Here is a 57,293-nt window from a genome sequence, read left to right as displayed (position 1 = left end):
GCAGGCGGCGGCGTTCATCGCCCCCGTATGCCCGTGCTCGGCTGCCCAGACGTACCAACCCAGTGCCTCCTCGTCCCGGTCCAGCGCCGACAGCCGGTCGGCGAGCACGGCACCGGCGACGACGATCCCCTCGCGTGCGGCGGCCTCGAACAGCTGCAGGGACTCGTCGGTGTCGTCGACCAGCAGGGCGAGGTTGAACCTGCCGTAGGCGTCCCCGCCCTCGGCGGCCGCCCGGAACAGCGCGGCGGCACGCTCCCGGTCCTCTTCGACGCCGAGGCCTTTCACCAGCATGTGCCCGTAGGTGCGCTGCCCGGCCGGGAGCCCGGCCTCGGCCGCTACGCGGGCGTACGCTGCGGCCGCAGGCAGGGCCGACTCGTCGAAATACTCCAGGTAGATCCCGGCGAGAAGCGCGGCGGCCTCCGCCGACCCGCCGTCCGCCAGCGGGACAAGTTCGGCGGTCACCCGGGCCGCGAGTTCGGCGCCCTCCGCACTGCCCTCCATCGCGGCCCGCACAAAGGCGTGCCCGGCGGCCACCCAGTCCCCGGCCTCGGCGGCCTTCCGCCCGTCGTCCAGATGCATGCAGGGACTCTAGGACATGGCCTGGTGGACTGTGGGTGGAGCCGTAACCGGCTCCCCGCCCCCGCATGTCCGCACACGACCTCGGTCGGACGTCCGCCACCACCGGTTTCACCGACGCCTTTTGGCAAGGCGGGGGAGTAGGCGCAGGGCGATGGCCGGGTGTGCGCGATGGTCGAGGTTCGGGTCGCGGTCGAGAGCCGCGGTGTTGAGGGTCACCTCGCGGGCGGAGTTGGCGGGCCAGTCGGTGCCGAACAGCACGCGGTCGGCGCCGGCCGCGCCGAGCAGCGTCGGGGTGGCGTACGGGGACATCGGCAGCGCCGTGTCGTAGTAGAAGCGCCGCAGCGCCCGCCGGATCTTCGCCGGGGCGGGCCCGTCGTCCTCCCTGCCCCAGCGTTCGGCGCGGCCGGCCATGTACGGCAGGAACCCGCCCCCGTGGGACAAGATGATCGACAGCCGGTGGTAGCGGTCCAGGGCCCCGGTGGCGATCAGGCTGAGCGCGGTGCGGGTGGTGTCGAGCAGGAAGTCGCCGAGCCAGCCTCCGACCTCGGGCACCTCGACGATCCCCTTGGGCGAGAACGGATGGGTGAACGCGACGGCGCCGCGGCGGTCGAGTTCGGCGAGCAGCGGAGCGAACACCGGGTCGCCGAGGTAGCGCCCGCCGGCCGAGGTGGTCAGCAGGACCCCGTCGGCGCCCACTGGGCGAGCACCTCTTCGGCGGGTTCACCGAGGCCGACCGCAGCCACCTCGTCGATCTGCTGCGCCGCCTGACCGAGAGCACCGCACTGCCCCGGCCCGACGCCCCTCAGCCGCGCTGATCCCCCGGCCGATCCGGAAGCCGCCCGGGGAGAGCTTGGGGGATCACACTTCGTCCGGCGGCGGGGGCACCTGCCGTCGCTGGTCAGGGGTCAGATGCTGGTAGACCGTCGTACCGCTCATGCCGAGGATGGCGGCGATGCCGGAGACGGTGTGCAGGCGTTCGCCGCCCCTCCCGCGCTCCTCGAACAGCCGGCGGACCTGCGCGGCGGCGATCTGTGACTCCTTGACGTCGAGGTATGAGCCGCTCTTCGGCCTGTACAGCAACACCACACCGAGAGCCGAGGCGGCCAACGCGACGAGGTACGAGACCAGACCCTCCGGGCCATGCGCCCAGGACCACTGCGAGGCGCCCGACACCACGGCCGCCCACAGCATCGCCGTCCTGGCCTCGCGTCCACCGGCGGCGACCCAGATGAGAATCGCCCCGTAAATGATCGCGGCGAAGGGAGTCCTGGTCTCTGCCAAAGGTCCTGATTGACCTTCGCCTGAGAACTCCACGAAACCGTAGGCAATGGTCGACAGAAAGAGAAAGGCGACGGCCGCCTTGAACACGCCCGGCCTTCGTACGCCGCGGCCGGGACTCGACATGTCGGGCTGACCCGCGTTGTGAGAGGAACCGGTCACGAAGCCCCCTGTCGTCGGCCCAGGCGCGGCACGCGCCGGAATCGTTCTGCAATGGGACGTCGCGGACGATCGCGCGGTTCGCGCCATCGTGCGATCGGCGTTCAAAGCTCGCCGGTTCGGCGGGTGAAGGCGTACGCCGGCCGTGCGTGCGCGGCTACGACCCTGCGGCCTCCGCGCCGATCGCGCGCATCATCAGGGGCCAGGCCGCGTTCATCTCCGGAATCCATTCGGGCCAGGCGTGCCAGCCGTTGCCGTAGATGTGGGACGTGACCGGGATGTTCAGCTCGTTCAGCCGGGCCACGAACGAGTGGTTCATCTGCCCGATGAGGATCTCGCTGAGCTGGGTGAGCCGCCACTGGGCGCCCTCTGGCGTGTACGGGCCGTTCATGCCGGTGGTCCCGCTGGAGACGTAGAGGCCGACGCCGCGCAGCTTCTCGGCCAGCACGTACGGGTCGTGGGCGCGCCAGTTCGCGTCGTCGAGGCCGGGCACGCCGAAGATGCGGAACGCGTCCATGCCCGAGCCGATCAGGTTCACCGCCATCAGGAACACCTGCATCCCGGCCATGGTCAGGTGGGTGGAGCCGCTGAAGGACGCCGCGTAGCGGAACATGCCGGGGTGCCTGGCGGCGTAGGCCAGCGCGCCCTGGCCGCCCGATGACGCGCCCATCACGGCCCTGCTGTTTCCCGCGCGGTAGCGGGCCATCAGCTCGATCACCTCGCTGGTGTGGAAGGTCTCCCAGCGCGGGACGCCGCCCTCGCCGTCGTTCCACCAGTCGGTGTAGCTGCCGTTGTCCCCGCCGGACGGCATGACGACCATGACGTCCCATCGCGCGGCGAGCTCTTCGATGCCGGTCTCGCGCGTCCAGGACGTGTAGTCGTCGCGTCCGCCCTGGAAGGCGTAGACGACCGGCCATGTCCGCTTCGCGGTCCGGCTCCAGCCCTTGGGCAGCAGCAGGCGGACGCTGACCTCTTCCGCGACGTTCGGCGACGTCCAGGTCAGGTCGAGGGTGCGTGCGTCGATCCACGTCTCGGTGATCTCCGACGCCGAGGCGGGCGCGGGTACGGAGATGAGCGAGAACAGCAGGGCGAGCGTCAGCAGCAGATGTCTCATCCGAGGTTCTTTCTGGCCAGGACCCGGTAGGCGTTGCTGGTCCTCCGGGCGATGGGGGTGGTGAGCAGGTCCAGCAGCACGGCCGCTCCCATGAGGGGACCGGCCAGGACGATCGCGGCGAGCGCGCCGGCGTACTCGCGGCGGCCCGGGGGGCGCGGCCACCACGGCCGGTCGACGTCGAGGCCGAGCCGGTTCACGACGGCGGCGGCGGACGCGACGAAGTCCGGTCCCTGGTCGGCCTCCCTGCGCTCTTCGGCGAGGATCTCCAGGCCGCGCTGCGCCAGCGCCGCGCGCAGGTTGCCGATGGGGATCATGTGGAGGTGCTGGGGCGCGAGCCAGGGCACCCAGTAGCCGCGCAGGACGCGGCCGAACCAGGATTCGGGGTCGGGCAGTTCGATCAGGAGGTACCCCCCGGAAGGCAGCACCTTGACGACGGTGTCGAGTTCGGTGAGCGGATCGGCGGTGTGCTCCAGGTAGTGGTGCATGCTGATCATGTCATACCGTCCGGCCAGATCATCGGACAGTGCCGTGAACTCGCCGCGGTAGGCGCGGTCGAGCCAGCCGCGCTGCGCGCCTTCCTCGACCGCGGCGCCGAAGTCGAGGCCGTCGAAGCGCGTGCCGGGCAGGACGGTCCGCGCGGCCCGGCAGAAATGCCCCTTGCCCGTGCCGATGTCGAGCCACGTGGCGGGGTCGGTCTCGCGGGCCGCCATGGCGGCGCGGGCGAGGTACCAGGAGGTGTTGGAGGACAGGATCCGCTCGGCCAGGACGTCGCCGAGGCCGTCGTAGACGTCCTTGTAGTAGAAGGCCAGGCCGTCGGGGGTGAGGCGCGGGTTCTGGAAGACGTGCCCGCAGCCGTCGCACCGGTCCATGGTGAAACGTCCCGGCTTGCCCTGGAGGATGTCGCGGGCCACGACCCGCCTGCTCAACGCGCGGCCGCCGCACCAGGGGCACTCCTCGGCGCGCGGCCCGGCGAACCGGTCGATCCCGCGGTCGATCTCGGCCCGGTACCAGACGCGGGCCTCCTCGCGGCGGGCGATCTGGTCCCGTTCCCAGCGCGTCCTCGGGGCGGTGAGGGTCCGGACGATCGAACGGGGCGTGTGGACGAGCCGCAGCGCGCAGACGCGGGTGAGGTCGCGGGGCCGTACGGCGGCACCGGCGAAGACCAGCGCCGGAAGAGCGCAGTACAGCAGCGCGAGCGCGAACCCGGCGACCGGTGCCAGCACGATGCCCCCGGCCACGAGAAGGTATCCGCCGGCGGCCGCGAACAGCGTCTGCGGTAGCGCGAGCGTTTGCGGGATCACCAGTGCGAGCGAACGCATCCGCGAACGCCGGAAAGCCGTCTGGTCGTGGCCGCCGAACGGGGCGGCGACGATGTCGGCCGAGCCCGTGTAAAGCCGGAGCCGGGCGGTGGCCGCGCCGAGTTCGTCGGGGTCGAGGCCGGTGAACGTCGTGATCCCGGCGTCGGCGGTGGCGGTGCGCAAGGCGAGAACCGCGTGGCAGGCCCCGCGGCCCATGCCGAAGACGTCGTCGCGGTAGGCGGCGAAGTCCAGATGGCGGGCCAGGTCGAGGGCCGCGTCGACGGGCAGGTCCCGGGGCATCAGGTCGACCAGGCCGATGCCGTTGTCGCGGGCGTGGCGCTCGGCGGCGCGCAGCACGCCGGGCGGGACCTCGACCCCGTCCGCGGTGAGCAGGACGAACTCGTTCCCGCCCGGCGGTTCGCCCTCGGGCGCGGGCGGCAGGGGGCGGAGGCCGCGCAGGCGGGCCCGCAGCCGCCACGCGTTGGCCGTCATGCAGAGCGCGATGACGACGATCAAGCCGGTGGCCATGTTCCCACCCCTTTCATTCAGTTGCGAAAAATGCCTTCGGCGTCTTTCGGGCATGCTAGAAAAGGCGCTTGAAAGGACGCAGATAACTCAGTGGTCAGTAAAGTCGAATCTTGAGTTCAGTCAGTGATGTGGCCATTCGTGAGCGTCATAACCTCGGTTCATGGCAATCAAGGTCATCGACGAGGAGATGCTGAGCGACCGGCTCAGGAAACTGACGGTGCAGGCCGATTCCCTCGGCCCGGAAGAATGGTCGATCCGGGTGCTCGTCCCGCACGGCTGGTCCGAGTACGGTGGCGATGGCCGGCCGCTGCTGACGCTGCACCACGGCGGTCTCGACGACTCGGCGTCGTGGACGCGCCACACCGACGTGGAGCATCTCAGCCGGGACGACGACGTCCTCATCGCCATGCCGGACGGCGGCCGGGCGGGCGGGTACGCCGACTGGCGCAGCGGCCCGCAGTGGCAGACCTTCCACGTCCACGAACTCCACGAGCTCATGCGGAGGCGGTACCGGGCCTCGGCCGTGCGCGCGGTCGCCGGGGTCTCCGGCGGCGGGTACGGGGCGCTGCTGAGCGCGGCGGCCCATCCCGGGATGTTCCGTTCCGCGGCTGCGCTGAGCGGTCCGTGCACGATCCGTTCGCCGCTCGCCGCGACCACCCTGCTCGCCGCCACCGGCATCGCCGGACGGGTGAACCCGTTCGCGATGTGGGGCGTGCCCGTGCTCGACGACCGGCGCTGGCGTGCCGCCGACCCGCTCCACCTGGCGGCCGGGCTGCGCGGTACGGACGTGTTCCTGTCCTGCGGGCTGACCGGGCGTCCCGGCCCGCTGGACCGGCCGGGGTCGTGGAGCGCGGCCAATCTCGCCGAGCCCGTCGTACGGTCGACCATCCGGCCGTTCCTCCGGCGGCTGCGCCTCCTGGGAATCCCCGTGGCGGCCCACCTGTACCGGAACGGCACGCACAGCTGGCCCTATTGGGAACGGGAACTTCATCGGATCTGGCCCCGGCTCATCGCGTCGGTCGGCGGCCGGTGACGGAAGTGCGGCGACGGCGGAGTCGGTGACGGCAGAAAGGGCTGCGGCAAGGGTTCCTCCCGCGAATGCGTGGTGTGCCAGAGTCTGTGTCGTACAGTGGCGCGCACATAGTGTCCGGATGACAGAAGTCAGGGACCGGTTTCCTCAGTCAGATGAGTGATCCGCTCTTCCGCCCGAGCGGCGCGGCAGCGGTCCGGGCCGTACGCTGTCCCGCATGCGGAGCTCACTGGCGGGCGCTGGACGGTCCGGGAACCGGGCGGGCACGCCGTGACCCGCGGGACGGTGGTCGAGGAGGTCGCCGAGCAGATCGCGTTCGCGATCGCGTCGGGGCGGCTGCGGGCCGGGGAGCGGCTGCCGTCGATCCGGCGGCTCGCCGGGGAGTACGAGATCAACCCGTCCACGGTCCAGCTCGTCCTCGGGCAGCTGCGTACGGCGGGGTTCGTGGAGACCCACCACGGGATCGGCGCCGTGGTCCGCGACGTCGAGGTGTACGGCGGGGTGGAGACGTGGCGCTACCTGTTCCGGTTCTCGCGAAGGCTTCCCGACCTGGCGGTCCGGATCCTCCGGGACATCCTGGAGACCTTGCGCATGTTCTACGGATCGGTCTTGGACAAGATCGAGGCGGACCCGGGCGCCCACGACCCCGCGCCGGTGCGGCGGGCGTGGCGGCGCCTCGACATGCTGGCGCGGGATGAGGAGGCGACCCCGGCGGACGTCCACCAGGGCGTGCTGGACGTCCTGCGGGCGGGGTCGATGGCGGTCGGCGGCGGCGTCTTCCTCGGGGTTCTGAACTCGCTGGGGCCGATGCTGGGCGAGGTGCCGGAAGTGCTCGACGTCGTGTTCGACGCCCCGGGCGTGCACGTGTGGTGGTGGGATCAGCTCATCAGCGCCTGGGAGGCGGGGGACATGGGGCCCGCCCGGCAGGCGATCGGTCTCCTGGACGACTGGCACGCGGAGGTGCTGGGGCGGCTCCGCGCCGCGCTCGACGCGCAGGTGGGCTGAGGTCCCGGAAACGTCGTTGTGAGTTCGAGCAGAGGTCGCCGGCGGAAACGCGCACCGCCCTTCCTACTAGGCCGCCAACTGTGTGACACACACTGTGGGACGCATCCCCCGATCCCGAAGGAATGAGGGACCACATGCGAACCCCCCCGACACCACGCTCCTCTCCCGGGCGTCCGGTGCGCCGCAGACCGATCCGCACCGCGATCCTCTCCGCGATGAGCGCGCTGGTCATGCTGGCGCCCACGCTGGTGGCGCCCCCGGCGGCCAACGCGATCCCCGCGCAGGACCTGCCGGCGATCGGCGTGGACACCGGCCGGTTCAAGCTCCCGATCGCCTGCACGATCAACTTCGCCGGAGTGCTCCCGGTGCTGTGGCTGCCCCTGGACGTCGACATCCAGGGCGTCGCGCCGGTCCAGCTCGGCCCCGGCCAGGAGTTCTGGCTGACGCAGGGAGCGGGCAGCATCACCTTCCCCGAATGGCTGACCACGCTGGCTCCGATCCTGGGCCTCGACAAGGCCGACGCGACGATCAGCGACATGTCCATCGGCGCGACCAACTCGACGCCCGACGCGGTCAACATCGCCAAGGACCCGATCACGCTCACCGACATCCCGATCGAGCCGGGCAAACCGCTGAAGGTCGGACTGCCCGCGCCCGGCCAGGGCCCGTTCGACGTGGGGCCGTACACCGCGCCGCAGAGCGGCAAGGTCACGCTGGGCTTCGACAGCGCGTTCGCGCAGGTCGACCTGAAGTCCTCGGCCGGCTTCTCGCTCCCGATCACCGCGGACTGCAAGCCGCGGGGCGGCAACGCCCTGCTGACGCTCGGCGTCGGCGGGGAGCCGGGGCAGCCGCCCGCGAAGTTCCACGGTGCGCCGCTGAACTTCCCCGAGCCCAAGTCGGGTGAGCTGGCGGGCGTCATCAACGCGCCGTACCAGTGCACCTGGGACGGCCGGCCCCACGACGTGGGGATCGCGGTCGGCGCCGACGGCATCCCGCTCACGGTCAGCAAGTCGGGTTCGTTCTCTTTCACGAACGCGTCCGGTGCCCTGACGGTGCCGAAGGAGACGGTGAACGGCCTCCTCGACGAGGGCGTGACCACGATCTCCGGCACGGTGTCCGAGCTGAACCTGGAGGTCGAGGGCGGCACGCCGCAGACCCTCAACGTCATCCCGGACGAGGGCGTCTCGATCCCCGCGACGACCCTGGTGCGCGACCAGCGGCTCGTCGTGCCGCTGCCCGCGGACGGCGCGCTGACGGCGGGGCCGTTCACGCCGTCGTCCGGGTCGCAGAACGTCCGGGTGATGCTGGGCTCCGCCGGCGCGCGGCTCACCTTGAACGGCGGCGCGTCCACCCAGGCGACCTGCGGCAAGCCGTCGCCGTCCGTCTACCTCGTCGACAACCCGGTGACCTGACGCTCTGAGCGTTCCGGCCACGTCCGCGCGGGCCGTCCCCGGTTCAGGGCCGGGGGCGGTCCGCCCCTTCCGTTCCGAGCACAGCGCCCAGCGCGATCCGTACCTTGACGGACTGCCTGCGCAAGCACGGCATCAAGGTTCCGGCGAACGGCGAGCAATGGACACCGCCGCCCGGCTATGACCCCGCGAAGGCACAAAAGGCACTCAAGGCATGCCTTCAAGAACAGAAGAAAGCCAACTAGAACGGGCCTCCGAACTTCCGCGAAGCTCGCCGGGGGTGAGGCGTCCGTCGGCGACCACGACGGTGATCGCCCGGGTCAGGTGGTGCGGGACGGTCAGCGGCTCGTCCCAGGCGAGCGCGGGTCCGACACCGGGGTAGTGGGCGGCCCGCACGAACCACGGGTCGAGCCCGGCGGTCTGGACGAACACCAGGCTCCATGCGTCCGAGGTCAGCGCCAGCCAGGGCGTGACGCTGCCGTGCACGGCCTCCTCTCCGGACGCCTCGCCGGTGAAGACGGCCAGGCCGGGGGAGTCCTTGGGCGCACGCCAGAAGAACCCGCCGTAGCCCGCGCCCGTGCGGCCCTTGCACGCCGAGCTTTGTATGACGAGCGGCCGCCCGGTCCGGCCGGTCAGCGTGAACGTGAAGTGCAGCACCCACGCTCCGGCGACGGGACGGGCGGTCAGGGTCCGCTCCTCGTCGGCCAGGACGGTGCCGTCCGGGCCGACCCAGTCGAGGGTGTCGGCGTAGCCGCCGTCGATGGGGCGGAGGGTGCGCCGGCGCTGCCGTCCGTGATTGGGGAGGATCTTCGGGCCCTCGCCGGGGACGTAGGTGGAGCCGCCCCAGAAGTTGACCCCGTCGACGTCGGAGATCGCGACGCCCGCCCCGAAATGGTGGACGTGGTCGTCCGGCTGGGTCTCGGTGACGACCGTCCCGCCGAGGGTCCGGACGGGATGCAGGTGGGGCCGCGGGGCATCGGTCGCCTGGAGGTCCCCGCGCTGGATGTACGCGGCCACCTCATGGCCGCCGACCCGCAGAATCGTCTCCGGCCACGGGCGGTCCGCCGGCTCGACGGTGTCAGGGAAGCCCAGTTCGGAGAGGGTTCTGAGGTCTTGCGCGGCGCGGACGGCCAGGCCCTCGATGCCGGGCAGGACCAGCCGGGACGGTTCCCTCCGGACGAACCGCTCCTCGATCGGGCGTGGTTCGGGAGCCAGCCGGATCGCGTCGAGCAGCCGGGTGAAACCGCCGGTGCGCGCGAGCGGGACCAGGAGCGGTGTGCTGTCCCGGATGTGCGCGAGGAGGTCGCCGAGCAGGTTCGTCCGGCCGAAACCGGTCCTGACCCCGCCGGACTCGATCTCGTCGACGGTGTAGAAGAGCCGGGCCGACCGGGTCTCGCCGTGGAGGTGGAGGTAGGGCTCGGTGCGCCGGACGGAGCAGAGCGAGACGGTGATCGCGATGACCGTCCCGTCGGCGAGCCGCAGCCGGGCGCTGGAGGTGTCGTCGGACTCGATCGCGTTGGCGCGGTACAGCTCCAGCTCGATGCCGGCGACCGAATCGACCGTGTCCGCTCCCGCCACGGCCAGGGCGGTGGCCACGGCGTGCGCGAACGGGTTGGTCAGGGCGCCGTCCATGACGTCGACGCCGTCCAGCCGGCGGCGGCCCGCCCAGGCCGAACGGGTGTAGTAGCCGAACGGCCGGGTCCACGCCCCCGCCACCCCGATGGCGCGGAGCGGCTCGCCGAGGACGTCCCGCGCGGCCGGGACGGCGTCCGAGCCGAGCGACTGGAAACCGACCTGGCAGGCGAGCCCCGTCTCGGCGACCGCGGCGGAGATCGTCTGGAACTCCTCGACCGACGGCGCGGGCGGCTTCTCCAGCAGCACGTGCGCACCGGCCCGGAGCGCGGCCACGGCCAGCGGCGCATGGGTGTGGATCGGGGTGGCGATGACCGCCGCCTCCGCCCCCGTCTCCTGGATCAGCGAGGCCAGGTCGGCCGACGCCGGCACGCCCAGCCCGGACGGCGGCGCGATGTCGCACACCCCGGCCAGCTCGGCGCGGCCCGCCGCCGCCAGCCGCCGGACGTTCTCCAGATGGTGGCGCCCGTAGCCGTTGACTCCGGCGACGACGACCCTCACCGGCCTCACCGCGACCACCTGGTGGGCGCGCCCGTCGCCCGCAGCTCCGCGCCGGTGATCTCCACCGGGGACGGGTCGGCGAGCAGCCCGAGGTCTGTGAGCGCGGCGTCCTCCGCCCGCTCCACCATCGCGGGATGGTGCAGGGCGAGGGCGAGCTGGCCCGACAGCTCGGTGAGCAGGTGCGGGTGGACCGGCACGTCGAAGACCCGGGCGAGGCCGGCGATGCGCAGGAACGGGGTGATCCCGCCGACCCGCACCACGTTCGGCTGGACGACGTCGCAGGCCCCGGCGGTCAGCAGGTCGCGGAAGCCGTGCGCGGTGGCGACGTTCTCGCCGACGGCGATCGGCGTGCCGATGCTCCGGCGCAGCTCCGCATGAGCGGCGAGGTCGTCGGCGGGCAGCGGCTCCTCGACCCAGAACAGGTCGAACCGCTCCAGCGCCCGTAGCGCGATCCTGGCCCGGTGCAGGTCCCATCGCTGGTTCGCGTCGATCATCAGCGCGGTCTCGGGGCCGATGATCTCGCGGACGGCCGCGACGCGCTCGACGTCCTCGGCGAGCGAGGGCCGTCCCACCTTCATCTTGACGGCCGGGTATCCGGCGGCGGCCCACCGCGCGGCCTGGGCGGTCAGCTCGTCCAGCGAGTAGTGCCGGTTGATTCCGCTGCCGTAGACCGGGACGCTGTCGCGCCGCGCCCCGAGGACGTCGACCAGGGAGCGGTCACCGCACTCCAGGTCCCAGAGCGCGAGGTCGACGCCGGCCATCGCGATCGGGACGATCCCGGACCGTCCCGCCTCGCCGAGATGGGCCAACAGCCTGTCCCACACGACGCCCGGGTGCGCCGGAAGCCCGATCACCGCGTCGCGGACGTCGTGCTCCAGCAGAGCCTTGACCGCATGCGCCCCGATCCGGGGGGTCCAGGAGATCCCGGTCCCCGATCGTCCGTCGTCCAGTGTGAGGGTGACGAACAGGACGTGGTTGCACGGCACGTCCGCGCCCCACGGCCGGGCCAGGGGCACCGACCGGGACACCACCGACAGATCCTTGATCATGACCGGCCCTTCAGACGAGTTCGGTGCGCCAGCTGCGCTTGGCCGTCCAGCCGAGCAGCCGCTCGGCCTTGGCGGCGGAGAACGCCGGGGACGTGCCGGTGAGCGCGGCCGCGGCCTCCTCGGTCTCGGGGAAGAAGCGGGGCAGCAGTTCCGCCAGCGGTTCGCGGGCCAGTGCGTCCCCGGCCCCGGCGAAGAAGACCTCGCCGTTGCGCTCCAGCCGGGGCAGGTGGGCGAGGAGGGCGCCGATGAACTCGCCGGCGTCCCGGGCGTCGAGGTAGTTGAACAGCGAGACGCTGCCGATCTCGGGCCGGTCCAGCCGTTCGCGGAGGGTGTGCCCCGACTGGGTCGGCGCGCCCTCCCACTCCTCCGGCGCGATGACGAAGCAGGGACGGAACGCGGCCATCCTCGTGCCGGTGGCCGAGCGGGCGAACGTCTGCATGGTCTGCTCGGCGACGAGTTTCGACAGGCTGTAGACGTTCCACGGCCGCGGCGGATGCTCCTCGTCCAGCGGCAGGTACGCGGGCGTCCAGCCGCCGGGGGCGCCGTAGCCCATCACCGTCGGGCTGCTCGCGACGGCCAGCCCCGGCACGCCCAGCGCCACCGAGGCCGCGCAGACGTTGAACGCCAGCTGGGTGTTGACCCGGAACGTCGTGGCGTCCGTCCGGCCGAAGGGCACCGCGATCGCGGCGAGGTGGACGACGGCCTCCGGCCGGAACCGTGTGATCGCCGAGTGGGCCTCGCCGAGATCGGTGAGGTCGGCCGGGAGGGTGGCGGCGGCCTCCCGCGGGGTGCCCGGGGCGCTGTCGACGCCGATCACCTCGTGTCCGGCCGCCGCCAGCGTGGTGACGACGCTGCGGCCCAGCCGGCCCGCGCTTCCGGTGACGAGCACTCTGCTCACCGCATGGACTCCTTAACGTGCTGCAACCAGTTGCAGTAACAATCGCGCCAGCGTGGCCGTCCGTCAAGTGAGTAGCGTTCGACCAGCAGAAACAGTCGCAACGATCATCCCGGCCTTGCAAACGGTTGCGCTAGGGTGGGCGCCATGGCAGTGACTATCCGGGACGTCGCCCACGCGTGCGGCGTCCACGTGTCGACGGTGTCGCGGACCTTCTCCGCGCCGCACATGGTGAACGCCGAAACGCGGACCCGGGTGCTGACGGTGGCCGAGCAGCTCGGCTACCGGCCCAACCGGGCGGCCAGGTCGCTCACCACGGGCCGGACCCACAACCTCGGACTGATCGTCGCCGATCTCGCCAACCCGTTCTTCCCCCCGCTGATCAAGGCCGCGCAGGCCGCCGCCCGCGCCCGCGACTACCACCTGTTCGTCGCCGACACCGACGAGGACCCCGCGAAGGAGGAGGAACTCGTCCAGGCCTTCTCCAAGCAGGTCGACGGCATCGTGCTGTGCAGCCCCCGATCATCGAACAAGGCGCTGGAGAAGCTCGTCCAGACACTGCCGTTCGTCCTGGTCAACCGGCGGCTGCGCGGGGTGACGACCGTCGTCATGGACGTCGCCCGGGGCGCCCGCACCGCGATGGAGCACCTCGCCGGGCTCGGCCACCGGCGCGTCGCCCTCGTGTCGGGGCCGTCCGGCTCCTGGACCAGCGGCGAGATCCGCAAGGCCGTCACCGGCGTCCCCGGTCTCGAAACGGTCGTCATCGGCCCCAACGCGCCCACCGAGGAGGGCGGCGTCTCCGTCGCCGGCCAGGTGGCGGCGGCGGGGGTGACCGGCGTGCTCGCCTACAACGACCTCGTCGCCATCGGCCTCATCGAGGGCCTGGACGAGCTGGGCGTCGGCGTGCCGGGCGACATCAGCGTGATCGGCATCGACGGCAGCATCACCGGGCGCCTGTACCGGCCGAAGCTCACCACGGTCGCCATGCCCACGGCCGACGCCGGGCGCATGGCCGTCGACCTGCTCATCACGTCGATGAGCGCGGCCACCGTCCTGGAGACCCACCTGGTGGTCCGCGAATCCACCGCTCCCCCGAAAGGACCCTCATGAGAAGTCACGGCGTCGCCTTCGGTGTCACCCCCGAAGGCGAAAAGGTCGAACGGTACGTGCTCGACAACGGGCGCCTGCGCGTCGCGGTCCTCACCTACGGCGCGACCGTCCAGCGGCTGGAGGTGGCCGACGGCACCAACGTGGTGCTCGGGCTCGACACACTGGAGGACTACCTGCACCGCAGCAGGTACTTCGGCGCGGTCGTCGGCCGGTACGGCAACCGCATCGCCCGCGGCAGGTTCACCCTCGACGGCACGGAGTACCGGCTCCCGGTCAACGACGGCGCCCACAGCCTGCACGGCGGCGTCCGCGGCTTCGACAAGCGGGTGTGGCGGGTCGAGTCGGCGGATCCGGCGGAACTGCTGCTGAGCCTGGTGAGCCCGGACGGCGAGGAAGGCTACCCGGGGGAGCTGACGGCTCAAGTCCGGTACATGCTGGACGGCGACACACTGCGGCTGGAGTACCGGGCCACGACCGACGCCCCGACCGTGGTCAACCTGACCAACCACTCCTACTTCGACCTGGCGGGCACCGGTGACGTCCGCGGCCACGTGGTGATGATCGAGGCGGACCGCTACCTGCCGGTCGACGAGGGGAAGATCCCCACGGGCGAGCTCGCCCCGGTCGCCGGGACGCCCTTCGACTTCACCGCCCCCGCCCGGGTGGACGCGCGGCTCGGCGGCCGCTACGACCACTGCTACGCCTTCACCGCCCCCGCCCGGGGCCGGGCGACGGTCACCGACCCGGTCAGCGGCCGTTCGATGGAGGTCACCACCACCGAACCGGGCGTCCAGTTCTACACCGGCCACATGCTGGACGGCGCCGCCACGCCGTACGGCCCGTTCGCGGGTCTGTGCCTGGAGACCCAGAGCTTCCCCGACGCGCCGAACCGTCCGGCGTTCCCGTCCGCGGTCCTGCGGCCCGGAGAGACGCACGTCTCGGTCACCGGCTACCGCTTCAGCGTTTCCTGAGCACTGCAAACGGTTGTAGTAACAAGCGGCAAACCGAAAACCGCCGGACAAGCGCTCTAGCCTCGAATACCGGCTCTCACCTCGGATGATGTAAGAACGGGCCAGCGCTCGCAGTGAGGAATCTCACTGCAAAGGGTTGACGTCATCTCCGGCTTCGCGCTAAGAAAGCGCTATCTCAACCGCCATCCGACTCACCGAAGGGCCGGTGATGACGCTGAGGCCCGCTGCTGCCGACACGGCGACGGGGACGGCCGAGCCCGTGGCCGCGTCCTCCGTGACAACGGACGCCCGCCGCCCCGGGCGCCGCAAGAACTCCCGCAACCGCTCGCAGGCATGGACCGCCTATCTGTTCCTCGCACCCTGGTTCATCGGCCTGTTCGCCATCACGCTCGGCCCGATGATCGCCTCGCTGTACCTGTCGTTCACCGACTACAGCCTGCTGAGCGAGGCGCACTGGGTCGGCCTGGACAACTACGACGAGATGTTCACGGCCGACGACCGCTACCTCAACTCGCTCAAGGTCACGACCACCTACGTCGTCGTCTCGGTCCCGCTGCAGCTCGCGTTCGCCCTCGGGCTGGCGCTGGCGCTCGACAAGGGGCTGCGCGGGCTGTCGTTCTACCGGTCGATGTTCTACCTGCCCTCCCTGCTCGGGGGCAGCGTGGCGATCTCGATCCTGTGGCGGAAGATCTTCGGGACGGACGGGATCGTCAACACGTTCCTGGGCTGGTTCGGCTACGCGGGCCAGGGCTGGGTCACCAGCCCCGACACCGCGCTGTGGACGCTGATCATCCTGCACGTCTGGACGTTCGGCGCCCCGATGGTCATCTTCCTGGCCGGGCTCCGCCAGATCCCGAAGAACCTCTACGAGGCGGCGCGGGTCGACGGCGCCGGCACGATCCGGCAGTTCCGCTCGATCACGCTGCCGCTGCTCACGCCGATCATCTTCTTCAACGCCGTGCTGGAGGTCATCAAGTCGTTCCAGTCGTTCACGCAGTCGTTCATCGTCAGCGGCGGCAACGGCGGACCGGTCGACTCGACCCTCTTCTACACGCTCTACCTCTACCTCAAGGGCTTCAAGAACTACGAGATGGGATACGCGGCCGCGATGGCGTGGGTGCTCCTGCTCATCATCGGGGCTCTGACCGCCGTCAACTTCCTCATGTCTCGATTCTGGGTCTTCTATGGCGACGACAAGTAAGCGCACGGAGAGAAAGCGTCCGGTCGGCAGGCGCGCGGCGGGCCGGCGTGCGGCGGGCGCGCGCGTGCCGGTCCTGTTCCGGCCCGCCTCGCGACTGACCAAGCACGTGCTGCTGATCGTGTTCGGGCTGTTCATGCTCTACCCGCTGCTCTGGATGATCTCCAGCTCGGTCAAGCCCGAGGAAGTGATCTTCCGGGAGCCCGGCCTCGTCCCGTCCGAGGTGACCGGTGAGAACTACACCGGCGGCTGGGACGCGCTCACGCACTCCTTCGGCTACTACATGTGGAACTCCGCGGTCATCACCGGCCTGGCGGTCGTCGGCAACCTGGTCGCCTGCTCGCTGGCCGCCTACGCGTTCGCGCGGCTGGAGTTCCCGTTCAAGAAGCTCTGGTTCGCGATCATGCTGGTCTCGATCATGCTGCCGCACCATGTGACGGTCGTGCCGCAGTACATCGCGTTCAGCAAGATCGACTGGATCAACACGATCTGGCCGATCATCCTGCCCAAGTTCCTGGCCACCGACGCGTTCTTCATCTTCCTGATGGTGCAGTTCATCCGCACCCTTCCCCGGGAGCTGGACGAGGCCGCCGCGATCGACGGCGCGGGACACCTCCGCACGTTCCTGCAGGTGGTGATGCCGCTGTGCATGCCCGCACTGGCCACCACGGCGATCTTCACGTTCATCTGGACGTGGAACGACTTCTTCACCCAGAACCTCTACCTGACCAACTCCGACAACCTCACCGCCCCGGTCGCGCTGCGCCATTTCATGGACACCAGCGGCGACTCGTCCTGGGGGCCGATGTTCGCGATGTCGATCATCTCGCTCGGCCCGATATTCGGTTTCTTCCTGGCCGGCCAGAAATACCTCGTCCGAGGTGTGGCGACCACCGGTCTCAAATAGCGACCGCCCCCGAACGGCGACCGCCCCCGAACGGCGGCGCCCTCAAACGACCCCTCCCCCATTCCTCTCCCCCCGGAGGTACCACTGATGAAACGCATCCTGGCGGCCACCGCCGTCACCCTGCTCGCGGTGTCGGCCACCGCCTGCGGAGGCGGCGACGACGGGTCCGGCGGCAAGACGAAGGTCGTCTTCTCCTACTGGGGCAGCGACTCCCGGCAGAAGCTGACCGAGGCGGCCATCGCCGAGTTCGAGAAGAAGAACCCCGCGATCGACATCGAGGGCGACTTCTCCGACTGGGACAGCTACTACGAGAAGCTGGCCACCAAGACCGCGGCCGGGGACGCCCCGGACGTCATGACGATCGAGATCCGCGGCCTGGCGGAGTACGCGGGACGCGGCGTCCTCGCCGACCTGAGCGGGAAGGTCGACACCGCGGACCTCGACCAGGGCGTCCTCAAGGCCGGTCAGGTCGACGGCAAGCAGTACGCGATCCCCACCGGCGTCAACGCCTTCCCGATGATCGTCAACAAGGAGACGCTGGAGGAGCACGGCCAGAAGGTCCCCGACGACAAGACGTGGACCTGGGACGACTACATCGAGACCTCCCGGAAGGTGACCGAGAAGAGCGGCGGCGAGGTCTGGGGCACCGAGTGGAACCAGAACCCCGCGTTCCTGCAGATCTTCGCCGCGCAGCGCGGTGAGCAGTTCTACGCGAACGGCAAGGTCGCCCTGTCCGAGCAGACCATCAAGGACTGGTGGGCCCTGCTGAAGAAGATCGTCGACACCAAGGCCGGGCCCGGCGCCGCCGAGATGCTGGAGACCGGCACCAACGTCGACCAGGCGCTGATCGCCACCAACAAGAGCGCGTTCGGAAGCTGGTGGAGCAACCAGCTCGACACGCTGACCAAGGGCTCCGGCCAGGAACTCGACCTGCTGCGCATGCCGAAGGCCCCGGGCGCCACCGGCTCCGGCATGTTCCTGCAGCCGGCGATGTACTACACGATCTCGGGCAAGACCGAGCAGTCCGCCGCCGCCCAGAAGTTCGTCGAGTTCCTGGTCAACGACCCGGCCGCCGGCGCGATCGTGCTCAGCGACCGCGGCCTGCCCACCAACGCCAAGGTCATCGCCGCGATCAAGAGCAAGCTGTCCCCGGCCGACCAGAAGGTGCTGGCCTTCATGGACTCGATCAAGAACGATCTCACCCCGATCGTCGTCCCGCCGAAGGGCGCGATGGAGATGGAGGACATCCTCAAGCGCCCCACCGACGCGGTGCTGTTCGGCAAGTCGACGCCGGACGAGGCGGCCAAGGCCTTCCTGACCGAGGCCGACAACGCCCTGTCCCAGTAGCGGTCGTCCCCACCGACGAGCCGCGCGGCCCGTGAAGCGTCCGGGCCGCGCGGTGCCACCGACCTCCGGCCATCCTCATCTCTGGAGCCCCCGACCATGCGATACGCCTTCGTCGGGCTCGGCCACCGGGCCCAGATGTACGTGGACGCGCTCCTCGGCGAGTGGGGCGACACCGGCGAGATCGTCGCGCTCTGCGATCCCAACCGGACGCGCCTGCGCTACTACCTCGACAGGATCGGCCGCGACGTGCCGTGCTTCGCGCCCGAGGAGTTCGGCGCGATGCTCGGACTCGCCGACGCCGTCGTGGTCGCGACCGTCGACGCCGCCCATGCCCGCTACGTGGTCGCGGCCCTCGACGCGGGCAAGGACGTCGTCGTGGAGAAGCCGCTGTGCACCACCGCCGAAGACTGCGCGGCGATCGCGGAGGCGGCCGAGCGGGCCGCCGGCAGGCTGATCGTCACCTTCAACTACCGCTACGCGCCGCGCAACACCGCCGTTCGCCAGGTGATCGCGGACGGCGCGATCGGCGACGTCACCTCGGTGCATTTCGCGTGGGCCCTCGACACGGTCCACGGCGCCGACTACTTCCGCCGCTGGCACCGGGACAAGGCGAACTCCGGCGGCCTGCTGGTCCACAAGGCCACCCACCACTTCGACCTGGTCAACTGGTGGATCGGCGACGCCGCCGCATCCGTCTACGCCCAGACCTCCCTGCGCTTCTACGGCGCCCGGAACGCTCGCGCACGCGGGCTCACCGGCCGCCCCGCGCGGGCGTTCCGCGCCCCGGAGCTCGGCACGGACCCGTTCCTGCTGGACCTGTCCGCCGATCCCCGCCTGAAGCGCCTCTACCTGGACGCCGAGCACGAGGACGGCTACATCCGCGACCAGGACGTGTTCGGTGAGGGCGTGACGATCGACGACAACATGTCGGTCCTCGTCCGCTATGAGGGCGGCGCGCTCCTCACCTACTCCCTCAACGCCCACGCGCCCGCCGAGGGGTACCGGGTCGTCTTCAACGGCACCGCCGGGCGGCTGGAACTGGACGTCGTCGAGCGGGCGTGGACGCCGCCGCGCGCGGCGATCGACCCGACCGCGTCCGGGAAGGAGCACGCCGAGGGCGCGTCCGAGCGGCTCGTCCTGCACCGCCACTGGCGGCGGCCGGAGGAGATCGAGATCGAGGGCGGCGCGGGCGCGCACGGCGGCGGCGACGTCCTGCTGCTCGACGACGTGTTCCGGGGCCCGCCGGACGACCCGCTCGCCCGCCAGGCGGGGTACCGCGCGGGTGTCGCCGCCGTGATGATCGGCGCGTCCGCGAACCTCTCCGCGGCGACCGGCGCTCCCGTCGCCCTCACGGCCGGCGGCACCCGGACGGCCGGCTGATGCTCGGCGAATTCTCCGGCCTGGCGGACATCGCCGCCCGCAGCCGCGACCTGTTCCCTCCACCCGGCCCGGACCTGCCCGAACGTCTCCGCGACGCGCTGGGCGTCCTGGAGTTGAGCGCCGGCGACGTCCGGGTCGAGCGCCGCTGGAGCGACGCCGGCCTGGTGGGAGAGGAACTGTCCTGGACGGTCGGGTTCGGCCCCCGCACCCGCGCCTTCCTGCTGCGTCCGCGCGACGCCGCCGGCCCGCTGCCGGGCGTGGTCGCGATGCACTGCCACGGGGGCGTGAAGTGGGCGGGCAAGGACAAGATCGCCGACGGGCCGGAGCCGCCCCTCGCCGAGATCGTCCGGCTGCGCACCCGGCTCTACGGCCGCCGCGCCTACGCGGGAGAGCTGGCCCGCCGGGGCTTCGCGGTGCTCGCGCACGACGTGTTCGCCTGGGGCAGCCGCCGCTTCCCGCTCACCGGCGACCAAGGCGCCCCCGACCGCCACGACCTCGGCCGCTATGACCGTGCCGCCCGCGAGCATGAGCACGTCCTGGCGAAGGCATGCACGATCCTCGGCACCTCGTTCGCCGGCGTCCTCGCCTCCGAGGACCTCGCGGCCGCGGCGTACCTGCGGTCCCGTCCCGGCATCGCCTCCGTCAGCACGCTCGGCCTGTCGGGCGGCGGGGCGCGGGCCGCCCTCCTCGGCGCCCTCGACCCCGGGATCCGCGCCGTCGTCGTGGCCGCGATGGTCTCGTCCTTCCGGGACCTGCGCGACGAGCACGTGGCCGCCCACTCCTGGATGCTGTTCCCGCCGGGCCTGACCCGCCTGGCCGACTGGCCCGGCGTGGTCGCCGCCCGCGCCCCGGCGCCGTTGATGGTCCTCTACGCGACCGCGGATCCGCTCTTCCCCGTCCAGGGAATGCGCCGGGCCCATCACCAGATCACCGCGGCCTACCGGAGTGCGCCCGGCCATTACACCGGCGTCTTCTTCGACGCCGCCCACCAATTCGACCGTTCCATGCAGAACGCGGCCTTCACGTGGCTCACCGGTATGGTCGCGGACAATTATCCCGCATCGAGACCCATGAAAGGATCGCAAGTCCATTGACGTGTTCACGGCGAACGCATAGTTTGTGAGAAAGCGCTTTCTGTAGCACCGGACAACCGGCGTCCGCCCCCCGCCCCCCGCCATCGAGACGGCCGCATCGCCGCAGCCGCAATTGCCGCAGAAGGGCCAGCCCCCATGTGCCCGCTCCCTCTCCGCCGAGCCCGGCCGCCCCCGCGCCCCCTCAATTGAAAAGCCCGGGAACAGCGATCCGAATGTGGCCGCCATGCGCCGGTGGACCGACCATCACCGCAGCGCGTATTCGCCGGCCGCACCTTTCCCCCGAAGTCCGGTCGGCCAGGCCGACCGATGCCCTGAAATCTGGTCGGCCAAGCCGGCCGAGCTTGGAGCAGCAATGCAAGTGAAACCCGCCATCGCCTGCGGCACCGTGCTGGCCGGTGCGCTCGTCGCACTGTCCGGCACCGCGGCGCAGGCCGCCACCGTCCGGTACGAAGCCGGGACCTCCCCGGCGGTGTGCAGCGGAACCATCGACTCCGACCACGGCGGCTACTCCGGCCGCGGATTCTGCAACGGCGACAACGAGGTCGGCGCCTACGCGCAGTTCACCGTGAACGCCGCGGAATCGGGCACGGTGACACTGCACGTCCGCTTCGCCAACGGAACCACCACCGCGCGGCCCGCGGACGTGACCGTGAACGGCTCGGCCATCGCGTCGGCGTCGTTCGAGAGCACGGGCTCGTGGGACACGTGGACGACGAAGACGATCACGGTGCCGGTGAACGCGGGCGGCAACACCGTCCGGTTCACGCCCACCACCGCCAACGGCCTGCCCAACATCGACTACATCGACGTCGAGACGGGGGACGGCGACACACCGCCGCCGTCCGATGAGGACGCGCTGTACGTCGCGCCGGGCGGAAGCGACGGCGCGGCCGGAACCGAGGCGGACCCGACGACGCTCACCTCGGCGATCGACCGCATCGCCCCCGGCGGGACGATCTACATGCGCGGCGGGACGTACCGCCACGCGCAGACGGTCACCATCCCGCCCGGCAACGACGGCACCTCCGGCGACCGCACGCGACTGACCGCCTACCCGGGCGAGACCCCGGTACTGAACTTCTCGGCCATGAGCGAGAACTCCGCGAACCGCGGGCTCGCGGTGAACGGGTCGTACTGGCACGTCCACGGCATCGTCGTGGAGCACGCCGGCGACAACGGAATCTTCGTCGGCGGCAGCGGCAACGTCATCGAGCGAACGGTGACGCGCTTCAACCGCGACACGGGACTGCAGCTGTCGCGCATGACGTCGGACACCCCCGAGGACCAGTGGCCGTCCGGCAACCTCATCCTCAGCGCGGAGTCGCACGACAACGCCGACTCCGACGGCGAGGACGCCGACGGCTTCGCCGCCAAGCTCACCTCCGGCCCCGGGAACGTCTTCCGCCACTCCGTCGCCCACAACAACATCGACGACGGCTGGGACCTTTACACCAAGGACGAGACCGGCCCCATCGGCGCGGTGACCATCGAGGACTCCCTCGCCTACGAGAACGGCACGCTCAGCGGCGGCGGCCAGAGCGGGAACGGCGACCGCAACGGCTACAAGCTCGGCGGTGAGGACATCCCGGTCGGCCACGTCGTCCGCCGCTCCTTCGCCGTCGACAACGGCAAGCACGGCTTCACCTACAACAGCAACCCCGGCTCGATGACGATCTCCGCGAACGTCAGCATCGACAACGCCGAACGCAACTTCTCGTTCGACGACGGCGGTTCGGTCTTCCGTAACAACACCTCGTGCCGCTTCGACGGCGACGGCTCCAACGACAGGACCGTCGGTGACGCCGACGGCTCCAACCAGTTCTGGTCCGGCTCGAACGGCTCCCGCTGCTCCTCCTACGCGGGTTCCCTCGGCTGGTACCTCGCCTCCGACGGCCACCTCGTCGTGACCTTCGGCGGCAGAACGGCGACGCCCTGACCCTCCGGCCGACACCCGACGACCGAAGACGTGAGAAGAGAAGAGACGAGAATGAGAAGACCAGTCGTACTGCGACTTTCCGGGGCGCTGGCGACGACGGCCCTCGCGGCCACGGCCGGTGTGGTCCTGTCACTGCCCGACGTGTCCGCGGCGGCCGGCGGCGCCACCGGCTACGCGACACAGAACGGCGGGACCACCGGCGGCGCCGGCGGGCAGACGGTGCGGGCCACCACGGGGACCGAGATCCATGCGGCCCTGTGCGGCCGGGCCGGCAGCGACACCCCCATCACCATCCAGGTCGAGGGGACGATCAACCACGGGAACACCGGCAAGGTGTCGGGCGACAGTTGCAGCACCGCCGACGACAAGATCGAGCTCAAGCAGATCAGCAATGTCACGATCATCGGGGTCGGCGGCGGAGCCGTCTTCGATCAGATCGGCATCCACATCCGCGAGTCGAGCAACATCATCATCCAGAACGTGACCGTCCGGAACGTCAAGAAGTCGGGCTCGCCCACGTCCAACGGCGGCGACGCCATCGGCATGGAGAGCGACGTGCGCAACGTCTGGGTCGACCACACGACCCTGGAGGCGTCCGGTGGGGAGTCGGAGGGGTTCGACGGCCTCTTCGACATGAAGGACAACACCCGGTACGTGACGCTCTCCTACAGCGTCCTGCGCAACTCCGGCCGGGGCGGCCTCGTCGGAAGCAGTGAGAGCGACCGCTCGAACGGCTTCATCACCTACCACCACAACCTGTACGAGAACATCGACTCCCGTACGCCCCTGCTGCGTGGCGGCATCGCCCACGTCTACAACAGCCACTTCACGGGCATCACGAAGTCCGGCATCAACTCCCGGGCCGGGGCCCGCGCCAAGGTCGACAGCAACTACTTCCAGGACTCCAAGGACGTCCTGGGCACCTTCTACACCGACGAGGCCGGCTACTGGCAGGTCGGCGGCAACATCTTCGACAACGTGACCTGGTCCAGCCCCGGGAGCGAGAACCACCCCGCCGGCCCGGACCCGCAGTCCAACACCACCGTCAGCATCCCTTACTCCTACACCCTCGACGACGCCGGTTGCGTGCCGGACGTCGTGAACCAGACGGCAGGCGCCGGCAAGGGCCTGCGGGTATCGGACGGAGACTGCTCGCCGCAGACACCGACCCCCGGCCCCACCACGCCCACCCCGGGACCGACCACCCCGACGCCGGGTCCCACCACCCCGACGCCGGGACCGACCGAGCCCGGCGGTACCAACCTCAGCATCGGGGCGGGCTCCGACGGCTCCAGCAAGGCCGACGGGACGAGCTACGGCAACGTGCGGGACGGTGACATGAGCACCTACTGGTCGCCCGCGGGGACGACCGGCTCGATCTCGATCAAGTGGGACTCCGCCCCGACCGTGTCCATGATCAACATTCGCGAGGCAGCGGGTTCGGAGGGCGTCGTCGGGTCCTGGCAGGTCCTCGACCACGACGCCGGAACCGTCCTGGCCTCCGGAAGCGGGGCCGGCGTCATCACCTTCTCGCCGACCTCGCTGCGCAAGATCACCTTCAGGATCACCGGCTCGACCGGCACTCCGCGCATCGCCGAGTTCGAGACCTACGCCGGGTAGCGGCGCGCTCCGCCGTCCGGCGGGCCCGGCACACACCGGGCCCGCCGGACGGCAAGGGGCCTGCGGGCCTGGGGACGGGATCGCTCGGTTGCCGGGGATGCGATCGCGAACGTCGCGCAGAACAGCACGATCGGCCGACCGTGCTCACGCATGAGGGCCGGGTCGCTTTCGGTTCGTGAACGACCGTCGTGAGTCTGCTCTGTTCTCTCAAGCCTGCTCTGTGCTGAGCCGGGCCTGGTCGGCGGCGACCAGGTCGGCGAACTCGGTGGCGAGGGGGCTGAGGGCGTTCCAATCGCGGACCGCCCAGCCGACCGTGATGGGAGACAGCGCCGGGATGGGGACGGTCCGCGCCGGGCCGGCGGGTGAAAGCGGCAGCCTGGGCAGGGCCGGCAGGATGGCGTGGCCGATGCCGAGTTCCGCGAGCAGGACCGCGGTGTCCCAGTCGGCCACTCCCACGGTCCGGGAGGGCGTGCATCCGAGCCGGACGAAGCTCTCCTCAAGGCGCCGGTGTGACGCGGAGTTGGCCGGGTGCGCGATGTAGCGGATCGAACGGAGGTCGCCGGGATCGATGGTCCGCCTGGCGGCGAGTGGATCATCGGCGTTGACCACCAGGACCCACGGCAGGTCGATGACCGGCCGCTGCTGGATGCCGGGAGCCGGCTGCCCCACGGTGATCCAGGCCAGATCCGCGTGCCCGTTCTGCAGGAGTTCCAGACAGCGGCGGGTCGACTGGGCGGACTGGAAGTCCAGGGTCGCCTCGGGATGCCGGTCGCGGAACGCGGTGATGGCGTCCGGCATGAAATGCCGAACCGTCACGCCTCCCGTGGTGATCTTCACGGTTCCGCCGTCGCCGTCGCGGAGTTCCCGAAGGCGGCGGACGGCGGAGTCGAGCGAGGTGATGCCGCCCAGCGCCGCCTGGTACAGGATCCGGCCCGCGTCCGTCGGCGTGACCCCGCGGGGCTGCCGCTCGACCAGCGTGAGCCCGATCTCGCGTTCGAGCCGTTTGACGTGCTGGCTCACCGCCGACTGGCTGCAGGAAAGGGTGCGGGACACCGCGCTGAGGTTCCGCGTCTCGCACACGGCGATGAAGACCCGGAGGTCGTCGAGCGTCACGGACCCAAGTTAACTCTTGGGGATTTATAAGTAAATCCAAGAATTGACTGGAGTGTGCCGCGGCCGCAGGCTGAGAGGCGAACCAGATGGTTCCCAAGACGGCGGCAACCCGTCCGCGGTGCCCTTCGATGTGTGCCGGTGACCCGGGACATACGGCGGACGGCGATCGGGCAGGCGGACGGGTGCCGACCCCCGCGCCACGATCGTCGCGCGGGCGGGGTGGCGATGGGCGACCGTCGAGGGCGACGCCGAGATCATCGGTCCCGACGACGGAACGACGGGCCGCCGTGCTCGTCGTCCCCCGCCGCGTCTACACCAATCCCCAGACCTCCTGACGCGGGCCAGGCCGGCGTCACACCGAGAGGAGCGACTTGCCGATCGTGGTGCGGGCGGCCAGGGCGCGGTGGGCGTCGGCGGCCCGCGCCAGCGGGTAGACGGCGCCGATCGCCGGGTTGAGCCGTCCTCGGGCGGCCTCGTCCAGGGCGGCGCCCAGCAGTTCGCTCACGGTCTCCTGGTCGGGCGGCCCGTCCATGAGCGGGGTGAACACCCGCAGGCCGCGGCGCTCGACGAGTTCCGGGTCGGGGGTCGTGAAGCCGTCCGCGGTGCCGTAGGTGACGAACCTCCCGCCGTCGGACACCGCGTCGAGGGCGGCCGCGCCGAGCGCGCCACCCGCCCCTTCGTAGGCGAGTGCGACACCGCCGCCGGTCAGCTCCCTTACCCGCCCGTCCCAGCCGGGTCGCGTGTAGTCGACGGTGGCCTCCGCGCCCAGCTCACGGGCGAGCGCCAGCTTGTCGTCCCGGGACGCGGCCGCCACCACCCGGGCACCGGCCTGGACGGCGAGCTGCACCAGCAGTGATCCGGCGCCGCCCGCCGCCGAGGACACCAGCACCCATTCATCCTTCTCGGGTACGCCCAGCCGGTTCAGGCTGAGCGCGGTCACGCCATCGTGGACGAGGGCGGCCGCCGGCTCGTCGCCCAGCCCGTCGGGGACGGGCGTGATCTCCTCCGCCCCGGCGACGACCTGCTCGGCGTAGCCGGTGCCGGTCCGCACGACCACACGCCGTCCCACCCACGCGGGGTCGACCCCCGGTCCGGCCTTCAGCACCTCGCCCGCTCCGCCGCCGCCCGGGATGTACGGCAGCTCCCGGGGAAAGAAGTCCTGGCCCCACCCGCCGCGCAACAGGGTGTCGAGGAAGATCACGTCCGCCACCGCCATGCCCACCACGACCTGGCCGGGCCCCGGCGCGGGATCGGGCAGCTCGACCGGGCGCAGCACTTCCGGACCACCGAACGAACCCACCTGGACAGCACGCATGACCGGCCCCTTCATCAGAAATCCCGAGGTACCCGCTCAGTCTTCAACCTGAAGTTTGGTCGAGGTCAAACTCTCCGGCGTGCGCGCATCTCCTGTTCCACGCCGGGCACCTCGCCGACCAGTACGGCTCTCCCGCCTCCGGCCGGGACGCGGGCGCCGCCCGGCCCACCGCGAGGCGTAGCCCGGTTCGCCGAACCGGCGGTGGTGGCAGACTCGGCGGGCATGGAGATCGTTCCGGATGACGAGTTGCGTGCCCGGCTCGCCGAGGCAGCCGACAACGCACCCAGCCCAGAGATCGCGCACCAGGCGCTGGGCCTGCTGCGCCCATCGATCGCACTCGCGCCCGCCGCCGACGGCCAGGGGTGCGGGACGACGCGTTTGGGGGGCCTGCCGCCGCTTCTTCCGGAGGCCGAGTGGCCGGCGACCGGCGGGCGACCCCGGACACTCGTGGCGCGGCTCGACTGCGCGGCCCTGCATCCGCTGCTCGGCGACGAATGGCCCCTCCCGCGTGACGGGCTCCTGTTGTTCTTCTACGACGACACCTTCGGTGCCGTCTCCGCCGACGATGTCTGCCTTCTGCACGTGCCCGGCGACGCACCGGAACGCCCCGCGCCGCCGGACACGCCCGTGATCCCGCCGCTTCCGCTCGTCGCGGCCCGAACCCCGTCGCTGCCCGTCTCCTTCAGCCGGGCGATCGACGCGTTGCCGGGGGAGCACGACCTCATCGATGCCATGGACGCCGTAGAAGCGCTGGCCGGCGTGCTCCCGGAGGTCGACTACCGGCTGCTGGGCTGGCACGACGGCGGAGGGGACGGTCCGGACGGCCAGCGCCCGCTGCTCCAGCTGGAGGGTGTGGACGGCATCGACTGGGGCGAGGTCGTGAACATCACCTTCTGGATCGGTGACGCCGACCTGAGCGCGGGCCGCCTCGAAGGCGCCTACAGCGGCCTTGAGGTCGCCTGAGCTCTCACACGCGCGAACGATCATTGGCGAGACAGGGTGTGAAGGGCGTTCTAGGATCGTTTTCAACTGATCAGGGAGTGCCTCGTGGCCGAAGTGGAAGAGTCCCCAGAAGGCGTGGACGCCGCCGTCCCCAACGGCGCCCGGATCTACGACTACATGCTCGGTGGCAAGGACAACTATCTCGCGGACCGGCGCGTCGGCGAGGAGATGGTCAAAGCGAACCCCACGGCTCCGCTGACCGCCAGGGCGAACCGCGAGTTCCTCGGCCGGGCGGTGCGGTTCCTGGCCGCCGAACAGGGCATCCGGCAGTTCATCGACATCGGGACGGGCCTGCCCACCCAGCAGAACGTCCACCAGGCGGCACACGCGGTCGCTCCGGACAGCCGCGTCGTCTACGTGGACTACGACCCGGTCGTCGTGGCGCACGCGCGGGCCCTCCTGAGCACCGCTGACACCGTGCGGGTCGCCGAACACGACCTTCGCCGGCCGGAGGAGATCCTGGCCGATCCGGAGGTCCTCGACCTGATCGACTTCAGTGAGCCCGTGGCCGTGCTCCTGGTGGCCATCCTGCACTTCGTCGGCCCGGACGACGACCCCCACGGCATCGTCGCCCGGCTGCGCGCGGCGATGGCCCCGGGCAGCCACCTGGTCCTCTCGCACACGGCGAGCGAGTCGCCCGGCGAGGTCATGGAGGCGGCGAAGCGGGGTTTCCGCGCCTCGGGCGCGCCGCTCACACCCCGGACACGGGCCGGGATCGGGGAGTTCTTCGACGGGTTCGACCTGCTCGACCCCGGGCTGGTCGACGTGCGGGAGTGGCGTTCCGGTTCCGGCGGCGGCGCGGCCGTCCTGCCGGAACTGCCCTGGACGATCGTCGGTGGAGTTGGCCGCCTGCGGTAGCGCGGGCGGCGCCTGCCGTGCCCTGGCGAGCCGGCGGATCAGCGGGGCTTGTCGATGAAGGACGCGAAGCCGTCGTGGAGGCGGGTCAGGCCGAAATCGAAGAGCTGCTCGTAGGAGAAGTCGAAGGTGTCGTCGGCGAGGGCGGCCATGGTCGGGAAGGCGCCGCTGTTCATCGCGTCCATGAGGGCCGGGGCCTGGGCCTGCCAGAACTCCTCGTTGCTGACGCCGGTCCGCTTCTCGGCGCGGCGTTCGTTGATGTAGCTGCGCGCGACGCCGTCCACGTAGTCGTGCTGGACGCCGATCATCATCATCAGCGCCCGGTCGTCGATGCCGACGGGACGCAGCAGCCCGAGTAGCCGGTCGAGGCCGCGCAGGCCGTTGGGGCCGAGGAGCGGGCGGCTCTGGTCCACGAACGGGTACCAGGGGTGGTCCATGCACAGCCGCCAGTGGTGGTGGGCCTCGGCCGTCAGGATCTCCCGCCAGCCGCGTTCCCCGTCCTGCTCGGGGACGTCGATGACGTGGTCGAGCATGAGGTCCAGCAGTTCGCTCTTGCCGGGGACGTAGCGGTAGAGCGACATCGTCCCGACGCCCAGGTGGGTCGCGATGACGCGCATGGACAGCGCTTCGAGGCCCTCGGTCTCGGCGAGTTCGTCGGCGACCTCGACGGCCGCCGCGACGATCCGGTCGAGGCTGAGCGTGGGCGGGCGTCCGCGGGCCGGGCGGGTCCGGTCGCCCCACAGCAGCTCCAGGCTCCGTCCGAGGTCGCGTTCGCCGCCGTGCTCCGTCGTCATCGTTCGCCCTGCTCCGGCCTGTGCGGCACCGGCCGGTGCCGCAGTACAGACGCTATCGTCCCTACTTCGAGTATGGTGTACGCGTATTAGTGTATGGTGTACCCAAAGTGAGTCCGGAATGGGAGGCGGCATGGCGGACGACGCGATCCTCGCCGAGGGGATCCGCAAGAACTACGGAGACGAACACGCGCTCGACGGCTTCGACCTCGCCGTGCCGAAGGGCATGGTGTACGGCCTGCTCGGCCCGAACGGCGCGGGAAAGACCACCGCCGTGCGCATCCTGGCCACGCTCGTCCGGCTGGACGGCGGGCGGGCCGAGGTGACCGGGCTGGACGTCGCCACCCAGGCCCGGCAGGTCCGCCGGCGGATCGGGCTGGCGGGGCAGCACGCGGCGGTCGACGAGGTCCTGACGGGGCGGCAGAACCTGCGCATGTTCGGCAGGCTGTTCCACCTCGGCAAGAAGCGGGCGGCGGAGCGCGCCGACGAGCTGCTGGAGCGGTTCGACCTGGTGGAGGCCGCCGACAAGGGGCTCAAGGAGTACAGCGGGGGTATGCGCCGACGGCTCGACCTCGCCGCCAGCATGATCCTGGCGCCGGACGTCCTGTTCCTGGACGAGCCGACCACCGGGCTCGATCCGCGCGGCCGCAGCGAGGTGTGGCAGTCGGTCCGGTCGCTGGTCGCGCAGGGCACGACCGTCCTGCTGACCACGCAGTACCTGGACGAGGCGGACCAGCTCGCCGGGCGCATCGCCGTCCTCGACCACGGCAGGGTCATCGCGGACGGCACCCCCCGGTCGCTGAAGCAGCTGATCGGCGGCGACCGCATCGAGGTGGTGGTGCGCGACCCCGCGACGCTGCCCGCGACGGCGGCCGTGGTCGCCCGCGTCGCGTCCGCCGAGCCGCGGATCGACGAGGCCGCGGCGCGGGTCCACGCGCCGGTCGCCGAACGCGTGGCCGCGCTGACCGAGGTGGCCCGCACCCTCCAGGACGACGGCGTCGACGTGGAGGACATCGGGCTGCGGCGTCCCACGCTGGACGAGGTGTTCCTGCGCCTCACCGGACACCACGCCGACGACGAGAAGGAAGACGCGAAGGAAAGGGTGCAAGCGTGAGCGCCGAAAGCATGGCGGCCGCCGACGACGGACTCGGCACGCGCCTCTACTGGGCCGCCGCCGACAGCTGGACGATCGTCCTGCGCGGCCTGACCCACTACGTCCGGCAGCCCAGCAACATCGCCTGGCAGCTCGGATTCCCCATCGTCTCGGTGCTGCTGTTCGGCTACGTCTTCGGCAGCGCGATGTCGGTCCCCGGCGGCGGCGACTACCGCGAGTTCCTCATGCCGGGCATGTTCGGCATGACGATGGCGATGGGCTTCATGAACACGGCGTACGTCGTCGTCTACGACAGCGCGCGCGGCGTCACCGACAGGTTCCGTTCGATGCCGATGGCGCCCTCGGCGGTCGTCACCGGACGAGGCGTCGGCGACCTGATCGGCGCGACCCTCGACCTCACCGTCCTGGCCCTGACGGCACTGGCGATCGGCTGGCGCTCCAGTGCCGGCGTCCTCGGCACCCTCGCCGCCTTCGGCCTGTTCCTCCTGCTCCGCTTCGCGCTGATCTGGATCGGCGTGCTCCTCGGCCTCCTGGTGCCCAACGAGGAGGCCGCCGGAAGCCTGTTCGCCGTCGCGTTCCCCTTCGCGATGATCTCCAGCGCGTTCGTGGCCCCGTCCCTCATGCCGGACTGGCTGGGCGCCATCGCGATGTGGAACCCGGTCTCCTCCACGGTGACGGCGTCCCGCGAGCTGTTCGGCAACCCGGCGGCCGTCGGCGGCACCTGGATCGAGCAGAACGCACTGCTGATGGCGATCGTCTGGCCGATCGTCATCACCGCGGTCTTCCTGCCCCTGGCCGTCCGCCGCTACCAGCGCCTGAGCCGCTGACGCCACCGGCCGGGGTACGTCCGGGCCGTCCCCCGGCCAGGGAGCCGGGCAGACCGGCCGTGATGCCTCTTGACGCTGGTCAGGGGTGGTGCGAGCGTGAAAGGTGATGGTGAAAGGGGGACCCATCATGACGGAGATCAAGAGCATCGAGAAGCCGGACGATCGAAGGGACTTCCCAAGAGGACACCTGGAGACCGTCCAGTTGCCGGGCCTTCTGTTCGGCAAGGCGACGTTCGAGCCCGGATGGCGCTGGACGGAGTCGCTCAAGGACATCATGGGCACGGACCTGTGCGAAGCGGACCACAAGGGCTACATCATCCAGGGGCGGCTGCGCATTCGGATGCAGGACGGCTCCGAGGGCGAGGTCGGGCCCGGAGACGTCTTCGCCGTGGCACCCGGCCATGACGCCTGGGTCGTCGGGGACGAGCCATGCGTGGCCCTCGACTTCGGAGGCGGCATGGAGGAGTACGCCAAGGCCTGAGTCCGCCTCGGACCGCCCGGGGGCATGAGGAAGTGCCGGCCGGGCGGCCCGTCCGTCCAGGGGCCCGGGGCTTGGGGCAGGCCCGCGCCGTACGCGGAGGAGCCGCCCGAAATGGACGCGTTCGTCGGCGTCGCACGCAAGCCCTGAGGCGGGTAGCGTCTAGGGATGAACGTTCGGCCGACTTCTGAGGACATTCGGCGCGCGCCGAAGGTGTTGCTGCACGACCACCTCGACGGTGGGCTGCGGCCCGGGACCGTCGTGGACCTCGCGCGAGAGTCCGGATACACGGACCTGCCGGCCACCGACGCGGACGATCTCCGGGAATGGTTCGAGGCGGCCGCCAACTCCGGGTCGCTGGAGCGCTACCTGGAGACGTTCTCCCACACCGTCGGGGTGATGCAGTCCGCCGAGGCGCTCACGCGGGTGGCGTACGAGTGCGCGGAGGACCTGGCCGGCGACGGGGTCGTCTACGCGGAGGTCCGGTACGCGCCCGAGCAGCACCTCACCGCGGGCCTGTCGCTGGAACAGGTCGTCGAGGCCGTCCTCGACGGGTTCGCGCGGGGCCGCGAGGACTTCGGGATCCGGGTCGGGACGCTGGTGACGGCGATGCGGCACCAGGCGCGGAGCATGGAGATCGCCGAGTTGGCCGTCCGGTACCGGGACGCGGGCGTCGTGGGGTTCGACATCGCGGGCGCCGAGGCCGGGTACCCGCCCACCCGGCACCTGGACGCGTTCGAGTACCTGCAGCGGGAGAACGCGCATTTCACCATTCACGCGGGTGAGGGGTTCGGGCTGCCGTCGATCTGGCAGGCGATCCAGTGGTGCGGCGCCGACCGGCTCGGGCACGGGGTGCGGATCATCGACGACATCGAGGTGGAGGGGGAGGACGCCCGGCTGGGGCGCCTCGCCGACTATGTCCGGGACAAGCGGATCCCGCTGGAGATGTGCCCCACGTCCAACATCCAGACGGGCGCGGCGAAGTCGATCGCGGAGCATCCGATCGGGCTGCTGCGGCGGCTGAGCTTCCGCGTCACGGTGAACACCGACAACCGGCTGATGAGCGGGACGACGCTGTCTAACGAGTTCGCGCAGCTCGTCGAGGCGTTCGGATACGGGTGGGACGATCTGCAGTGGTTCACGGTGAACGCGATGAAGTCGGCGTTCGCGCCGTTCAACGAGCGGCTCGAACTGATCAACGGGGTGATCAAGCCCGGTTTCGCGCAGCTCAAGTGGAGCGGCGCCCGGCCCCTGGCATGATCGAGCCATGACCATTCGTTCCACCGGCGGGCATGTCGCGGCGTACGCGTGGCTGGTGTTCGCGGCGCTGAACATCGCCGACCTGGCGATCGGCATCACCGGCGAAGCCGACTATTCGCTGATGACGCTCGGCATCGGCATGGTGCTGCTGCTGGGCTGCGGGATCGCGTACACGGTGGGCCTACGGCCCGCGATCGTCGGGGATGATGAGGCCGTCACGGTCCGCAACCCGCTGCGGGAGGCCCGGGTGCCGTGGGGCGCGGTCCGCGGGATCGAGGGCGGGAACGCGGTGGCGGTGCGGTTCACCGGCCCGGACGGGACGGAGCTGCAGACGCGGGCCTGGGTTCACCAGACGTCGCCGCGCGCCCAGGCCAAGGCGGAGGCCCGTGCCCGCAAGGAGGAGAGCAAGACGCCGGGCATCGATCTGCGGGGGCGGACGCCGGCGGCGTACGCGGCGCAGCGTCTGAACGAGATCCTCGACCGTCAGCGTCCGAAGACCAGGTCGGGGGCACCGGACAAGGCCGCCGCGGCCAAGGCGGAGTCCGGGAAGGCGAAGTCGGCGGCGGGCGGGGAGCCGGTGCGGGGGACGGTGCGATGGTCCGTCCCGGCGGTGGCGTCGCTGGCGGTTCCGGCGGCGGTGCTGGTCGTGCTCGCCATCGTGGGCGCCGTCACCTGAGACGCGTCACACGAGACGCGTTCCCCAGACGCCGTCACGCGAGGGTCGCGGAGAGGTCGGCGCGGAGGGCGTCCAACTCTGCGGCGGCGCGCGCGCGGACCGTGGCGATGTCGTCGTCCACGGGGAGGACGACCTCCAGGTAGCACTTGAGTTTCGGCTCCGTCCCCGATGGGCGGATGACCACCCGTGAGCCTCCGTCCAGGCGGAAACGCAGGCCGTCGGTGGGCGGCAGGCCGTCCACACCGTGGGAGAGGTCGTCGAACGACGTGACGGGCCGTCCGCCTAGCCGGGCCGGGGGATCGGCGCGCAGGCGGGTCATCATGGCCGTGATCAGCGACGAGGGTGAGCGGAGCTCGTCCTTTGAATGGTGGCGGGTGGGGGCTGGAGGACGGTCGTCCGAGCGGAGCTCGTCCTTTGAATGGTGGCGGGTGGGGGCTGGAGGACGGTCGTCCGAGCGGAGCTCGTCCGTTGAATGGTGGCGGGTGGGGGCTGGAGGACGGTCGATCCTGATGGACAGCTGGGACGTGGCGTGCAGGCCGTGTTCGCGGGCCTGGTCGTCCAGGAGGTCGAGCAGCGTGCGGCCGTCGCGGCGGGCGCCGGCGGCGAGCGCGGCGACGGCGAGCGCGGCGGCGATGCCGTCCTTGTCGTTGACGAGCACACCGCGGTCGTCGCCGACGCTGTAGCCGATCGCCTCCTCATAGCCGAACACGAGCCGGTGGCCCGCGCCGCCCGCCTTCATGATCCATTTGAAGCCGGTGAGGGACTCGGCGAACCGGACCCCGTGCGCCGCCGCGATGGAGCGCAGCAGCGACGACGACACGATCGTGGTGACGACCAGGCGGTCGTCACCGGTGGTGTGCCGCAGGACGTGCTCGGCGAGCAGTGCCCCGAGTTCGTCCCCGGTCAGCGTCCGCCAGCCGCCGCCGTCCGGGACCGGGACGGCGACCGCGCAGCGGTCCGCGTCGGGGTCGTTGGCGATCACGAGGTCGGCGCCGCGGGCGTCCGCCAGCCGCAGCGCCAGGTCGAGCGCGCCCGGCTCCTCCGGGTTCGGGAACGCGACGGTCGGGAAGTCCGGGTCGGGTGCGGCCTGCTCCGGAACGACGACCGGGGCGGGGAATCCGGCCCTGTCGAACGCCTGGAGCAGGATGTCCCGTCCCACCCCGTGCATCGGCGTGTACACGACGGAGATGTCGCGGTCGTCGCCGAGCCGCAGCGACGACACCGCGTCCAGGTAGAGGCCGGCGTCCTCGTGGACGGGCCACCGCTCGCCGAGCGGCAGTTCGTCCACGCGGCCGACGGCGTCGATCGCGGCGGAGATCTCCGCGTCCAGCGGCGGGACGATCTGTGCCCCGTCGGCCCAGTACACCTTGTAGCCGTTGTCGCGCGGCGGGTTGTGGCTGGCCGTCACCATGACGCCCGCCACGATGTCATCGAACGTCCGGGTGAAGTGGGCCAGGACGGGCGTCGGCACCGGGTCGGCGAACACCTCCGGCCGCAGGCCCGCGCCGCTGAGCACGGCCGCCGTGTCGTCGGCGAACCGCCGCGAGCCGTGCCGCGCGTCGAATCCGATGATCACCCGGCCGCCGCGGGGGAGGCGGGCGGCGAGCCCGGCGGCGGCGCGCATCACCGTCACCCGGTTCATCCGGTTCGGCCCGGCGCCCAGCTCGCCCCGCAGCCCCGCCGTCCCGAACTCCAGCCGCGCGCCGAACCGGTCGGCGAGGGCCTGGTCGCCGCCCTCGTCCAGGAGCGTCCGGAGTTCGGCGCGGGTGCCCGGGTCGGGGTCCTGCGCCAGCCACTCCTCCGCCTGCGCGCGAAGATCGCTCATACCTTGGTCTTCTCCACGGCCCACGAGTTCAAAGCTTGGTCAGGACGGTGCCGAGCAGGGTGCCCATGCGGCCGGCGGACGCGCGTCCCGCGGCGAGGACCTCCTCGTGGTCGAGCGGCTCGTCCGACAGCCCGGCCGCGATGTTGGTGACCAGCGAGATCCCGAGGACGTCCGCGCCGCCCTGCCGTGCCGCGATCGTCTCCAGGACGGTCGACATCCCGATCATGTCGGCGCCCAGCGTGCGCAGCATCCGGATCTCGGCGGGCGTCTCGTACGTCGGGCCGCGGAACGCCGCGTACACGCCCTCCGACAGCGACGGGTCGGCCTCCTTCGCGAGGGCCCGCAGCCGCGCCGAGTACGCCTCCGTCAGATCGAGGAACGTCGCGCCGGTCAGCGGGTTCGCGCCCGACAGGTTCAGATGGTCGGTGATCAGCACCGGGTCGCCGATCCGCTGGTGCTCGGGCCGCAGCCCGCCCGCCGCGTTGGTCAGCACCATCGTCCTCACCCCGGCGGCGAGCGCCGTCCGGACGGGGTGCACCACCGCGTCGACGCCGCGTCCCTCGTACAGGTGCGTCCGGCCGAGGAACACCAGGGCGCGGTGCTCGCCGACCTCCACGACGCGGATGCGTCCCGCGTGGCCCTCGACGGCGGGCGGCGCGAACCCCGGCAGGTCCGTCACCGGCAGCTCCGCGGCGGGCTCGCCGAGCGCGTCGGCGGCGGGGACCCAGCCGGAACCCATCACGAGGGCGACGTCGAAGGAGTCGATGGACGTGCGGGCGCGCAGTTCGTCCGCGGCGCTCCTCGCCAGTGCAAAAGCGTCGTTGCTCACATCGCCGACACTACAGGCGTGATCGCCGCGCCCCCGCCGTGCCGCCCGGAGGTCAGTCCCCCAGCGACTTGCAGGGACGGGTGCGCAGGTCCTTGACGTAGTCGTCGGGTGCGCCGGCCTTCTCCGCCGCGTCCGCGAGGATGCCGAGATAGCGCGCGGACGGGAGCCCGCCCTCGTAGTCGTCCAGGACGTACAGCCAGCACAGCACGTCGCCGTCGAGGGTCTCCACCCGGACCCTGGTCTTGCGGTAGACGCCGAGCGCGGCGCCCTCCCAGGCGTCGAGCTCCTTCTCGTCCCAGGCGGGCACGTCGTACATGACGACGAAGACCTGCTCGGAACCGTCCTCGACGACCGTCGCGAGGGCCCCGTCCCAGTGCTTGTCCTGCCCCCCGAAGGTCAGCCGCCACCCGGCCAGCCAGCCGGTGCCGCGCATGGGGGAATGCGGAGCCCGGCTCGCCATCTGCTCGGGATCCATGTTGGAGGCGTACGCCGCGTACAGTGCCACGTTGGCCAAGGCTAACTCACGCGCGCGCCGCGACCGGGGTGAAGCGCGGATTGCGGGCCGCGCGTATCCGGGTATTCGGCGGCCGGCACCGAAATGAGGCGCCGCCACCGGCCGTCCCGCGGATGTGCGGCGGAAACCGGTCCGCTGCGGGACTTTTCACTGCCGGGAGTAGGAAAGAATGGAAGATGTGACCCGCATCGTGATCATTGGAGGAGGCCCGGGCGGTTACGAGGCCGCGCTCGTCGCGGCGCAGCTCGGCGCCGACGTGACCGTCGTCGAACGCGACGGCCCCGGCGGCGCCTGCGTGCTCACCGACTGCGTGCCCTCCAAGACGCTCATCGCCACCTCGACCCGGATCTCGGTCATGTCCGAGTCGGCGGGCCTCGGCCTGCGCTTCAACGGCGGCCCGGACGGGATCGTCGGGGCCCTGGAGGCCGACCTCGCCACCGTCAACACCCGCGTGAAGGACCTCGCGCGGGCCCAGTCGTTCGACGTGGCGGAACGGCTCGCCTACGAGGAAGTCAAGATCGTCCGTGGTGAGGCGCGGCTGGTCGAGCCGCATGTCGTCGCCGTCGGCGACCGGCGCATCCGGGCCGACATCGTGCTCATCGCGACCGGCGCGACGCCGCGCGTGCTGCCCGGGGCCGAACCGGACGGCGAACGCATCCTGAACTGGCGCCAGCTCTACGACCTGCCGGAACTGCCCGAGGACCTGATCGTCGTCGGGTCCGGTGTGACGGGCGCCGAACTGGCCGGGGCCTACCTGTCGCTGGGATCGAAGGTCACGCTGGTGTCGTCGCGCGACCGGATCCTGCCGACCGAGGACGCCGACGCCGCGTCCGTCCTGCAGGAGGTGTTCCTGCGGCGCGGGATGAACGTCATGTCGCGGTCCAGGGCGGCGGGCGTGGAGCGATCCGGCAACGGCGTGATCGTCACGCTGGAGGACGGGACGAAGGTCGAGGGCACGCACTGCCTCATGACCGTCGGGATGGTGCCGAACACCACGGGCATCGGCCTTGAGGAGGTCGGCGTCCAATGCGACGCGCGCGGCTTCGTGGAGGTCGACAAGGTGTCGCGGACGTCCGTCCCGCACATCTACGCCTCCGGTGACTGCACCGGCGTCCTGATGCTCGCGTCGGTCGCCGGCATGCAGGGACGCATCGCCATGTGGCACGCGCTGGGCGAGGCCGTGCAGCCGCTGAAGCTCGGCTGGGTCGCGTCCAACATCTTCACCGACCCCGAGGTCGCGTCGGTCGGCGTGACGCAGCACATGGTCGACTCCGGGGACGTCAACGCCCGGACGGTCATGCTGCCGCTGTTCACCAACGCACGGGCCAAGATGCAGGGCTTCGAGGACGGTTTCGTGAAGCTGTTCTGCCGCCCGTCCACCGGGATCGTCCTCGGCGGCGTCATCGTGGCGCCGCGGGCGAGCGAGTTGATCCTGGGCGTGTCGATCGCCGTCCAGCAACACCTGACCGTCAACCAGGTGGCCCAGACGTTCGCGGTCTACCCGTCGCTGTCGGGCAGCATCACCGAGGCGTCCCGCCGCCTGATGGCCGAGCACGCCTACTGAGAGACGTGCCCGGCCACTCGGTCGAGCGACGGGACCGCTGGAAGTGCGGCGTGCCGCTCAGAAGTAGCGCAGGGCCACGTACGCCCACGCCATCACGGTGCTGACGACCGTGACGCCCACCCCGTAGCGGGTGAACTGCCAGAAACTGATCGGGTGACCGGTCCTGGCGGCGATGCCGATCGCGACGACGTTGGCGCTCGCGGCGACGGCCGTCCCGTTCCCGCCGAAGTCGGCGCCGAGCGCGAACGACCACCACAGCGCGTCGGCGGTCTGCGGGTCGGCCCCGGCGGCCATCCCCTCCACGATCGGCGCCATCGTCGCCGTGTAGGGGATGTTGTCGAAGAACGCGCCCAGTACGGCGGATCCGAACACCAGCGCGGTGGCGGCGGCGAAGTAGTTGTCGCCGATCGTGTCCGCTGCCCAGGTGCCGATGTTCTCGATGACGCCGGTGTGCCCGAGGGCCGCCACCATCACGAACAGGCCCATGAAGAACACCAGGACGCCCCATTCGACCTCTTTGAGGACGTCCGAGACTTCGACCTTCGTGACCAGCAGCATGACGCCCGCGCCGATGAGGGCCACGATCGACGGCTCCACGTGCAGCACCGAGTGCAGCGAGAACCCGACGATGATCAGCCCCAGCACGATGAGGCATCGCACGAGCAGCTTGTGGTCGGTGATCGCCTTGCGCTCGTCCAGCGCCATCACCTCGGCCACGTACCGCTCGTCGAACGTGAACGACTTGCGGAAGATCCACCGCGACATCACCACGAACGTGATGAAGATGATCACCACGATCGGCGTCATGTGCACGAGGAAGTCGTTGAACGTCAGCCCCGCGCGGCTGCCGATGATGATGTTCGGGGGATCCCCGATCAGGGTGGCGGCGCCGCCGATGTTGGACGCCAGCACCTCCGCGATCAGGTACGGCTGGGCGGGGATGCGCAGCCGGTTGCAGACCACCACCGTCACCGGCGCCACCAGCATGATCGTGGTGACGTTGTCCAGGAACGGCGAGGCCACGGCGGTGATGGCCATCAGCATCACCAGCAGCCGGTACGGTCTCCCCTTCGAGCGCTTGGCCGCCCAGATCGCCAGGTACTCGAACAGCCCGGTGCCCTTGATGACGCCGACGACGATCATCATGCCGAGCAGCAGGAAGATGACGTTCCAGTCGATTCCCGCGTGCTCGGAGAAGAAGACGTCGGCGCCCGAGGTCAGCCCGAGCACCGTCATCAGACCGGCCGCGACAAGGACGACCTTGACCTTGTCGATCTTCTCCGTCGCGATGAAGAAGAACGCCACGACGAAGATGGCGAGCGCGGCAACGGCGCTCATGGCGCGTCCCTTTCTTGCGCGCCGTCGAGCGAGGTGCCGTCAAGCGGGATGCGGATGAACGGTGTGCCGTCGGAGTGTGCGCCCGGCGGGCGCGCGATTTTTGGGCGCGTACCTCTTGCCGGCGCGTCCCTCAGTCGTCGGGCCTGGTCAGCGCCAGTGCCGACAGCAGCCGGTCCAGAATGACCGCGCCGGCGAGCAGCCCTGCCTCGTCGACCACCGCGACCAGCGGGCTCCGGTGCCGCGCCATGAGCGTGGCGATCTCCAGCAACGTGGCGGACGGTTTGACGCTGACCGGGCGGGCCGTGGGCGCTCCAAGGCAGTCCCCGACCCTCATGTCGCTTATCTCGTGCCAGAACACGTCCGCGTGCGCCTCGTCCACGGTGCGGCTCAGTGCCTGGTCCTCCTGATAGGCGGCGGGCACCGCCAGCTTCAGCACCTGCGTCCCGGGCAGGACGACCCGGGGGCGCTGCTCCTCGTCCACGACGATCAGTCCGGGCAGGCGGCCGAGCGCCATGACCTGAATCGCGTGGGCGATCGAGTCGCCGAGTGTCACGGTCGGCACCTGTACGGCGATGTCCCGCGCTTGCATGGTTTCCTTTCGGCTTCCGGAGAGCCTGGTTCCCAGGGCTGATAGGTTCCTCCTCCTAACGCCGGGGGCGGTCCTGTCGCAGGACGGCCTCCGCGGCGCCTTGGGCAGGGCACCGTGTCCGGTGCCCGATCGCTGTGCCATGCGTCCGCCCCTTTCTGCGTACACCGTCCAGTCTTTGCGGCGGCGGACCGCATCGGCATCGGGGCCGGCACCCATATGGGCCAGGAGGAATCATGTATTTGTGGTTCGCCCAGTCCGGGCTGAGCTGGGATCTGCCTACCATGGAGGCGAGACCGGAGGTGATCGGTGCACGCTCGGGAGACCCGCACCCGGATACTGCTGGCCGATGATCATGCACTGGTGCGCCGCGGGCTCCGGCTGATCCTGGACGCCGAACCGGACCTGACCGTCGTCGCCGAGGCCGCCGACGGCGCCGAGGCCATCGAGGCGTGCGCCGGCACCGAGGTCGACCTCGCGATCCTCGACATCGCGATGCCGCGCATGACGGGGCTCCAGGCCGTCCGGGAAATCTCCCGGCGGTTCCCCTCCGTGCGGACGCTGATCCTGTCGATGTACGACAACGAGCAGTACCTGTTCGAGGCGCTCAAGGCCGGCGCGTCCGGCTACGTGCTGAAATCCGTCGCGGACCGCGACCTGCTGCACGCCTGCCGCGCCGCGATGCGGGGCGAGCCGTTCCTGTACCCCGGCGCCGTCAACACCCTGATCCGCGAGTACCTCGCCCGGGACCGGGACGGCGACGGCCCCGAAAGCCTTCTCACCCCACGCGAGGAAGAGATCATCAAGCTGGTCGCGGAGGGGTACTCGTCCAAGCAGATCGCCGAGATGCTGACGATCAGCATCAAGACCGTCGACCGGCACCGCGCGAACATCCTCGGCAAGCTCGGCATGCGCGACCGGCTGGAGCTGACCAAGTACGCCATCCGCGTCGGCCTCGTCGAGCCCTGACCCCCGCCCGCCGCTCGCCCCGCCCGCCGCCCCACCTGTCGGGGGCCGCGCTCAGGTTCTGGCGGGGTACTGGCCGCGCCGCGCACCCGGCGGTGGTATGACGAGCTTGACCTCGGTGCCGCCGCCGTCGGCCGGGCCGATGTCCAGCTGCGCCCCGATGAGCATCGCGCGTTCCTGCATCCCGTGGATGCCGGAACCGAGCTCGACGGGCGGCCCCGAGCCGTCGTCCACGACCCGCAAGATCACCCGGCCGCCGTCGTCGCGTGCCAGCGACAGCTCCGCGTTGCTCGCGCCGGAGTGCCGCCACACGTTGGTCAGGCCCTCCTGCGCGATCCGGTAGATCACCAGCTCGACGTCGGGCCCGAGGTCGTCCAGGCCGGTCTGGACGCGGCGCGTCACCCGCGGCCCGCCCGTCCCGGAGAAGTCCCCGGCGAGGGAGCTGAGCGCGCTGGTCAGGCCGAGATCGTCCAGTGTGCCGGGACGCAGCCGGCGGGCCACCCGGCCCACCTCGTCCAGGCTCGACCGGACCAGTTCCTGGACACCCCGCAGGTCCTCCGCCACTTCGCCGGGCGCCCGGTTCACCACCGACTTCAGCTCCAGCAGAACCACGGTGAGGCTCTGCCCGATCTCGTCGTGGAGTTCCTGGGCGATGCGGCGCCGCTCGGCCTCCTGCGCGTCCAGGACCACGGCCGTGCTGATGCTGCGGTCGGCCTCCAGCCGGTCGAGCATCGCGTTGAAGTGGTCGACCAGCCGGAACAGGTCGCGGTTCGGGGTCGTCGCGAGCCGGTCGCCGGAGCGCAGCGAATCCAGGCGCGCCATCAGGGTCGTGAGCCCGTCCAGCGGTGCCAGGCTCGCCCGCAGCAGCAGCGCGTTCGCCGCCACCATCAGCGCGATGCCGATCGCCAGGACGACGAGTTCGCTCAGCAGGACCGGCGAGGACACCGTGACGGGCGCGAAGGCCAGGATGGCGGTGCCGATCACGAAGATGAGCCCGTTGGTTCCGAGGATGCGCCAGAACAGGCCCGGCACGGGCGTCCTGGGCAGGCGCCGCGGCCGCCCGGCGTCCGGCCCGGCGTCACGGCTCCCGGGGTCGGTGCCGGCCGCCGGTCCGGTCTCACTCGCGCTCATGGAACCAGGTCACCCCACAAAGCCCGTCGTTGTCCATTCAGTGCGGCTCCGAGCAGGGCGGCCACCGGCCCGGGACGTGTTCCGTCTGCATGGTGCGCGCCCGCGAAATGAGCACTCGCCCCGATGGTGATGAGGTGTTCCTCCGCCCATGGTGGAGGGTGAGGACACCGGCGACGACCCAAGGGAGGCCGAGGTGGGGCAGCAGGCGGGAAACCTGGTCGCACAGGACGGCCCCCTGAGCGCCCGCTCGGCGTTCGTGATCGTCGCCGGGCTCCTGGTGGCCATGGTGATCGCCTCCGGGTTCCGGCGGGTCGGGGCGTCCGAACGGCTCGTCGTCCGGCGGTTCGGGAGGACGCGCGGCGTCCGCGGGCCGGGGCTGCGGTTCCTGCTCCCGCTCGCCGACACCGGCGTGCGCGTCCCCATGGGGATGCGGCCGCACGACATCTGGGTCAAGGCCACCACCAGGGACGGCGTTCCCGTCCGCGTCAAGGCGCTCGCGATGATGGGGGCCGACGACCCCGTCAGGTACGCGTCCGCAGCGGATACGCCGTCCTCGGCCGCGCAGGCGACCACCGCGGTCGCGCTGCGCGATGTGATAGCGGACCGGGACCTGGCGGACCTGCCGTCCCTGATGGCCGACGGGGACGACGCCGATCTGGTCCGGCGCGTCAACGAGGCGGTCCGGCCCTGGGGAGTGGCCGCGAACCTCGTTTCCATCACCGACGCGACGGTCCCGGTCCGCGCCGCTCAGAACCCGCCGAAGTCGCCGCCTCCGCCGAACCCGCCGAAGTCGCCTCCGCCGAAGTCCCAGCCTCCGCCGATGTCGCCGCCTTCCGCGCCCATGCCCTCGCCGCCGTAGCCGCCGTAGCCGAACCCGCCGCCCATCATCGAGCCGAGCATGGTGCCGATCATCATGCCGCTGAGCAGGTCCATCCCACCGTAGCCGCGGTAGTAGCCGCCGGCGTAGGGGCCGTACGCGGGGCCCGCGTCCCAGTACGGGCGCCGGACGCCGCCGTACGGCACCATCCGGACGTCCGGGTCCGTCCCGTGCAGGACGGCGTCGGCGTCGGCCTCGCACGCCGGGACGGAACGCGCGACACCGCCGGGCGGCGCCCACGTGACGTCCTTCACGGACGGCCCGTGCTGCGGGTTGAAGAAGCACGGCGCACGCCGTTCGGGGACGGGGTCACCGGAGAGCCGGGCTCGCGTCGCTGTCATGTAGTAGCGGCCGTCCTCCAGCGAGGTCGTGACCTCCTGCATGTCCTGCGGCTGAACGGCGCGTTCGGTCGCCGTCTTGGCGCTGTCGTAGGAGTTCATCGCGCGTTCGTAGTCGGCGCGGATGTCGGGGTCGAGGTCCTTGTCCATGACGTTGAGGTCCAGCCGGGCGATGTCCTCGCCGAGGAGCGTCACGTCCTCCTCCACGCCGCTCTTGAGGTCGGCCATCTCCTGCGCCGCCCGGGTGCGCTGCCGCTTGCGGGAGACGAGGAACGCGGCCGCCACCAGCGCGGCCACCATGATGAGCACGCCGAGGGTCACGAACCCGCCGATCGCGCTCGACCGGGCCTTCTCGTCGACCTTGTTCTCGGCGAGCTCGCCGAACCGGGTCAGCCGGTCCTCCAGCGGCATGCCGTTGGTGCGCGTGACCAGCTGGTTGATCTCGGCCTGGTCGAGCTTCTGGGAGATCGCGCCCATCCGGGCGCCGTCGGCGGTGATCGCGACATAGGTCTCGCCCTCGCCGACGCGCTGCGCGACGGCCGGAAGCAGCTGCCTGACCTGGTCCCTGGTGATGTCGTTGCCGACGACCACGGCGCGGATGTCGGCGTCGCCGGCGCCGGCCAGGGCGGACCGGACCTCGCTCTGGGCGGCCGGGGACAGCGCGTTACCGGCCTCGCTCGTCACGTGGAGCCGCGAGTCGATGAGGCCCTTGGCGATCTGCCCGACGGTGTCGGCGGGCGCGGCCGGCGGCGCGGCGAGGGTCTGCGCCGCGGTCGTCTGCGCCGTGGTCGACTGCGCCGCGGTCGTCTGCGTGGTGGCCATCCGCGTGGTGGCCGTCTGTGCTGCGACTGCTCGTGTGGTTGCGGGCTGTTCCGTGGCGGCCTGTGCGGGGGCGGTGAAGGCGAACGCCGGAACGGCGATCGCGGCGGCGATGATCGCCGAGACGGCGCCCCGGCGTGCCGCCTGGTTGGCCCGGATCTCGGTGCTCATGCCTCCAGTCTGCCCACGTGGAAGCCGGGATCGCTTCCTCCGCAGGACCTATTTGCGGCCGAGTTCAATGGTGGCCGCCCCCCAGACCGGAAACCCCCCTGCCCAAAACCGGGCCGGGTGGCCCCGCCGGCCTCGCAGGCGGGCTCAGCTGTCCTTGATCTCGCAGATGACGGCGCCCGCGGAGACGGTCTGGCCGACCTCGGCGGCCAGTCCGGTGAGCGTCCCGGCCTTGTGGGCGGTGAGCGGCTGCTCCATCTTCATCGCCTCCAGGACCACGATGGTGTCGCCGGCCTCCACCGTCGCGCCGTCCTCGACGACGATCTTGACGATTGTGCCCTGCATGGGGCTGACCAGCGAGTCGCCGGACGCCTGCGCGCCGCCGCCCTTCTTGCCCGCGCGCTTCCTGGCGGGCTGGGCGGCGCCTCCCTGGGCGGCGGACGCGCCCAGACCCGCGGGCAGGACGACCTCGATCCGCCGGCCGCCGACCTCGACGGTGACGCGCTCCCGCTCGCCCTCGTCCTCGTCCCCGGCGACGGACGTCTCGTAGGGCGTGATCCGGTTGTCGAACTCGGTCTCGATCCACCGGGTGTGGACGGAGAACGGCGTCGCGTCGCCCTCCGGGACGAACGCCGGGTCGTCCAGCACCGCCCGGTGGAACGGCAGCACCGTCGGCATCCCGTCGATTTCGAACTCGGCCAGTGCGCGGCGGGCCCGCTCGACCGCCTGCCGGCGCGTCGCCCCCGTCACGATCAGCTTCGCGATCAGGGAGTCGAACGCCTGCGGGACGGTCTGCCCGGCGCCGTAGCCGGTGTCCAGCCGGACCCCGGGCCCGGTCGGCGGCTCCCACCGGGTCAGCGTGCCGACGGCGGGCAGGAACCCGCGCCCGGCGTCCTCGGCGTTCAGCCGGAACTCGATGGAGTGGCCGCGCCGCTCCGGGTCGCCGTACCCGAGCTCCTCGCCGTCGGCGACGCGGAACATCTCCCGGACGAGGTCGACCCCTGTGACCTCCTCGGTGACGGGGTGCTCCACCTGGAGGCGCGTGTTCACCTCGAGGAACGAGATCGTCCCGTCCTGGCCGACGAGGAACTCGCACGTCCCCGCGCCGACGTACCCGGCCTCCTTCAAGATGGCCTTGGACGAGGTGTACAGCAGCTCGACCTGCTCGTCCGACAGGTACGGCGCCGGGGCCTCCTCGACGAGCTTCTGGTGCCGCCGCTGCAGCGAGCAGTCGCGGGTGGACACGACGACGACGTTGCCGTGCTTGTCGGCCAGGCACTGCGTCTCGACGTGCCGCGGCTTGTCCAGGTACCGCTCGACGAAGCATTCGCCGCGCCCGAACGCTCCCACGGCCTCCCGGACGGCGGACTCGTACAGCTCGGGGACCTCTTCGAGCGTCCGTGCCACCTTCAGGCCGCGCCCGCCGCCGCCGTACGCCGCCTTGATCGCGATCGGCAGGCCGTGCTCCTCCGCGAACGCGACGACCTCGTCCGCCCCGGAGACCGGGTCCTTGGTGCCGGCGACCAGCGGCGCACCGACCTTCTGGGCGATATGCCTGGCCTGCACCTTGTCGCCCAGCGCGATGATCGCCTCGGGCGGCGGGCCGATCCACGTGAGCCCCGCGTTCTGCACGGCCGTCGCGAAATCGGCGTTCTCCGCCAGGAAGCCGTAGCCGGGGTGGACGGCGTCCGCGCCGGCGTCGGCGGCGATCTTCAAAAGCCTCTCGATGTTCAGGTAGCTCTCGGCCGCGGTCCGCCCACCCAGGGCGAACGCCTCGTCGGCGACCCGAACGTGCAGCGCCTCCAGATCGGGCTCGGCGTACACCGCCACACTGGCCAGCCCCGCATCGCGACAGGCACGGGCTATACGAACCGCGATCTCACCGCGGTTGGCGATCAGGACCTTGCGCACGTGGGTCTCCTCCCTCAACCTCGCACGCAGTCTAGATAACCGCCGTTCCAGGTTTTCGTAAGCCCCTCCTTATTGCGCGGCAACGCCCGTGCCAGGCGGTCTGCGGCCGCACGCCGGGCACGGGACCGGGGACGTGCTCACCGGTGACCGTTCCGCACCGGCCCGCCGGCCGGCGGGTGTAATCTTCGGCTCGGATCTGCTCGGCTCCTATCAGCGGGAGAGGCCGATGGTTCGCCCGTGGCCCCGGGTCGGCCTGACGGTCGCCCTGGCCGCCTGCCTGCTGGCTCCCTCGTCCACCGTCCGGCGGGAGAGCCCCGTCGTGGACGCCGACGTCACCCGGCAGCTCACGATCGCCGCGAGCACGCTGCTGCGGCACCGCTCGCAGGCCCTCGTCCAGAAGCACCCTCGTGACGGCGCGGCCGTGCCCCGCGAGGTGTACGGCGTCCGGATCTCCCCGCGGCTCGCGCGCTCCCAGGAACGGGCCGTCCGCGAACTGGAGAACCGCAACCGCGCCCCCGTCGAGGGCGGCCCCGCCTACACCGGTGCCCGCACGAGCCTCGACGAAGGACGCGCCGTCCGGAAGGGGGACCGCATCACGCTGGAGGCGGTCGAGCACACCGTCGTCCGGTACGGCAGCGGCAAGGTCACCCAGTCGGTGCGGCGCCGGTTCGTGTTCCGGACCCGGGGCGAGCAGATCACCCTGATCGCCGAGCGCGTCCTCGACCCGGACGCGCACCCGGTGAACGACCCGGTCTCGCCCGCCCGCTGACGCGTTCCGCCGAATTGCGCGGCCGGGCTCTGAAAATGCTTTGACGGGGAGTAATTGCGCCGGTCACAAGGCATGTGGAGTAGATGGTCTGGCCACATTCGGACACGCTGGAATGCCGCGGACAGAGCCGTTTCAGCGGGGGTTCCACGTGGTGGGCCTGGATCAACGTGATGGATGAGGCGTAGGCTGACGCCGGTGGTAAGCCGTTTCCGCCCGCAGTTGAGGAAAGGCTCCATTCTTCAGGACGCCATTCACTGACGCCCGCCACGAGCCGCGGGTCCCGGCCCATCCCCCCGAGGCCGGGACCCGCATCCACCACCCGCATGGCCTCCCCCCGATGTTCGCCGAGGGCCGGTCAGCCCGCGTTCGGCTGGGGCGGGAGGGCCACCTGGATCTGGGTGGCCGCACCGGCGGCGACGAAGAGGCCGCGGCCGGTGGGGCCGCCCAAAGGGGCGTTGCGGGGGAGGCGGAGGCCGAACAGGTCGCCGTCGTCGGGGGAGTCGACGGACAGCAGGACCCCGGAGCGGGAGCGGCGGACGTCGGAGAGGAAGCCGCGGTGGCCCCGTCCGATGTCGCCGGTGGTGCCGCCGATGACGACGGCGTGCTCGCCGTCGCGTGCGGTGCGGAGCACGTCGCGGAGGGCGTCGTCCAGGTCGGTTCCGCCGAGGAGTTCGGCGTCGTCGACGACGACGGCGTAGCGGTGCTCGTCGCCGATGGCATCGGTGAGGTCGCCGGCGCCCGAGTCGGAGGTGAGGACGCCGAGGACGCCCGGGTGGGCGGACAGGAGCCGGAGCGGGGAGCGCCGGGGCGTGACGAGCACGACGGGAACGAGGCCGCCGCCGACGGCGGGGTCGAGGAGCGAGTGGACGATCGTGCGCAGCGTCGTGGAGCGCCCGGAGCGGGGCGGGCCGGCGACGGCGAAGCCGGGACCCTCGTTCAGGAGGTCGACGCCGACCGGGGCCAGGGTGTCGCCGCCCACGCCGACGAGGGCCCAGAGCGCGGACGGGGCGAGGAACTCGGGGTCGAGCGACATCGCCTCGCGGTAGGTGACGCGGACCGGTAGCTCGTCCACGTGCAGGGGACGCTGGCGTCGCGGCAGGCGGCCGTAGCGGGACACGCAGGTGCGGGCGATCTCCTGGAGGACGGCGATCTGCGCGGTGCCGGACGGGTCGTCCCCGAGGAGGCCGATCTGTGATTCGCGCGGGGGCGCGCCGGGGACGACGGATTCCAGGGCACGGCCGGGCGGCATCGCGGCGGGGACCTGCTTGTCGTGGAGGCCGCCGTAGCCGTAGTCGTTCGGGTCGGCCATGCGGAGGATGAGGCGGCGGTCGAAGACGGTGGCGATCTGGCCGCCGAGGCCGGAGCGGTCGCCGGTGAAGACGGCGCGCAGGCCGACGGCGGCGCCGTCGCGGAGGAGCCGGATGACCTGGTCGACGAGGCGGCCGTGGTCGTAGTGCTCGAACGCGCCGAGGAAGCCCTCCCAGCGGTCGAGGAGCAGCACCATCCAGGGAAGGCGGTCGGTGGCGGCGACGGAGGCGCGCTGCTCGGCGAGGGACGCGAAGCCCGCCTCGGCGAGGAGCTGCCGGCGGCGGGCGGCCTCGGCGGCGAGGGCGGTGACGAGCCGTTCGCAGCGGCCGAGCTGGTCGCGGCTGACGACGGCGCCGCAGTGCGGGAGGGAGACGAGGGGCAGCAGGGCGTTCGCGCCGCAGTCGATGGCGTACAGGTGCGCGTCGTAGGGGGAGCAGGCGCCGGCGAGGGACCCGGCGATGGTGCGCAGTGCGGTGGAGCGGCCCGACTGCGCGGACCCGGCGAGGTACAGGTTGCCTCCGGAGGCGAGGTCGAGGGTGAGCCGCTCGCGGGACTGGACGGCGGGCAGGTCGGTGACGCCGAACGCGATCGGGGGGACGTCGACGACGGAGCCGCCGGCGGCGGTGCCGGGCGTCAGCGTGATCCGTTCGGGCAGCGGGCTCAGCCACGGTGACGGCAGCCGGGCGATGCCGGCGCGGCGGGCCGCCTCGTCGATCGCCTGGACGAGGACGCCGAGGTCGGTGGCGAGATCCGGGTCGCCCGCGGTGGTGCCGCCGGCTCCGCGGGGCACGGGCAGCGGGTGGCCGAGGCCCTGCCAGGGGAGCGGCAGGACGGTGGGGCCGCGGCCGCCGGCGCCGGCCCCGGGGCGTCTCCCCCCGATCCGGGCGGACTGGACGGGCTGCGGCGATGACACGCCGGAGCGGACGTAGCAGCGTCCAGGGGTGGCCTTGGAGATCTGCGCGGCCTCGGGAGAGTCGAGGACGCCGGCCGACTCGTCGGGGCCGGTGACGCGGAGCGCGATCCGCAGGCCGGTGTCGGCGCGGATGCCGGCGGTGACGGCCTCGGCGGGACGCCGCGTGGCGAGGACGAGGTGGACGCCGAGGGAGCGGCCGCGGCGTCCGATGCCGAGCAGGCCGGTGACGAAGTCGGGCAGGTCGGTGACCATGGCGGCGAACTCGTCGACGACGAGGACGAGCCGCGCCATCGCGGGCAGGTCCGGGTCGGTGACGCGCAGGTCGTCGTAGTCGTCGACGTCCTTGGCGTCCGCGTCGAGGAGGACCTCCTCGCGGCGGCGGAGTTCGGCGGCGAGGGACTCCAGGGCGCGTTCCGCCGCGTGGCCGTCCAGGTCGATGACCACGCTCACGGTGTGGGGGAGGCGGGCGCAGTCGTCGAACGCGGCGCCGCCCTCGCAGTCGATGAGGACGAACGTCATCTCGTCGGGACGGTTCGCGACGGCCAGGGACGCGATGAGCGTCCGCAGGAGCTCCGACTTGCCCGCGCCCGTCGTTCCCGCGATGAGGGCGTGCGGCCCGTCCGTGCGGAGGTCGATCTCGTAGGGGTCTCCGGGGCCGTGTCCGCCCGGGCCGACGCCGATGGGGACGCGTGTGGTCCGGCCGCCTGTGCGCGTCCACATCTGGAGGATGTGCTCGGCGGTGGGGTCGGGCATGTCGAGGACGTCCAGGAGCCGCACCTCGGGCGGGATGGAGTCTTCGGCGCCCTCGCGTGACACGTCCCGGACGGGGGCCAGCGCGCGCGCCACCCGGTCCGTCCAGGTCGCCGAGACCTGGTCGGCGAGTACGCGCCCGATCACATCCAGCCCTTGGCCCTGGAGCCGGACCATCGACGGGTACTGCGGCTCCCACGCGGCCACGGCCTGGCACTCTTCGGGAAGCAGAGGTTCCTCGTCGTCGACGCAGATGGCGTACAGCCCGTATTCGGCGCCGCGCGACAGCAGCATCGGCATCCCGGGTATGCGGCGCAACGCGCGCGCGCCGTCCAGGACGATCAGGACGTTGTACGGGACGGCATCGGCGGCCTTCCCGCCCTGCCCGGAGAAGGACGACTCCGCTTGGGCGGCACGGCGCCGTTCCGTCACCCGGATCGCCAGTTCGGTGACGCGGTGCGCGGCGGACTCCGCGTCGGTGCCGACAAGGGCGACGCAGTCCTCGCCCTCGCGCGGCGCGCAGTGCGGCAGCCACCGCACCCAGTTCCACTCGTCCCCGGCCCCCTGGTCGGCGGACAGGACGACGATGGAGAGGTCGCGGGGGCCGTGCAGGACGGCGGCCTGCCCGACCAGCCAGCGGGCCAGCGCGCGGGACGCGGGACGCGGCCCGGCCAGCCCGATGACGCCCAGTTCCGCGAGCGGCAGCGCCACCGGGACCCGGCGCGCGGGCGGCACCGCGATGCGGGCGTCGCCGGTGAGCTCGATGTGGGCGGGCAGGTCGGCGAGGCCGATGCGCAGGTGCAGGGCGTCGGGGTCGCCGCGGCGGCGTTCCCACAGCCGCCGCCGCGGGCCGGTCGCTGTCAGGAGCACCTCGGCGGGGTCGGGGTGGAACGCGCGCCGCTCGGCCTCCTCCTCGCGCAGCAGCCGCCGCACCTCGCCGTCGAACTCGCCGGACTTGCGGTGGTACTCCTTCAGCGACCTCTTGTGCGACAGCAGCGCCCCGAGCAGCCGGAGCCGGTCACGCGGGTCGCGTTCGGGACGCTCCGGGACCTCCAGCCGCCGGTCGCGGTGCGCCGGGTCGGGCCGCGGCGGCCGGTTGAACGCGAGGCCGCCCTCGGGCAGCGGCTCGAGGTGGGTGTCGGAGGCGGCGCTCGGCGCGAGCGCCAGCACGCTGGAACCCACCGACAGCAGCGCGCCCGCCGGCCACGTCGTCTTGGCGGCCAGCGGCGTCCCGTCCAGCTCGGCGCTCCCCTCCATCGTCTGCGCGGACGCCTCGACCTCGACGGCCTCGCGCCCGACCGTGAGCCGCAGCGAACGGGCCGGCACGGACGGGTCGTCCAGCACCACGTCCACGTCGCGCCCGGAGCCGATCGTGCAGGCCCCGAGGCCGAGGCGGTGCACCGACCCGGCCGCCGGGCCGCCCACGACGCGGACCTCGACCAGGCCGGTCGGCTCGGCGAGGACGGTGGCGGCGGCGCCGCGCTGCTCGACCGCCACGACGGCGCCGTCCCGCAGTTCCTTGACGGCGAGGGCCTGCGGGTCGAGCATCCGCCCGTCCATCCACAGGGCCCGCCGCGATCGCGGGCTCCGGCCGCCGCCGGAGGCGAGCCCGTCCCGTCCGAGCAGGGCGTCCTTGGAGTAGCGGGGCGTCGGGACGGGCGGCGGCGCGGCCGACGGCGCCCGGCCGTCGAGCAGGGCGGCGAGCGACTGCGCGACCCCGTCCACGGTGGCCTCGGAGTCGGCGTCCAGCACGACGTCGCGTGGTCCTCCGCCGGTCAGCGCCGTGAACGAGATCCGCATCAGAGCCCTCCGACGTCCTCGGGACAACCGCGCTCAGCTTAGTTACCCGTCCCCTCCGACTCCCGGTGGGCGGCGACGATGGTCTTGAGGGCGTCGTCCATCGGCGTCGGCGCCATCCCGAACGTGGACTGGAACGCCGAGGAGTCCAGGATGTACGGCTTGTCGAACTGGTACCTGGTCTCCCGCAGCTCCTTCATCATCGGCGAGACGAGCCCGAGCGCGTTGAAGACGGGACGCGGCACCTCGTACACGCGCGGTGCCGGGGCGCCGGCGACCTCGCACAGCCGTCCGGCGACGTCCAGCGTGGACACGGCCGGGCCGGTCGGGACGTGCCATGCCCGCCCCCACGCCCGCTCGTCCGTCCCGGCGATGGCGAGGGCCTCCGCGACGTCCGGCAGGTACGTCCAGGCGTGCGGGACCGACGGGTCGCTGAAGTACGGCACGCGCTTGCCCGCCAGCAGCGGCTTCACGAACCGGGTCTCGCCGATGTACGCCTGGTCGGTGCTCCGGGGGCCGTAGTAGTCGGAGCCGCGCAGCTCGGTGACCCGCACGCGGCCCGCCCGGTGCGCGGCGATAGCGTCCCGCCACATCTTCGCCCGGACCCGTCCCTTGGTTCCCGTCGCCGCGAGCGGCAGGTCTTCGGTCATCGGCCCGTCCACCGGCCCGTACACGTACAGGTTGCTCAGCGTGACCAGGACGGCGCCTGTCTCCTCGGCCGCACCGAGGAAGGACGCGGCCATCGGCGGCCAGTCCTGCGCCCACCGGTGGTACTGCGGATTGACGCAGTTGTAGAGCGCGTCGGCCCCCTTGGCGATCTCGGTCAGCCGCGCCCGGTCGGCGACGTCGGCGGCGACCCGCCGGACGCCCTCCGGCCCCGACCCGGACCGCGTCACGACGACGACGTCATGCCCGCCCCCGGCGAGCCGCTCGGCGAGGTGGGCGCCGACCTGCCCGGCTCCGACGATCACGTGCCTGCCCATGTCGTTCTCCTGTCTTCCGTTTCGTTCGGTTGATCCAGTTCTCTCGCCGACCTGCGGCATCGCCCCTTTTCGCGGTCTCACACGGGCGGCATGGCGCGGCTCAGCGCGTGTGGCGGGGTGTTTCGATGTGGGTCTTGAGGGCATTCAGGCGGGTCTCGTGGGCCGCGCGCAGCTTGCTCGCCCCGAAGAGCCGGCGGACCAGCGGGCCGGCGAGCGATTCCTGGAGCGTCACCCGGGTGCGCCCGTCCTCCTGGGTCAGGACCATGCGGTCGACCGCCCGGTAGAGGCCGAGGGAACGGCCCGTCCAGCTCAGCTCCCGGCCGGGGTCGACCACGGCGAAGCGGGACCGCAGCGGCGTGCCGTTCTGTGCCCAGCGGAACTCCCGGCCCGGTTCCACGGCGTCCAGCGCGCGGATGCGGAAGCCGGGCGCCCAGGTCTCCCAGCGGCGCAGGTCGGCGAGGACGTCCCAGACCTCCTGAACCGGCGCGTCGATGACGATGTCGGACGAGTTGGTGACGGGCGCGCTCTCGTCGATTCGACCGCGCAGCGCGTACTCCTCGCGCAGCGTCTTGAGGTTCCTGGCGGCCATGAGGGCCCCTCTCGGGTTCGATGCTCTGTTTCGAGAGCAATGCTCTCTTTTGAGAGCGGCGTTGTCAAGAGCAATGCTCTCGAATCGGTGCGGCGCTCTGCTAGCCTGACCCCATGAGCGCAGGTCGTACGGCACGGGAACGCGTCAGGGCGGAGCTGGTCCGCGAGATCACCGAGATCGCCAGGCGGCAGCTGGCCACCGAGGGGGCCGGGGGACTGTCACTGCGCGCGGTCGCCCGTGAGATGGGCATGGTGTCGTCGGCGATCTACCGGTACTTCCCGAGCCGCGACGACCTGCTCACCGCGCTGATCATCGACGGGTACAACGCCGTCGGCGAGGCGGTCGAGAACGCCGACGCCGGCATGCGCGCCGACGATTACGCCGGACGGTGGCTCGCCGTCTGCAGGGCCGTCCGCGAGTGGGCGCTGGAGCACCCGCACGAGTACGCCCTGCTGTACGGGTCGCCCGTCCCCGGCTACAAGGCGCCGCAGGACACCGTCCCCGCGGCCATGCGCGACACGGTCGTCCTCGCGCGGATCATCACCGAGGCGCACGCGGCCGGCGCCGTCGAACCGGCCGGATTCTCCCCGGCGCCTCCGCCCTCGATCGCCGCGGACCTGGACCGCGTGCGCACCGCGGTCCTCATGGACGTCCCGGACGACGTGATCATTCGTTGCCTCACGGCATGGTCCGGTTTGTACGGAACGGTCAGCTTTGAATTGTTCGGGCAATTCAACACCGTGCTGGAGGACGACCGGGCCGGCTATTTCGACCACGGCATGACCCTGCTGGCGGGTCTCGTCGGCCTGCGGCCGTGACCCCGCGGGGGCCGCGACCGTGACGCCGCGGGGCCTCCGGCGCGCCTCCGGAGTCGTCCAGGATGTGGTCAGTGACAGATGTGACTGATGGTAAGCAACCCGGTGATCAACGAATTCGCAGGTCATCGAGCCATGCCCAGATATGGACGGCTTGTATCGACCGAATCCATTGACGTGACCTTGCCGCCCCCGCAAGCATGGATCGCTCGGTGATGCGCGGATCCCGGGAAACGGGTCCGCGGAGGGGCGGGAAGGAGCGCGTGGGCAGCGCGATGAAGTCCAACCAGTCGACCTTCGCCGGAGGCGGATCGGGCTCGGGCGGAGGCGGAGCGGGTCCGGCCGCCGGCGGTGCGGCGGGCTCGTCCGGCGGCGCGCCGGGGCTCGGCCGCTCGGGGCTCGGCACCTCCGGGGGGCAGCGGCTTCCCACCTCCCCGCGCGAACGCAAACCGGCACTGGCGGCGCTCGCGGTGCTGCTCATCCTCGGCGGCGCCCTCGCGAGCGCCTACCTCGTGATGGCCAGCGGCGAGCGGGTGTCGGCGATCCGGATCGCGCAGCCGGTCGCGGCCGGGCAGCAGATCCCGGCGGCCGCGCTCGAAGAGGTCCAGGTCGGCGACACCGGAATCCAGTACATCAGCTGGTCGGAGCGTGCCAAGGTCGCCCGGCATCTCGCGGCGGTCCCGCTGGTCAAGGGCGCGCTGCTGACCAACTCCATGATCAGCTCCCCGGACGCCCCGGCGATGGGCCGCCTCATCGTCGGGCTCGCGCTCAAACCCGGCCAGTTCCCCTCCGGCGGCGTCGCCGTCGGCAAGCACGTCACCCTCTACGCGGTCGGCGGCGGGCAGAACGGCGGGCCGCGCGCCGGCACCGTCCTCGCCCGGGACGCCATCGTGGTCGCCGTCTCCGGCGGAGGCGGCGGGGGCGACCTCGGCGGCACCCGGCTGCGGTCCGACCAGACCAGCGTGGACGTCGCCGTCCTGCCGGCCGACGCGCCGCAGGTGACCCAGGCGGCCTCGGCCGGGGCGGTCGCGCTCGCGCTCATCCCGGACGGGGCGCAGGCCGCCGCCCCACCCGCCGAGCCCGGCGGCGAAGACCCGGGCGGGAACGAGGAGCCCGGCGGCTCCGAGCCTCCCGGCGGCACCGTGCCGGTGCCGGGCGGGGGCACCCCGGGCACGGGCGGGAGCGGGGCACCGACACCGGGCGCGGGCGGTAACTGACCGTGGCACTCATCGCGCTCGCGGCCGACAAGGGGGCGCCGGGCGTCACGACCGCGGCCGTCGCCCTCGGCGCCGTGTGGCCGCGTCCCGTGCTGGTCGCGGAGTGCGACCAGGCGGGCGGCGACCTCGTGTACCGGCTGCCCGCCGCCCCCGGCACCGCCGACGGCCCCCAGAGCCACGCCGCGGACGGCGGGATGCTCAACCCGTCCCGCGGGCTGCTCAGCCTCGCCGCCACCGCCCGCCGCGGCCTGCGCCCCGACCAGATCGCCGAGCACTGCCAGCGGCTCGTCGGCGGCCTCGACGTGCTCGTCGGGACCACCAACGCCGAGCAGGCGCAGGCGATGACGTGGCTGTGGGGCCCGCTCGGCCGCGCGTTCGCCGGACTCGACCCCGTCGACGTGATCGCCGACTGCGGGCGGCTCGGCGCCGGCACCCCGCTGACCGAGCTGATGCACGAGGCCGACATGGTCGTCCTGCTCACCAGGGCCACCCTCGAACAGGTCGCCCACCTGCGCGAACGCGTCGCGGCGCTGACGTCGGAGCTGCGCGGCGGCCCGCCCGTCGGGGTGCTCGTCCTCGCCGACCCGCGCGACTTCCGCGGCTCGATCGCCGAGGTCGACCGCATCCTCGCCGGGGTGCGGGGCCGCGCCCGGCCGATGGACGCGGGCGCTCAGCAGGGGCCCCCGCCGCCGGACGTGACCGTCCTCGGCGGGCTGGCCCTCGACCCCAAGGGCGCCGAGCTGCTGTCGGGCCGCTGGGGCGGGCGCCTGGACCGCTCGCTGCTGATCCGGTCGGCGCGCGAGGTCGCGGGCGAACTCGCCGGACGCCTCGCGTCGGCCCGGCCCGCCCTGGGCGCGGCCCACGACCGCGGCGGGCACGACGTCCCGCCCCCGTACCGGCCGGCGCCCGAACCACCGCCGGCGCCCGGCCCGCATGTCCCGCCCGCGGTGCAGGCACCGCCCGGTGAGGGGCTTTCGGCGGACGGGCAGGTCCCGGCCAGCGAGCGGCCTCCGCCGACCGGGCAGGTCCCGGCGGGCGGACGGCACGAGGAGGGGAGGCGCTAGATGGACCACGGGCTCGTCAAACGCCTCCGCCAGGAGGTCGGCGACCGGCTGGCGCAGCAGCGCCGCCTCGACGCCGCCAACGGGCTCCCGCCGATGACCGGGGAGGACGAGCGGCAGTTCGCCCGCGCCCTCATCGGCCAGGTGCTGGAGGAGTTCGCCCGCGGCGAGATCACCTCCGGGCGCCGCCCGCCGAACGCCGAAGAGGAGGAGGCGCTCGCGGCCGGGGTGCACGCGGCGCTGTTCGGGGTGGGCCGGCTCCAGCCGCTGCTGGAGGACCCCGAGATCGAGAACATCGACATCAACGGCTGCGACCGCGTCTTCATCGGCTACGCCGACGGGCGCGAGGTGATGGGCGAGCCGGTCGCCGAGAGCGACGAGGAACTGGTCGAGCTGATCCAGATACTCGCCGCCTACAGCGGGCTGTCGTCGCGTCCGTTCGACACCGCGAACCCGCAGCTCGACCTGCGGCTCCCGGACGGTTCGCGGCTCTCGGCCGTGATGGACGTGACGGTCCGCCCGGCGCTGTCGATCCGCCGTGCGCGCCTCGGCAAGGTCTTCCTCGCCGACCTCGTCGGCAACGGGACGTTCCCCCAGGAGATCGGGTACTTCCTCCGCGCCGCCGTGCAGGCCCGCAAGAACATCATGATCGCCGGAGCGACGAACGCGGGGAAGACGACGCTGCTGCGCGCCGTGGCGAACGAGATCCCGGCGGACGAGCGGCTCATCACCGTCGAACGCGCCCTCGAACTCG

Annotated in this window: 49 protein-coding genes (2 of these 49 running past the window's edge); 27 read left to right on the top strand and 22 right to left on the bottom strand. The window is 71.7% G+C overall.

Annotation, left to right across the window (positions count from 1 at the left end):
• From ACGFK0_RS33625 to ACGFK0_RS33605, 5 genes are all read right to left on the bottom strand, one after another.
• Positions 1–579 carry the 5' portion of a tetratricopeptide repeat protein gene (locus ACGFK0_RS33625; protein ID WP_392912348.1) on the bottom strand. Its footprint begins 225 nt before the window's first position, so the window shows 579 of its 804 coding nt (coding positions 1–579); its start codon is at positions 577–579; its stop codon lies off the left edge, out of view.
• A gap of 108 nt (positions 580–687) precedes the next feature.
• Positions 688–1,275, bottom strand: a complete 588-nt coding sequence (locus ACGFK0_RS33620) for an amidohydrolase family protein (protein ID WP_392912346.1) — start codon at positions 1,273–1,275, stop codon at positions 688–690.
• 162 nt (positions 1,276–1,437) lie between these two features.
• Complete coding sequence (locus ACGFK0_RS33615) at positions 1,438–1,947, bottom strand: hypothetical protein (protein ID WP_392912344.1); 510 nt, start codon at positions 1,945–1,947, stop codon at positions 1,438–1,440.
• Between the two features lie 226 nt (positions 1,948–2,173).
• The gene (locus tag ACGFK0_RS33610) at positions 2,174–3,130 is read right to left on the bottom strand and encodes an alpha/beta hydrolase (protein ID WP_392912342.1); all 957 of its coding nucleotides are present in this window, start codon (positions 3,128–3,130) and stop codon (positions 2,174–2,176) included.
• The gene (locus tag ACGFK0_RS33605) at positions 3,127–4,956 is read right to left on the bottom strand and encodes a class I SAM-dependent methyltransferase (protein ID WP_392912340.1); all 1,830 of its coding nucleotides are present in this window, start codon (positions 4,954–4,956) and stop codon (positions 3,127–3,129) included. The genes ACGFK0_RS33610 and ACGFK0_RS33605 overlap by 4 nt, the downstream gene beginning before the upstream one ends.
• 160 nt (positions 4,957–5,116) lie before the next feature.
• Between ACGFK0_RS33605 and ACGFK0_RS33600 the strand changes: the two genes are divergently transcribed.
• From ACGFK0_RS33600 to ACGFK0_RS33590, 3 genes are all read left to right on the top strand, one after another.
• The gene (locus ACGFK0_RS33600; protein ID WP_392912338.1) at positions 5,117–5,989 is read left to right on the top strand and encodes an alpha/beta hydrolase; all 873 of its coding nucleotides are present in this window, start codon (positions 5,117–5,119) and stop codon (positions 5,987–5,989) included.
• 267 nt (positions 5,990–6,256) lie between these two features.
• Positions 6,257–6,991, top strand: coding sequence for a GntR family transcriptional regulator (locus ACGFK0_RS33595; protein ID WP_392912336.1), 735 nt, complete (start codon positions 6,257–6,259; stop codon positions 6,989–6,991).
• A 215-nt stretch (positions 6,992–7,206) separates the two neighbouring features.
• A complete protein-coding gene (locus tag ACGFK0_RS33590; protein WP_392912334.1) occupies positions 7,207–8,403 on the top strand; it encodes a hypothetical protein in 1,197 nt (398 codons plus the stop codon).
• A gap of 204 nt (positions 8,404–8,607) precedes the next feature.
• On the opposite strand, the gene ACGFK0_RS33585 is transcribed toward ACGFK0_RS33590, so the two are convergent.
• The 3 genes from ACGFK0_RS33585 to ACGFK0_RS33575 are packed head-to-tail and all read right to left on the bottom strand — an operon-like array spanning position 8,608 to position 12,480.
• Positions 8,608–10,542 (bottom strand): DUF6807 family protein, encoded by a 1,935-nt coding sequence (locus ACGFK0_RS33585; protein ID WP_392912332.1) that lies wholly within the window; start codon positions 10,540–10,542, stop codon positions 8,608–8,610.
• Entirely contained in the window at positions 10,539–11,582 is a 1,044-nt protein-coding gene (locus tag ACGFK0_RS33580) for a mandelate racemase/muconate lactonizing enzyme family protein (RefSeq protein ID WP_392912330.1), read from the bottom strand. Before ACGFK0_RS33580 ends, ACGFK0_RS33585 begins: the two co-directional genes overlap by 4 nt.
• A 10-nt stretch (positions 11,583–11,592) precedes the next feature.
• Positions 11,593–12,480, bottom strand: coding sequence for an NAD-dependent epimerase/dehydratase family protein (locus ACGFK0_RS33575; RefSeq protein WP_392912328.1), 888 nt, complete (start codon positions 12,478–12,480; stop codon positions 11,593–11,595).
• A 144-nt stretch (positions 12,481–12,624) separates the two neighbouring features.
• On the opposite strand from ACGFK0_RS33575, the gene ACGFK0_RS33570 reads away from it, so the two are divergent.
• The 9 genes from ACGFK0_RS33570 to ACGFK0_RS33530 all read left to right on the top strand — a co-directional run bounded on the left by ACGFK0_RS33570 (position 12,625) and on the right by ACGFK0_RS33530 (position 24,040).
• Entirely contained in the window at positions 12,625–13,587 is a 963-nt protein-coding gene (locus ACGFK0_RS33570; protein WP_392912326.1) for a LacI family DNA-binding transcriptional regulator, read from the top strand.
• Positions 13,584–14,558 carry an aldose epimerase family protein gene (locus ACGFK0_RS33565; protein WP_392912324.1) on the top strand — a complete coding sequence of 325 codons (975 nt, stop codon included), beginning with the start codon at positions 13,584–13,586 and terminating at the stop codon, positions 14,556–14,558. The genes ACGFK0_RS33570 and ACGFK0_RS33565 overlap by 4 nt, the downstream gene beginning before the upstream one ends.
• Positions 14,559–14,766: 208 nt before the next feature.
• On the top strand, positions 14,767–15,759 hold the full coding sequence (locus ACGFK0_RS33560) for a carbohydrate ABC transporter permease (protein WP_392912322.1): 993 nt from the start codon (positions 14,767–14,769) through the stop codon (positions 15,757–15,759).
• A complete protein-coding gene (locus ACGFK0_RS33555; RefSeq protein ID WP_392912320.1) occupies positions 15,743–16,663 on the top strand; it encodes a carbohydrate ABC transporter permease in 921 nt (306 codons plus the stop codon). Before ACGFK0_RS33560 ends, ACGFK0_RS33555 begins: the two co-directional genes overlap by 17 nt.
• 87 nt (positions 16,664–16,750) lie before the next feature.
• Entirely contained in the window at positions 16,751–18,010 is a 1,260-nt protein-coding gene (locus ACGFK0_RS33550) for an ABC transporter substrate-binding protein (protein WP_392912318.1), read from the top strand.
• 96 nt (positions 18,011–18,106) lie between these two features.
• Positions 18,107–19,390 (top strand): Gfo/Idh/MocA family protein, encoded by a 1,284-nt coding sequence (locus tag ACGFK0_RS33545; protein ID WP_392912316.1) that lies wholly within the window; start codon positions 18,107–18,109, stop codon positions 19,388–19,390.
• Complete coding sequence (locus tag ACGFK0_RS33540; protein WP_392912314.1) at positions 19,390–20,484, top strand: dienelactone hydrolase family protein; 1,095 nt, start codon at positions 19,390–19,392, stop codon at positions 20,482–20,484. Before ACGFK0_RS33545 ends, ACGFK0_RS33540 begins: the two co-directional genes overlap by 1 nt.
• 352 nt (positions 20,485–20,836) lie before the next feature.
• Positions 20,837–22,420, top strand: coding sequence for a carbohydrate-binding protein (locus ACGFK0_RS33535; protein ID WP_392912312.1), 1,584 nt, complete (start codon positions 20,837–20,839; stop codon positions 22,418–22,420).
• A 51-nt stretch (positions 22,421–22,471) separates the two neighbouring features.
• On the top strand, positions 22,472–24,040 hold the full coding sequence (locus tag ACGFK0_RS33530; protein ID WP_392912310.1) for a polysaccharide lyase family 1 protein: 1,569 nt from the start codon (positions 22,472–22,474) through the stop codon (positions 24,038–24,040).
• 207 nt (positions 24,041–24,247) lie between these two features.
• Here the strand turns inward: ACGFK0_RS33530 and ACGFK0_RS33525 are convergent, their stop codons facing one another.
• Together ACGFK0_RS33525 and ACGFK0_RS33520 are read right to left on the bottom strand one after the other, a co-directional pair.
• Positions 24,248–25,153 carry a LysR family transcriptional regulator gene (locus tag ACGFK0_RS33525; RefSeq protein WP_392912307.1) on the bottom strand — a complete coding sequence of 302 codons (906 nt, stop codon included), beginning with the start codon at positions 25,151–25,153 and terminating at the stop codon, positions 24,248–24,250.
• 352 nt (positions 25,154–25,505) lie between these two features.
• Positions 25,506–26,468 (bottom strand): zinc-binding dehydrogenase, encoded by a 963-nt coding sequence (locus ACGFK0_RS33520; protein WP_392912305.1) that lies wholly within the window; start codon positions 26,466–26,468, stop codon positions 25,506–25,508.
• A gap of 222 nt (positions 26,469–26,690) precedes the next feature.
• Here ACGFK0_RS33520 and ACGFK0_RS33515 point away from each other — a divergent pair, with 222 nt between their 5' ends.
• On the top strand, positions 26,691–27,431 hold the full coding sequence (locus ACGFK0_RS33515) for a DUF1963 domain-containing protein (protein ID WP_392912302.1): 741 nt from the start codon (positions 26,691–26,693) through the stop codon (positions 27,429–27,431).
• Positions 27,432–27,515: 84 nt separating this feature from the next.
• The gene (locus tag ACGFK0_RS33510) at positions 27,516–28,328 is read left to right on the top strand and encodes an SAM-dependent methyltransferase (protein ID WP_392912300.1); all 813 of its coding nucleotides are present in this window, start codon (positions 27,516–27,518) and stop codon (positions 28,326–28,328) included.
• Between the two features lie 38 nt (positions 28,329–28,366).
• On the opposite strand, the gene ACGFK0_RS33505 is transcribed toward ACGFK0_RS33510, so the two are convergent.
• Positions 28,367–29,119 (bottom strand): TetR/AcrR family transcriptional regulator, encoded by a 753-nt coding sequence (locus ACGFK0_RS33505; RefSeq protein ID WP_392912297.1) that lies wholly within the window; start codon positions 29,117–29,119, stop codon positions 28,367–28,369.
• 130 nt (positions 29,120–29,249) lie between these two features.
• Here ACGFK0_RS33505 and ACGFK0_RS33500 point away from each other — a divergent pair, with 130 nt between their 5' ends.
• The 5 genes from ACGFK0_RS33500 to ACGFK0_RS33480 all read left to right on the top strand — a co-directional run bounded on the left by ACGFK0_RS33500 (position 29,250) and on the right by ACGFK0_RS33480 (position 33,471).
• On the top strand, positions 29,250–30,230 hold the full coding sequence (locus ACGFK0_RS33500) for an ATP-binding cassette domain-containing protein (RefSeq protein WP_392912295.1): 981 nt from the start codon (positions 29,250–29,252) through the stop codon (positions 30,228–30,230).
• Positions 30,227–31,057, top strand: a complete 831-nt coding sequence (locus ACGFK0_RS33495) for an ABC transporter permease (protein ID WP_392912293.1) — start codon at positions 30,227–30,229, stop codon at positions 31,055–31,057. The genes ACGFK0_RS33500 and ACGFK0_RS33495 overlap by 4 nt, the downstream gene beginning before the upstream one ends.
• 127 nt (positions 31,058–31,184) lie before the next feature.
• Positions 31,185–31,538, top strand: coding sequence for a cupin domain-containing protein (locus tag ACGFK0_RS33490; RefSeq protein WP_392912291.1), 354 nt, complete (start codon positions 31,185–31,187; stop codon positions 31,536–31,538).
• Between the two features lie 165 nt (positions 31,539–31,703).
• Positions 31,704–32,795, top strand: a complete 1,092-nt coding sequence (locus ACGFK0_RS33485; RefSeq protein ID WP_392912289.1) for an adenosine deaminase — start codon at positions 31,704–31,706, stop codon at positions 32,793–32,795.
• 7 nt (positions 32,796–32,802) lie between these two features.
• Positions 32,803–33,471: a PH domain-containing protein gene (locus tag ACGFK0_RS33480; protein ID WP_392912287.1), complete on the top strand. Its 669-nt coding sequence runs from the start codon at positions 32,803–32,805 to the stop codon at positions 33,469–33,471.
• Between the two features lie 34 nt (positions 33,472–33,505).
• Here the strand turns inward: ACGFK0_RS33480 and ACGFK0_RS33475 are convergent, their stop codons facing one another.
• The 3 genes from ACGFK0_RS33475 to ACGFK0_RS33465 are packed head-to-tail and all read right to left on the bottom strand — an operon-like array spanning position 33,506 to position 36,630.
• On the bottom strand, positions 33,506–35,296 hold the full coding sequence (locus ACGFK0_RS33475; protein ID WP_392912284.1) for a phospho-sugar mutase: 1,791 nt from the start codon (positions 35,294–35,296) through the stop codon (positions 33,506–33,508).
• Positions 35,297–35,324: 28 nt separating this feature from the next.
• A complete protein-coding gene (locus ACGFK0_RS33470; RefSeq protein WP_392912282.1) occupies positions 35,325–36,125 on the bottom strand; it encodes a purine-nucleoside phosphorylase in 801 nt (266 codons plus the stop codon).
• Positions 36,126–36,177: 52 nt separating this feature from the next.
• Positions 36,178–36,630 carry a gamma-glutamylcyclotransferase gene (locus tag ACGFK0_RS33465; RefSeq protein WP_392912280.1) on the bottom strand — a complete coding sequence of 151 codons (453 nt, stop codon included), beginning with the start codon at positions 36,628–36,630 and terminating at the stop codon, positions 36,178–36,180.
• Positions 36,631–36,817: 187 nt separating this feature from the next.
• Between ACGFK0_RS33465 and ACGFK0_RS33460 the strand changes: the two genes are divergently transcribed.
• Positions 36,818–38,203 (top strand): NAD(P)H-quinone dehydrogenase, encoded by a 1,386-nt coding sequence (locus tag ACGFK0_RS33460; protein WP_392912413.1) that lies wholly within the window; start codon positions 36,818–36,820, stop codon positions 38,201–38,203.
• A 57-nt stretch (positions 38,204–38,260) separates the two neighbouring features.
• On the opposite strand, the gene ACGFK0_RS33455 is transcribed toward ACGFK0_RS33460, so the two are convergent.
• Together ACGFK0_RS33455 and ACGFK0_RS33450 are read right to left on the bottom strand one after the other, a co-directional pair.
• The gene (locus tag ACGFK0_RS33455) at positions 38,261–39,541 is read right to left on the bottom strand and encodes an SLC13 family permease (protein ID WP_392912278.1); all 1,281 of its coding nucleotides are present in this window, start codon (positions 39,539–39,541) and stop codon (positions 38,261–38,263) included.
• A gap of 130 nt (positions 39,542–39,671) precedes the next feature.
• Positions 39,672–40,130 (bottom strand): CBS domain-containing protein, encoded by a 459-nt coding sequence (locus ACGFK0_RS33450; RefSeq protein WP_392912276.1) that lies wholly within the window; start codon positions 40,128–40,130, stop codon positions 39,672–39,674.
• 306 nt (positions 40,131–40,436) lie between these two features.
• On the opposite strand from ACGFK0_RS33450, the gene ACGFK0_RS33445 reads away from it, so the two are divergent.
• A complete protein-coding gene (locus ACGFK0_RS33445) occupies positions 40,437–41,096 on the top strand; it encodes a response regulator (RefSeq protein ID WP_392912274.1) in 660 nt (219 codons plus the stop codon).
• A gap of 51 nt (positions 41,097–41,147) precedes the next feature.
• Here ACGFK0_RS33445 and ACGFK0_RS33440 read toward each other — a convergent pair whose 3' ends face one another.
• Positions 41,148–42,224, bottom strand: a complete 1,077-nt coding sequence (locus ACGFK0_RS33440) for a histidine kinase (RefSeq protein WP_392912272.1) — start codon at positions 42,222–42,224, stop codon at positions 41,148–41,150.
• Positions 42,225–42,372: 148 nt separating this feature from the next.
• Between ACGFK0_RS33440 and ACGFK0_RS33435 the strand changes: the two genes are divergently transcribed.
• Positions 42,373–43,083, top strand: a complete 711-nt coding sequence (locus tag ACGFK0_RS33435; RefSeq protein ID WP_392912270.1) for an SPFH domain-containing protein — start codon at positions 42,373–42,375, stop codon at positions 43,081–43,083.
• Here ACGFK0_RS33435 and ACGFK0_RS33430 read toward each other — a convergent pair.
• On the bottom strand, positions 42,972–44,429 hold the full coding sequence (locus ACGFK0_RS33430; RefSeq protein ID WP_392912268.1) for a hypothetical protein: 1,458 nt from the start codon (positions 44,427–44,429) through the stop codon (positions 42,972–42,974). The two genes, ACGFK0_RS33435 and ACGFK0_RS33430, sit on opposite strands and share 112 nt — an antisense overlap.
• A 144-nt stretch (positions 44,430–44,573) precedes the next feature.
• Positions 44,574–46,337 carry an acetyl/propionyl/methylcrotonyl-CoA carboxylase subunit alpha gene (locus tag ACGFK0_RS33425; RefSeq protein WP_392912265.1) on the bottom strand — a complete coding sequence of 588 codons (1,764 nt, stop codon included), beginning with the start codon at positions 46,335–46,337 and terminating at the stop codon, positions 44,574–44,576.
• A gap of 226 nt (positions 46,338–46,563) precedes the next feature.
• On the opposite strand from ACGFK0_RS33425, the gene ACGFK0_RS33420 reads away from it, so the two are divergent.
• Positions 46,564–47,106: a hypothetical protein gene (locus tag ACGFK0_RS33420; RefSeq protein ID WP_392912263.1), complete on the top strand. Its 543-nt coding sequence runs from the start codon at positions 46,564–46,566 to the stop codon at positions 47,104–47,106.
• A 355-nt stretch (positions 47,107–47,461) separates the two neighbouring features.
• On the opposite strand, the gene ACGFK0_RS33415 is transcribed toward ACGFK0_RS33420, so the two are convergent.
• The 3 genes from ACGFK0_RS33415 to ACGFK0_RS33405 all read right to left on the bottom strand — a co-directional run bounded on the left by ACGFK0_RS33415 (position 47,462) and on the right by ACGFK0_RS33405 (position 53,446).
• On the bottom strand, positions 47,462–51,877 hold the full coding sequence (locus tag ACGFK0_RS33415) for an FtsK/SpoIIIE domain-containing protein (protein ID WP_392912261.1): 4,416 nt from the start codon (positions 51,875–51,877) through the stop codon (positions 47,462–47,464).
• A gap of 38 nt (positions 51,878–51,915) precedes the next feature.
• A complete protein-coding gene (locus ACGFK0_RS33410; protein ID WP_392912259.1) occupies positions 51,916–52,857 on the bottom strand; it encodes an NAD-dependent epimerase/dehydratase family protein in 942 nt (313 codons plus the stop codon).
• A gap of 100 nt (positions 52,858–52,957) precedes the next feature.
• Positions 52,958–53,446, bottom strand: coding sequence for an SRPBCC family protein (locus ACGFK0_RS33405; RefSeq protein ID WP_392912257.1), 489 nt, complete (start codon positions 53,444–53,446; stop codon positions 52,958–52,960).
• Positions 53,447–53,559: 113 nt separating this feature from the next.
• Here ACGFK0_RS33405 and ACGFK0_RS33400 point away from each other — a divergent pair, with 113 nt between their 5' ends.
• From ACGFK0_RS33400 to ACGFK0_RS33385, 4 genes are all read left to right on the top strand, one after another.
• Positions 53,560–54,264: a TetR/AcrR family transcriptional regulator gene (locus tag ACGFK0_RS33400; RefSeq protein ID WP_392912255.1), complete on the top strand. Its 705-nt coding sequence runs from the start codon at positions 53,560–53,562 to the stop codon at positions 54,262–54,264.
• 260 nt (positions 54,265–54,524) lie between these two features.
• Positions 54,525–55,478: a hypothetical protein gene (locus tag ACGFK0_RS33395; RefSeq protein WP_392912253.1), complete on the top strand. Its 954-nt coding sequence runs from the start codon at positions 54,525–54,527 to the stop codon at positions 55,476–55,478.
• 2 nt (positions 55,479–55,480) lie between these two features.
• Positions 55,481–56,542: a hypothetical protein gene (locus tag ACGFK0_RS33390; RefSeq protein ID WP_392912251.1), complete on the top strand. Its 1,062-nt coding sequence runs from the start codon at positions 55,481–55,483 to the stop codon at positions 56,540–56,542.
• Positions 56,543–57,293, top strand: the 5' portion of a protein-coding gene (locus ACGFK0_RS33385) for a CpaF family protein (RefSeq protein WP_392912249.1). Its footprint extends 551 nt past the window's final position; the window shows 751 of its 1,302 coding nt (coding positions 1–751); it begins with the start codon at positions 56,543–56,545; the stop codon falls past the right edge of the window.

Origin of the sequence: Spirillospora sp. NPDC048823, from assembly GCF_043198445.1 — a bacterium.
In the GTDB taxonomy this organism is placed as follows: Bacteria; Actinomycetota; Actinomycetes; order Streptosporangiales; family Streptosporangiaceae; genus Spirillospora.
Note: the sequence above shows the minus strand (reverse complement) of the source record. Positions and strands in the feature narration are given on the sequence as shown.

Excerpts from the sequence above, each read along its gene's own strand:
- ACGFK0_RS33610 (WP_392912342.1), bottom strand. The coding sequence starts at position 3,130 with ATGAGACATCTGCTGCTGACGCTCGCCCTGCTGTTCTCGCTCATCTCC.
- ACGFK0_RS33605 (WP_392912340.1), bottom strand. The coding sequence starts at position 4,956 with ATGGCCACCGGCTTGATCGTCGTCATCGCGCTCTGCATGACGGCCAAC.
- ACGFK0_RS33600 (WP_392912338.1), top strand. The coding sequence starts at position 5,117 with ATGGCAATCAAGGTCATCGACGAGGAGATGCTGAGCGACCGGCTCAGG.
- ACGFK0_RS33590 (WP_392912334.1), top strand. The coding sequence starts at position 7,207 with ATGAGCGCGCTGGTCATGCTGGCGCCCACGCTGGTGGCGCCCCCGGCG.
- ACGFK0_RS33580 (WP_392912330.1), bottom strand. The coding sequence starts at position 11,582 with ATGATCAAGGATCTGTCGGTGGTGTCCCGGTCGGTGCCCCTGGCCCGG.
- ACGFK0_RS33570 (WP_392912326.1), top strand. The coding sequence starts at position 12,625 with ATGGCAGTGACTATCCGGGACGTCGCCCACGCGTGCGGCGTCCACGTG.
- ACGFK0_RS33565 (WP_392912324.1), top strand. The coding sequence starts at position 13,584 with ATGAGAAGTCACGGCGTCGCCTTCGGTGTCACCCCCGAAGGCGAAAAG.
- ACGFK0_RS33560 (WP_392912322.1), top strand. The coding sequence starts at position 14,767 with ATGACGCTGAGGCCCGCTGCTGCCGACACGGCGACGGGGACGGCCGAG.
- ACGFK0_RS33555 (WP_392912320.1), top strand. The coding sequence starts at position 15,743 with ATGGCGACGACAAGTAAGCGCACGGAGAGAAAGCGTCCGGTCGGCAGG.
- ACGFK0_RS33550 (WP_392912318.1), top strand. The coding sequence starts at position 16,751 with ATGAAACGCATCCTGGCGGCCACCGCCGTCACCCTGCTCGCGGTGTCG.
- ACGFK0_RS33545 (WP_392912316.1), top strand. The coding sequence starts at position 18,107 with ATGCGATACGCCTTCGTCGGGCTCGGCCACCGGGCCCAGATGTACGTG.
- ACGFK0_RS33540 (WP_392912314.1), top strand. The coding sequence starts at position 19,390 with ATGCTCGGCGAATTCTCCGGCCTGGCGGACATCGCCGCCCGCAGCCGC.
- ACGFK0_RS33535 (WP_392912312.1), top strand. The coding sequence starts at position 20,837 with ATGCAAGTGAAACCCGCCATCGCCTGCGGCACCGTGCTGGCCGGTGCG.
- ACGFK0_RS33530 (WP_392912310.1), top strand. The coding sequence starts at position 22,472 with ATGAGAAGACCAGTCGTACTGCGACTTTCCGGGGCGCTGGCGACGACG.
- ACGFK0_RS33520 (WP_392912305.1), bottom strand. The coding sequence starts at position 26,468 with ATGCGTGCTGTCCAGGTGGGTTCGTTCGGTGGTCCGGAAGTGCTGCGC.
- ACGFK0_RS33515 (WP_392912302.1), top strand. The coding sequence starts at position 26,691 with ATGGAGATCGTTCCGGATGACGAGTTGCGTGCCCGGCTCGCCGAGGCA.
- ACGFK0_RS33505 (WP_392912297.1), bottom strand. The coding sequence starts at position 29,119 with ATGACGACGGAGCACGGCGGCGAACGCGACCTCGGACGGAGCCTGGAG.
- ACGFK0_RS33500 (WP_392912295.1), top strand. The coding sequence starts at position 29,250 with ATGGCGGACGACGCGATCCTCGCCGAGGGGATCCGCAAGAACTACGGA.
- ACGFK0_RS33490 (WP_392912291.1), top strand. The coding sequence starts at position 31,185 with ATGACGGAGATCAAGAGCATCGAGAAGCCGGACGATCGAAGGGACTTC.
- ACGFK0_RS33485 (WP_392912289.1), top strand. The coding sequence starts at position 31,704 with ATGAACGTTCGGCCGACTTCTGAGGACATTCGGCGCGCGCCGAAGGTG.
- ACGFK0_RS33480 (WP_392912287.1), top strand. The coding sequence starts at position 32,803 with ATGACCATTCGTTCCACCGGCGGGCATGTCGCGGCGTACGCGTGGCTG.
- ACGFK0_RS33475 (WP_392912284.1), bottom strand. The coding sequence starts at position 35,296 with ATGAGCGATCTTCGCGCGCAGGCGGAGGAGTGGCTGGCGCAGGACCCC.
- ACGFK0_RS33455 (WP_392912278.1), bottom strand. The coding sequence starts at position 39,541 with ATGAGCGCCGTTGCCGCGCTCGCCATCTTCGTCGTGGCGTTCTTCTTC.
- ACGFK0_RS33450 (WP_392912276.1), bottom strand. The coding sequence starts at position 40,130 with ATGCAAGCGCGGGACATCGCCGTACAGGTGCCGACCGTGACACTCGGC.
- ACGFK0_RS33440 (WP_392912272.1), bottom strand. The coding sequence starts at position 42,224 with ATGAGCGCGAGTGAGACCGGACCGGCGGCCGGCACCGACCCCGGGAGC.
- ACGFK0_RS33435 (WP_392912270.1), top strand. The coding sequence starts at position 42,373 with ATGGTGGAGGGTGAGGACACCGGCGACGACCCAAGGGAGGCCGAGGTG.
- ACGFK0_RS33430 (WP_392912268.1), bottom strand. The coding sequence starts at position 44,429 with ATGAGCACCGAGATCCGGGCCAACCAGGCGGCACGCCGGGGCGCCGTC.
- ACGFK0_RS33420 (WP_392912263.1), top strand. The coding sequence starts at position 46,564 with ATGGTTCGCCCGTGGCCCCGGGTCGGCCTGACGGTCGCCCTGGCCGCC.
- ACGFK0_RS33415 (WP_392912261.1), bottom strand. The coding sequence starts at position 51,877 with ATGCGGATCTCGTTCACGGCGCTGACCGGCGGAGGACCACGCGACGTC.
- ACGFK0_RS33410 (WP_392912259.1), bottom strand. The coding sequence starts at position 52,857 with ATGGGCAGGCACGTGATCGTCGGAGCCGGGCAGGTCGGCGCCCACCTC.
- ACGFK0_RS33405 (WP_392912257.1), bottom strand. The coding sequence starts at position 53,446 with ATGGCCGCCAGGAACCTCAAGACGCTGCGCGAGGAGTACGCGCTGCGC.
- ACGFK0_RS33400 (WP_392912255.1), top strand. The coding sequence starts at position 53,560 with ATGAGCGCAGGTCGTACGGCACGGGAACGCGTCAGGGCGGAGCTGGTC.